This is a genomic window from Meiothermus ruber DSM 1279 (assembly GCF_000024425.1).
Lineage (GTDB): Bacteria > Deinococcota > Deinococci > Deinococcales > Thermaceae > Meiothermus > Meiothermus ruber.
The window spans coordinates 3,055,308-3,097,457 of record NC_013946.1; the positions used below are offsets into that span (position 1 = coordinate 3,055,308).

Here is a 42,150-nt window from a genome sequence, read left to right on the forward strand (position 1 = left end):
GGTGCTCGAGGGGGATGGGTTTGGAGGCTGGGGGCTGGGCAAAGTAGCCGGGGAAACGCTGGACCAATTTTTCCCAGTCCGGCATCCCGGCACTCTGCACCAGCACAATGGGGATTTTTCCTACCTCAGCCCGCCACAAAAAGCGCGCTGGGGTCTGATTGGGCCCGGCAAAGGCATGGCACAGGGTGGCGTGCAGCTCATAGGGGCTGGCCAGGTCGGTGCGGGCCTGCTTAGAGCGGGGATCAAGCTGGAGTCGGCTCAGGTACACGCTTCACCTCCACCCAATGAGGAACCACAAAACGGGCCCCAAAGCGGCGTTCCGCAAAGGAGCCCAGCGGCTGATCCATGCGCAGCGAACCTTCGCTCGAGCCCCAGTTTTCCAGCATGACCAGGCACCTGACCGACTCGCAATCCTTCCCCTCTTCGTCCTTCGGCCAATCGCGCCCGAGGTAGCGGTACTTGAGGGCTTCCTGCAAAGGCTCCTCGCGCAGGCCGTCCTCGAGATACACCCCTGGGCTGGGCAGGTAGCCCTTTCTACCCAGAAATAGCGGCCAGGAGGGGTTCTTCAGCGCCCGGTGCGCGCGCTCCAGGAGGCGTTGGTCTTCCCCCTCGAGCCCCACCAGGAAAACCGCATCGGCCAGGTAGTAGCGCCGGGATGTGGTGGTGGGGTGCACCTTGGACTCATCGGCGGCGATCACGTTCTGGGCGGTCTGGTAGTCGTAGCGCAGCACCCCCGGCTGGTCGACGCGCACCCCCATCCGCAAACGCGCCAGCTCGAGCACAGGCGCCCGCTCTTCGCGGTCTATGCCCATAGCCGCACACAGCAAGCCGATCACCCCGCTTTTGGAGGGGGTGAGGTCGGTGTCTCGCTCGTCAAAGCGGCTTTTGGTGCCCCAGGACTGCATGGGGCCCGCCAGGCGCAACAGCAGGGTGGGCATCTCAGACCTCCAGCCCAAGGTTGGCCCTGACAGCTTTCATTGTGCTTTGCACCAGTTCGTCCAGGCTTCCCACGGGCGTGCCGATCTGGCTCTGGGCATCGGTGAGGTTGAGCACCCAGGCCGCTCCATCCTGCCCGTAGGCGGCGGAGAGCTTTTGCCACCTGGCCTCGAGCCGCTCCACCGAGGCCTCGGTAAGGCTTTTTTCCCGGCTTGGGCGCACCGGCTTCTCGAAGGCGTTGGCCAGGTTGCGCGGGTCGGCTTCCTGACGCACCGTGAACAGCACATACTCGGGGTCGTTGTGGGCCGCAAAGGAGTTCTGCTTGCCGCTGGGCTTGGCTTTGACTATCGCCCGCAGGAAGGCCTCGAGGCCCCGGAGCATCAGCTCGGTATCGTTCTGGAGGTTCGCACGGAGCTTCTCGAGGTCGAGCGCAACATAGCGGTAAAAGCAGGCCGAGTTGAACTCCACCGTACCGATCATGTCGGCCCCCGCATTGTCATCGGGCTTGAGGTCGTCCACAGCGGTGTAGAAGTCGAACTCGCGCTCCACGGCGTGGGTGGAAAGGGCATGGGCCACCTGGCAGGCGGCGTCCTGGTTCTTCTCGGGGAGGTCGGCCAGCATGCGCCCGAACAGGGCCACGTCCAGGGCCTTGCCGCCATCTAACACACTGCCCAGGGCTTTTTTGATTTCGTCGGGGACGGCTTCCCTGGCAGCTTTCTTGGCATCTTTGGTTTTCTTTTTACCCCCCTCTTCCTCGGCCTGGGGGGCCACCAGGCCATCCCAGTGCTGGTCGATGAGGTCAGCGATCCTGGCTACCTCTTGCCTGCCCAAAAACAGCAGGTACTGGGTTTTGCCCTCTGCATCAACCCTCAGGCCCATACCGCCCAGGGCTTGCTCCACCTTCTGCCGGGCTTCCTCCTTGCCCCTGCCCCTGGCCTCGAGCTGATCTACCAATGCCTGAACCAGCCGCTTGGTGCGTAAAGCCAGCGCCTCCTGGGGCAGGCCATTGGGGTGGTCGCGCACATACTCCCGTGCAGCCCGCTTGAGGCACTGGCTGCTGATGCGCCCGCGGCGGTAGCCACCAAAAATGGCATCCTTGGGAGAGCCAGTGTCGTCGCGGTTGAGGTTGGAGGGGGCGAAGTTTTGCAGGATGTGAATCTCGAGCAGGTGTTTCATGTTTTTCTCCTATTGCGATAGATTGAGATCGATCTGTAGCCGAACAACCTTCCACCCCAGGCCCTGGCGTTCCATGACCAGGCCTTCGTTGGGGTTATCTTTAGCGTGAATAAACGCTTCGGAGAGACCGCGGCGCTTGATGCGCCAGTGGGTCACATTTTGTGTATCGGCCTGCCCCGGCTCCTCTCCCGTACCAACGCTGGCAAGCCCTTCAGGCGTGACGTAAGCATCTATAACCCGGTCGACCATCGGCCCCACAAAAGCCAGGGCCAGCGCCCCGAAGCCCGTGGTGTCTTTCTCAACTTCTCGCATAAACGCGCGGTTGAGATCGGATTTCAGGCTTTCCCGCACCCTGGGAAAGTCCACATATCTTGAAACGGCCGAAGCGTTGTTGGTTGCTATGGCCCGCTGCAACCCGCGAAGGGCAAGGTAGGGGGAGAACCAAAAATAAGCGAACCCCAGCACCATAGCCGCAATCGCTACCCACAACCACTGTTTACTGCGCATCTTCACCCTCCATGGAGATGGTCTCTTCCTTAGCAACGGTACGGTAGAAAGCCCTGGCCCATTTCTGTTGCACTGGCTTGCGCTCACGGTTCCAGGCCAGCAGGTCGCGCAGGAGTTCCGACCAGTAGATGCGGATGTCGTCCTGGCTCTCAATAAGCTGCACCATCTGGCGCAGGCGGTAGGGCAACTGCTCTTCATCGGCATCCAGCAGGGCGATAAAGCGCTGCTCGATGCTTTTGGACTGGTCGCGCGCAAGGTAAAGCTGTGCAATGGCGTGACCCAGCGTGCGGCGGTAGCCTTTATTCACGCCTCCTTCATTGTTCTGGCCCACCTCAGGCTCCTCTTCATCTTTGCGAAACTGCTCCAGCTCCGATGAAGAGACCGTGCTGGCCCACAAACCGGCCACCAGGTAATAACAAATCCGCTCCCAGCGATCTTCGTGCTCGTCCTGGATGCGCCCCAGGAACCCCTCAACCAGCGGAACCACCTCCGCTCCCGGCGCATCCAGGCCGCGGCGCATCCGTGCCAGGTCGGCTGGCGTGCTGCGCTGGCGCAGGTACCGTACAAAAGCCTGTTCTCTACTGACTTCCTTTTGCACCCACTACCTCCTTTTGTTTGTAGATATGGGCCAGCAAAATGCCCTCGCCCTTGTGAACGGCCCGCAAAGCCCGGGCATCGTCCCCCGCGGCCAAAGCAGCAAGCCGCCAGGCCTGCAGGGCCTCGCGCTGGAGAATCTCGCGCCAGGCCCGCTCGAGCCGAGCCTGCTGCTTTTCGAAATCGGGGCCGAGCTGGCTTATCCAATCGGCGAAATGGCCCTCGAGCGCCGACCAGTAAGCCACCTGGTGAGGAAAGCTCCGGGCCAGCTTGCTCACGTCGTCTTTATGGGGCTTGCGATCCCCCATGGACAGCAACCCGGCGGCCAGGGCTCGAGCAGCCCCATTCAAAACCTCTCCCATCACTTCGGCTTCGTTCAGGCATTGCTCGACAAAAGCGCGCAGGTCGGTCTCGCCCAAAATGGCCTCGGGCAGGCGGTATATCTCCCCCCGCCAGAGTTCGACCTTGGCCTGATCACTGGCCTGACCCGCCACCATCACGGGGAGGCCCCGCTGCCTGAAATGGCGGCCCAGGGCGCGGTAAACGTTGCGGGCATGGTCGGCCACGGCCAGCCCCTGGGCCGAGCCGGGCTTGGGCAGCAAAGCGGCAAAGTCGCGCCACAAGGCCCGGCCCTCGCTAAAGCCGAGGGGGCGCTCTCTGGTGGGGTCTTTGGGGTCAGGGCGAAACGCCACCATCGGGTCGCGCCGAACCTGGCTCTCCTCGTAGCGAACCCCCGAGGCGTAGGCGATCCAGCGTACGATAGTCTGACCATCTTCCTCCTCAGGGTGCAGGCGCACCGCGCGCGCGAGCCAGGTGTAGCGGTGCACGATGCCCTTGGCGCTGGCCCTGGCCCGCTCGCAGTCCGCCAGGTCGGCAACCTTCAGGGGCTCCTGCTCCCAGGTGGCGAAATCGTGCTCGTGCTCCCTTTTGGGATAGGCCACTAGGTTCAGGCACAGCGTCTGGTGGAGGTTGTCGCCCAGCACCAGCGCCAGAGCCGCCGTCGCGACCGGCGCCGTGGCGGTGTGGCACAGCACGCTCTTGCCTGCAGAAAGGGCAAAGGTCTGGTTGGCCACCAACAGCCGGGCGGCCTCGGCGGGCAGGAGGGGGCGGGGCCTCGAGGTGACGGTGTGGTCGAAGAGCACCTTGTTGTTGTCGGAGTTGAGTTCGGGGGCCAGCACCGTCCAGGAGCGGCAGGAGCGCTCGAGACTGAAGTCGGGCACCTGGTAGAAGGGCCGCTCGGGGTGGAACAGGTCGAAGCGATCCCGGTACTTACTCAGATAGGTCTGAATCTTTCCGCGATCGAACCCCTCTTCGAACCACTCGGCCGCCTCGTAGGCATCGGCGGGGCCCTCCAGCGCCCGGTGCAGCACCGCCAGCAGCAAGCGGTGCAAGGCCGCCGTCACCAGCGGGCTGGGGTCTTCGATGCGCTCGAACTTGTGAGCCTCGAGCAGGGCCTGCTCGAGGCTCACAAGCAAAAGCTCGTTTCCCGTTCGCACGGGAATCCAGGGCTGGGTTATTAGATTAAACGTGGGCAAAACACACCTCCTTTTAGCTTCGGAACTTGGCAGCATGAACACAGATGTCACAATCCCATTCATCGAGCGAGCCGTACTGTTCGAACAACCTGTATTCTCCCAGTCTTAATTCGAGTTCAGCTCTGAGTTTTGCTATGTTGGGAACATTTGCAGCGCGCGCTGCATCCATCACTAGCTCAACCAGTTCATCGTCTGCTAAAATGCCATAGAGCAAGGGAAACACCTCCTTTCTCACCGATGAGCCCTTCTCAACTTGGCGGCGGGCAGGGCTTGTCGGTTTGTTGGTAGTGTAATAAAGTTTTTTGGATGTGTCAATCCTTTGAATCCTAAAAACGACTAACTTTGACTTTTGTTTACATCCCCACTTGTGTGGGGAACTTTTTATCCTGAAAGCTACTAACGGTTCATCCACGCTTAGGCGAGGAACTCTGACTATCATAGCGCACTCCCGTAAACCACCCCAAGCTCGGGGTGAAGCTCGAGCACAAGTTCCCCCAGCACCGCGCACCCTCCCTCGAGCACCACCGGATGGGCATGGGCCAATAGGGGAGTTTCACTCCAGGGCTTGGTGGGCAGGTCGTGGGCTTTCCGATGGGCCTCCAGGGCCTCGAGGTTGTTTTGCACCAGCTCGTACCGGCTGAGCTTGACCGAGCGGGCAAAGATGCGCCTGGCCTGGGCCAGCTCGAGCTGGCTGGCCAGGCTCACCCCCTCCTTCCCGCCCGCATCGAGGCAGAGCTGCCCGCCCACCCTATGCAGCAGCACCACCGTGGCGCTGGGGGGGCCTTTGCGGGTTTTGAGCAGGCTGGGGTCGTCGTCGGGGTTGGGCTCGTCGTCGGGCAGCCTGGTGAAGTCCCGGGGCTCGAGCCAGCCGGTTTCATCGGGGTCGCCAAAAGGCGCGTAGAAGGCCTCGTCCTGATCTCGGGCGTCCCTTTTTTCCATGCGGGCCTGGGCTTCCTCAAGGGCCCTCTTCCACGCTTCCGAAGGCCCCTGGGGCATGTCGCTGTAAACCTCCTGCACCAGGCGGTCGATATCGCCCGGAAGCCCGATCCGGGTGCGGTTGCGCAGGGCCAGCCAGCTCCGCAGCAGAACGTAGCGCTCGTAGATGCGTTCGGCCGTACCGAAGTCGGGCACCCCTTCGCACTCCAAACCCGCCACCCACAACACCGGTTCGGTGTGGGAATGCCGCTCCTCCGCGCTGCGGGCGTGGCGGTGCAGCCGCCCTGCGCGCTGCAAAACCAGATCCACCGGGGCCAGGTCGGTGAACATCACATCGAAGTCGAGGTCGAGCGATTGTTCAACCACCTGGGTGGCAACCAGGATGGCCCTTTTAGGGCGCTGCCCCTGCTTACCAAACTTAGCTAGAACAAGCTGCTCGCGATTTAAGCGCTCCTCGAGCGGATAGCGGGCATGAAACAGGTATACCTCCACCCCATCCGAATTGCCCGCCAAAGCCCGGTACAGCTCCTGCGCCCGCTGCACAGTGTTGACAATGCAGGCCACACAGCCGCCCCGGCGGGCCTGCTCGAGCGCCTGCTCGGCGATGGCCTCGAGGTCGAGCGGCAAGGCCCGTAGCTGCAGGGTGAGCTGTTTGCACGCCTCAAAGGTCTCCACCACGGGCATGGGGTTGTCCTTTACGACACGGGTAATGCGGGGGTATGGCTTGTCCTCGGTTATCTTCTCGGCCCCAAACGCCCTGAGCAGATTTTCCCGCTTGGCCCTGGGCAGGGTCGCGCTCATCAGCACGACCGATGAATCCAGCGCCCTAAGCCAGCGCACCAGCATCTCGATGAGGCCGCTGGTGTAGGTGTCGTAGGCGTGCACCTCGTCCAGCACCACCACCCGGTTGCCCAGACCCCACAGCCGCACGAACTGGTGCTTGGTGGGCAGGATGCCCAGGAGGGCCTGATCCACCGTGCCCACGGCGTACTCGGAGAGCAAACCGCGCTTGCGGTGGGAGAACCAGACCTGGGCCTCCACCCCTTCCTCGCGCTCTTCGGGGCTGTTGGGGCGCACGCGTATCTCCTGGTAGGCCTCCACCAACTCGCTGGCCCCGTGCAAGAGTTGCAGGTCGAGCTTGCGGGACTGCCCCCAGCGATCCAGAAAGGCCTTGGCCCGCTCGAACATGAGGTTGCCGGTGGCCTGGGTGGGCAGGGCCACGTACATCCCCCGGTGGCCGTTGGCGGCTTGCAGGCGCAGGTGGGCGTAGAAGGCCGCCTCGGTCTTGCCTTCGCCCATGGGGGCCTCCACCAGCAATAAGGCGGGGCAATCCACGCCCTCCAGGAGGCGCTCGATGGCAGCTTGCAGTGGGCGGGCCCTGAACGGCGCTTCGGGGCTACCCAGATAGGCAAAGACCTCTTCCAGGCTTTGCGGCTCGGGCATCAGGGTTTTGCGCTGGAACCAGCCGATGCCATCGAGCTTTTGCGCGGCCCGCGCCTTGGCCTCCCGGTAATACCCGGCCAGGTCGTCGCCGAGGGGGTGAAAGTCGAGGCTCGAGCCAATCCAGTCGGCGAAGCTGGTAAGGCCCGCCAGGCGCTCGAAAGCCGCACCCCCGTAGAGCTTAACTTTGGGAGCCTCCCCCACCCCCAGCACCTCGAGCACCGCTTCGAATAGCTCGCGGCGCACCTCGTCCCAGTTCGCGTTGCCTTTCTCGCGGGTTGTTGCTTTGTCCAGATCGCCCCTTGTTGCCCGGAAGCCGTGGTGCTCCCCCACCGCCGCTGCGACATTCTGGGCGGCCCGGTATTTCCAACCCCTGGCCTCGAGCAGTTCGGGCAGCACCACCTCGCTGATGATGCTGTGGGAAAGGTCGTGGGGCGGCGGCGTTGGGTCGCTTGACCAGGTGAGCCCTGTGGCCCAGAGCCGTTCCTTGCCCTCGGGCCATTTCTGCTGGAAGGCCGGGCTGGCCTTGCCGATATCGTGCAAGCCCGCCAGAGCGCAAACCCAGGCCTTGGCTTGCTGGGGCTCCAGGCTTAGATCGTGGGCGTAAAGCTCGAGGGTCTTGGGGGGCTCGCGCTCGAGGATCGCCTCGGCGCAGGCCGCCACGTCGAGCAAGTGTGCAATGAGCGGATGCCAGGCGCCCTGCTCCCGGCCCCGGTCGCTTTTGGCCCACAGCGCCCTGGCGGTCTCCGAAAGGCTCATGAACCCACCTTCCCCTTCATCCCTTCGAACCCCCTGGCGTACTCTTCCAGCACCTGCCGCGCCTCCGAAAGCCACCGCTGCCGCAGGCGGGCCGGTTCCAACACCTCCACCCGAGGCCCCCAGCTCTGCACCCAGGACAGAAGCTCCAGGGGGAAGTTGTCGTTGTTGGTGCCCACGGTAATGCAAACCTCGAGGCCCCCGTCGGGGAGCCTCGAGGCAATACGCAGGTTGGGGTAGCCGCCCTCCAGGATGCGGTAGGCGGCCTCAGGGCGGAAGCGAAGCCGAACCTCCACCGGCACGCCGCCGCTGCTGCCCACCACCCCCCAGGCATTGGAGAGGTAGTGGCGGGGGTCGAAGTCCGGCGGGATGGTGTAGGCCCCCGGCTCGCCCACCGCCCGCACCCGGCGCATCCGGCTCAGCTTGTAGGTGCGCAGGGCTTGGTGGTAGCCGCGCTCGAGCCCGATCACATACATCCCCAGGTTGGTGCGGGCCACCTCGAGGAAGTAGACCTCGAGCAGATTTTTGCGCGGCCGGCCCGAGCCACCGGGCTTGAGGTAGTCGAACTCGATACGCTGGCGCTTGAACCAGGCCTCGGCCACCACGGCCATGGCCTGCCCTTCATCGCGGCGCTGCAGGGTGCGGCGCTCGAGGTCCTCGGTGCTCTTGAGCGCCAGCTCCTGGGCCGGGGAGGGCAGCCGCCGGGCCAGCTTTTTGAGGGCCGATAGGTAGGTGGGTTCGTAGCCGGGGGTGTGGTGGTAGAGCATCCGCAGGGCGCTGTGCGTGACCAGGGCCTCCACCGGGCTCAGCTCGTGGCTTTGCAGCAGCTGATACTGTGGAGAACGCCCCACCCTGCCCACCTCCACCGCCTGCAAGTCCTCGAGCAGGTAGCGCAGGGCCGTGCGCTTATGCACCCCCAGCACCTGGGCCAGCTCATAGGCCGTGTAGGGCCTGGCCGCCAGCAGGTCGCGGGCCTCCACTAAGCGCAGCGCCTTTCTGTAATCCGCACTTTCTCGGCGTATTTGGCCCATAAGACTTTACCTACCCGCAAGTTTAGGTGCTGGCGTCCAGGTCTCGTCCAGGTTTTCAGAATAGCTTCTATTTCGCTCATAAACTTTGATAAAAGTACACCGAACATTACTCGATATGGGAAGCACCACCACAGGGTGAGGGTTACCAGAACTACCCGCCCCCACAACATTTGGGCCCACCGTCCACAACCCAATGGCCCGGCCTATTCCCCGGGCCGCCTGCCTGCAGGGTCAAGGTCAGGAGCACCAGCAGCACCATCCCTTTTTTCAATCAGCCGGATACCTTTTTGTGAATGCGCTGTTTGTTTTCCACGCCCGCCAGTGTGGGCCTCGAGCGTGACAGAGCCTGTCTCGCATCTTCGACAGCCAAACCAGTCCCCCACCGCTCAGGCCTGAGCCTGGGTGGGCTTCCTTTATGGCGCTATCAGGGGTGCACGGCCTGCAAGGCCTCCACCCGCTTGGCCCCGCGATAGACCCGCTTGTAGAAAGGGCTGTCCAGGCTTTCGATCACCACCCGGCTGCCGTAGCTGTTGGCGTGGGCGAACACCCCCCGGCCCAGGTAGATGCCCACGTGGTCAATCTGGCGGCCTCCAAAGCTAAAAAACACCAGATCGCCCTGGCGCATCGCGCCCTGCACGGTGCCGAAAGCCTCCCACTGTTCGCGGCTGGTGCGGGGCAGTTTGATGCCCACCTCGGCAAAGACCTGCTGTACAAACGCCGAGCAGTCCACCGCGCGGTCGGAGCTGGCCCCAAACACATAGGGCAGCCCCAGGTATTTGAGCACCACCAGAATCAGGGGGTGGGTGGGGTCGTAGTCGGTGTCGGCGGGCGGGCTGGGCTGGGGCTGCGGAGCGGGTTCGGGCGCAGGCGGGGTGGGGTTGGGCAGCGGGGTGGGGTTCGCCAGGCTGGCCGAAGCGCCCGGGGGCGGTTGGGGTGTAGGGGCCGCCGCGCCCACCTGGGGAATCCGCAGCACCTGGCCGGGCGAGAGGCTGGTGCCCTCGAGGCCGTTTTCCTGCTGGATGGCCTGCACCGTGGAGCCGTAGCGCCGGGCGATGGAAAAAAGCGTGTCCCCCCGCTGAACGGTGTGCTGTACGGTGCGGGGTGGCAATTGCAGCACCTGTCCTACGCTCAGGGTGGCCTCGCTCAGGCCATTGAGCCGCATCAGGATTTCCACGGTGGTCTCGTGGCGTTTGGCAATGGAATACAGGGTGTCGCCGCGCTGCACCGTGTAGGTGGGCCCGCTCTGGGCCAGCACCAGCGCAACCAGCCAGGGCAACACAGCAATTGTGCGCATAACAAGCCAAGTATACGCTCAACCTATCCAGCTTTGCGTTTATGGGCAGTTAATACAGGCTGGACTTTTAGGCTGCGGGCCCCGGCGGAAAATCACAAACATGAAATGGGTGATAGCGTTCCCAATTTCGTTTAAAGCCCAGCCACAGGAGCCCCTCACCCTGGCTGCGTAGCGTAGGAATCGAAGCCGAGCCAATCAGGCTTCAACAACCAAAGAGGAGGTTTATATGCGAAAAAGCCGTGTAACCTTAGTGGGGTTGATACTGGCTATATTTTTCGGCGCATTGGCCCAGGCCCAGACCCAGTTCCGGGATGTTCCGGCCGGGCACTGGGCCCGCCAGGCGGTGGAGTTTGCCGTGCAGTGTGGCCTCATCGAGGGTTTCCCCGACGGCACCTTCCGCGGCAACCAGAACCTGACCCGCTACCAGGCCGCCCTGATTTTCTTCCGTCTCTACCAGACCAACCGCCTCGAGAACGCCCGTCCCGAGTGCCGTCTGGCGGTGGAGCGGGGGGCGCAGGAGGTCGCCCCCGAGCTTCAACAGCTACAGCAGCGCTTTGAGGCCCTCGAGCGCACCACCCAGGATCAGGCCGCCCGGCTGGCCGCGCTCGAGGCCGAGGTTCGGCGAGCCATCGAGACCAGCGAAAAAGCAGCGGCCCTCGAGCAGCGCCTAACGGCCCTCGAGCAGCAGGTTCAGCAGTTGGCCCAGAACCCAGCCCAACCGGCGGGCCCCACCCCTGCCGATCTCCAGGCCCGCATCGCAGCCCTGGAGGAGCAGGTTCAGCGGCTGGCCCAGGCCCCTGCTGCCCCCAGCGCCCCACAGGACGTAGCCGCCCTCGAGCGCCGTATCGCCGCGCTGGAGGAGCAGATTCGCAACCGTCCCGATGCCGCCCGCGTGGCTGCCCTGGAAGAGCAGGTGCGCGGCCTGAGCAACCAGGTCACCACCCTGCAAAACCAGGTCAACGAACTGCGTCAGCAAGCCCAGCAACCCGCCCCTCCCCCCCCACCCCAGCCTGAGGTGCGGCTCCCCGAACCCCCCGCGCCCCCGACCCGCAACTTCTACTTTGGCGCAGGGGCGGCCCTGGGCATCATTCCCCAGCCCAGCGGGGGCGTCTTTGACAGCAGCAATATCAACCTTACCGGGATGGTAGGGGTGCGCGATGCATTCCTGGGCCTTGGCTTGCGGGCCGGCCTGGACTACAACCTCAGCACCCAGGCCCTGGGGATCGAGGCCTACCTGATGCGCCACTTTGGCAGCGGGACTGTCAGCCCCTACCTGGGGGTGGGTGCCCGCTTCCTGCCCGCCCTGGCCAACCCCATCTACGGCTCCGCCGCCGTGGGGCTCGACCTCAACCTGTTTGGCCCCCTCGGCCTCTTCGTGGAAGGCAACCCCCGCTTCGAGAGCGGCGGCAACTTCGGCCTGGGGGCGCGGGCCGGCCTCAAGCTGAACTTCTAATACCGGGTTCAAAAAGATAGTCATCGAACAAAAAGCTTTGAGCGGCTATCTTTTTGAATCCTAGAGCACTCCCGTTCCAAGGGGCGGTATCGCCCTCCGCTGCGCGGATAACTTCGGTCGGGTTAGTTCGCCACCGTTCGGTGGCGAACTAACCGAATCTGGTGTAACGCTTGCCTGTACAGCAAAAAGAGCCCTCGCCTGGGGGCTCTTTGTTTTTTTGAACCAGCAAGGACGCGGCCAGTGCCTATAATTCCCTGGGATGCGCGCTTTTTTGGGATGGTTCATCGTCGCACTGAGCGGGTTTTTTGTGGTGGCCGCCATCAGCGACCTGGTGTCGGGCAACCTGGGAGAAGAGGGGCCTGGGGTTCTGGCGGGCATGGCGGTGTTTTTCACCATCGTGGGGGTGCTGGGCTACCGCCTGGCAACCTCCAAAACCCCCCAAAGCGTCGCGCAATCGCCCGAGCAGCGCATTCTGGCCGTGGCCAAGCAGATGCAGGGCCGGGTCACCCTGGCCGAGGTGGTGCTGCACTGCCAGCTAGAAACCGAGCAGGCCCGCGCCCACCTGCGCGAGATGATACGTAAGGGGCTGGCCGAACTCCACCTCAGCGACCAGGGGGACGAGGTCTATATGTTCGCCGGGTTTGCGCCCGAGACCAAGGAAACCGCCAAAGACCCCTTAGACTGAGTCCCCTGGCAAGGAAGGCGCACCCCAGATACCCAGGCTATTTGCCCTTGCAAAAACATGACCCCTGTGTTATGTAATAAGCGTAATCGCCGAAAACCATTCGGTGTGTACCATCCAACGCATCCTGGAGGTTCGCATGGGCATCCACTACCTGTTTCTGGACATGAACGCCTTCTTTGCCTCGGTGGAGCAACAACTCCGGCCCGAGCTGCGCGGCAAGCCGGTGGCGGTGGTGCCCATGCTGGCCGAGACCACCTGCTGCATCGCTACCAGCTACGAGGCCAAGCGCTACGGCATCAAGACCGGGACGCTGGTACAGGATGCCCGGCTGTTGTGCCCCGGGCTCGAGCTGGTCGAGGCCCGCCCCAGGGAGTACATTCGCGTGCACCATCAAATCCTGCAGGCGGTAGACAGCGTGCTGCCCGTCGAGGCGGTGCTCTCGATTGACGAGCTGGTCTGCAAGCTAATGGGGCGGGAAAGGGAGCCCGAAAACGCCCTGCAACTGGGTAGGCAGGTCAAAGAGGCCATCTACCGGCGCGTGGGGGGCCAGCTTCGCTGCTCGGTGGGGCTGGGGCCCAACCGGTTTCTGGCCAAGGTAGCCGCCGAGATGCACAAACCCGATGGCCTGACCCTGTTGCAGCCCTCCGACCTGCCCCACCGGCTCTACTCGTTGCAACTGCGCGACCTGCCGGGCATCGGCCCCGGTATGGAGCGGCGCCTGTTCAAGCACGGGGTGACCACGGTGGAGGGGCTCTACCGGCTTTCTGCGCTCCAGCTCGCCCAGGTCTGGGGCAGCCGGGTACACGGCTTGGCCTGGTGGCACCGCCTGCGGGGCGCCGACCTGCCCGAGACACCCACAAGGCGGCGCAGCCTGGGCCACTCGCACGTGCTGCCCCCGGCGCTGCGTAGCGAGGCCGGGGCCCGCGCGGTGCTTACCCGGCTGGTGCACCGGGCCGCTGCCCGGCTGCGCCACGAAGGCTACTGGGCGGGTTCGCTGGCCCTGTTTTTGCGCTTTCTGGACGGTGGCGAGCAGCGCAAATGGGAGGCCCAAATCCGCATCCAGCCCAGCCAGGACACCCTGACCCTGTTGCGGGTGAGCCTTGGGCTCTGGCAGCAGAAGCCCGAGGGCACCCCCTTCAAGGTGGGCATCGCCCTGGGCCACCTGACACCGGCGCTCGAGCTGAGCGAGCCGCTGTTTGAGTCCGAGCAGAAGCTGGTGCGGCTGGCCCAGGCCATGGACAAGGCCAACAGCAAGTACGGCCCCCAGGCCCTCTACTTTGCCGGTATGCACCGCACCGAGCAGAGCGCCGTGACCCGCATCGCCTTTAACCGCATCCCCGACCTGGATTTGCCGGAGATATAGGACTTACTCGCAAGACCGTGTTTTCGAAGGACTGACCGCCCCCGACGGGTCTCGAGGTTCAGGTAATCAACGCCAGGCCCGAAAGCCCAACTGCCCAACTTTGCGCTTTTGGCTCCGGGCCTTAAGCTAGAACCCGTGAGCGCCCTCTACCGCCAGGCCCGCCCCACCACCTTCGACGAGATGGTGGGGCAGGAGCACGTCAAGGAAGTGCTGCTCAACGCCCTGCGTTCGGGGCGGCTGGCCCAGGCCTACCTGTTTTCCGGGCCCCGCGGGGTGGGCAAGACCAGCAGCGCCCGGCTGATTGCCCAGGCGGTCAACTGCTCGAGCGATCCCAGGCCCTGCGGCACCTGTGAGGGCTGCCGGCTGGTGCGGGAGGGGCGGCACCCCGACGTGCTGGAAATTGACGCCGCCTCCAACAACTCGGTGGAGGACGTGCGCGAGCTGCGCGAGCGCATCCTGCTCAGTCCCATCCTTAGCCAGCACAAGGTGGTGATCCTGGACGAGGCTCACATGATGTCCAAGAGCGCCTTTAACGCCCTGTTGAAGACGCTGGAGGAACCCCCGCCCCACGTGATTTTCATCTTTGCCACCACCGAGCCCGAGCGCATGCCGCCCACCATCCTCTCGCGCACCCAGCACTTCCGCTTCCGCCGGCTTTCCGAGGCCGAGATTGTGGAGAAGCTCCAGCGCATCCTGGCCGGGCTGGGCCGCGAAGCCGAGCCCCCGGCCCTGCAACTCGTGGCCCGGCTGGCCGACGGGGCCATGCGCGATGCTGAGAGCCTTTTGGACAGGCTGCTCACCCTCGAGGGCCCCCTCACCCTCAAACAAACCGAGGACGCCCTGGGGCTGCCCCCCCAGGAAGCGCTGTTTGCGCTGGCCGAGGCCCTGGACAAAGGGCAGTTGCGCCCGGCTTTGGAGCAGGCCCAGCAGCTTTACACCCAGGGTTTCGCCGCTCGCACCCTGGCCCAGGGGCTCCTGGAGGCCCTGCGGGCCGGGCTATACGGGCGCATGGGGCTGGGCACGGGCCCCCACCTGAACCAGCCCGACGAACGCCTGGTGGCCGCCATGACCGCGCTGGACGAGGCCCAGGAGCGTCTCCTCAAGCGCTCCGACGCCATGTCGCTGGAGCTGGCCCTCCTCGGCGCCTACCAGGCCCTGCACCAGGCCCCCACCGCCCCAAGCGCAGCGGCAACGGTTGCACCGCCCAGCATCCCCGACTTCGACCCCAGACCCAGAAAGCTCGAGGCCCGCAAGGAGGCCCCCGCTGCGCCGACCAGCACCCCTTCCCCAGGCGTGGCCGACCTCGCTTCGGAGTGGCGGCGGGTCATGGGCGCGCTCAAGATGACCATCCGCGGCTTTGTGCGCGAGGCCGAGCCGCGCTTTGAAGAGGACAGACTGGTGCTTTTGTTCCCCGAACGGGCCAGCTTCCACTTCCAAGGAGCGCAGAAGAACCTCGAGGACATCCAGAAGGCGGTTCGAGAGGTGCTGGGCCTCGAGCAGGTCGAACTGCGCCTGGGTGGGAAAAAAAAACTAGCGGATGAGCCGGCAGGGAACCGGGCCAACAACTTGCGGGCGGTAACCCGTCCCGAAGGGGATCGTCCCGATGGTACACGGAGTGCGCTCCGTCCCGAAGGGGATCGTCCCAATGGTGCACGGGCACCAGCCCGTCCCGAAGGGGATCGTCCACCTGGTGCACGGAGTGCGCTCCGTCCCGAAGGGGATCGTCCAGCAACCCCACCCCCAACAGAACCCCCCAGCACCCCAGATATAGCCGCTCCAGCTTCCGCCCCCATCGATGCGCTCTGGGAGGAACCCGGCCTCTCCCTGGAGGGGGGCCCGCCCGAACCGGAGCCCTGGCACCCCGAAGCGGCCCTCTTTGACCCCAACCCGCCCGACGAAGCCCTCGAGGAGACCGAAGGCCAGCCCGGCCTGCTCGAAGACCCGCGTTTTCAGAAGCTCATCCAGCTATTCGGCGGAAGGCTGCGCAGGTTTTACCCCGAGGCTCCACGCGAGGGGGCGCTCGAGGCCCCCGCCCCCGAGAGCGAAGGGGAGCCAGACTAAGGCCAGGGACGCGCTGAATGGACTGCGCACAGCTCAAAGTGGGGGGTGTAGACTAACATTGCCATGAACACCAGCGACCTCAACGGGGAGACCCTAGACGGCATTCTCAAGCGCTTGCGTCGCATAGAAGGACAGGTACGGGGCTTGCAAAAAATGGTTGAGGAAGGCCGCCCCTGTGAGGAAGTGCTCACCCAGATGACCGCCACCAAAAAGGCCATGGAGTCGGCTTCGACCCTAATTCTCCAGGAGTTCCTGACCCTCTGCGCCCTTGACATTGCAAAAGGCGACGCGCAAAAACCGGCGCAAATTGCTGCGATGCTGCGCAAGTTTGCAGGGTAAGGGCTAATCTCGAGCCCGAATCTGGGCCACCACCCACCGCATGGCGTCGCTGCCCTGGGCGGTAACGCCGCTGTGATCCTCGCGGGACTGGAAGCGGAATAGGCGGGTTTTGGAGCCGTCGAGCCGGTGGTCGGGGTCGTCGTCGTGGATGAAGTTGACCGGGGCCAGGTTGAGCGGGCTGCGGCTTACCACCTCGAGGCCCACCCCCACGTTGGGCGGCACCACATCGTTGAGGTCTTGTTTGGCTGGCAGGCCCGGCACCGCCACCACCTCGCAGGGGCCACCACCCTCATCTTCGTTGAGCGGGAAGGGGCGGCGCAGCCCGCGGGCATCGTAGTAATCCTGAATGATGCGGTTGTTGCGCATGTTATCGGTATCCCAGAAGCTACAGATGGCGTCCAGGTAAATGAAGTAGTCGAAGCGCACCTCGGGGTGGTTCCAGGCCAGCAGGCTGGCCCAGACCGTGCCGTGGGAGTGGGCCAGCAGCACCACCCGCGTGGGGTTCTCGAAGCCCCGGATCCAGTACTCATACACCCGCTTTAGGTACCCCTCGGCCTCGAGGTAGCCCGGCTCCTGCTGCCTAGAGATGCCGCTGGTGTGGGCGTACAGGAAGGCCGAAACGTCGAAGTATTCCACGCTGTAACCCAGTGCACGAAAAACCCCGACCACCGCCTGGGCGGTCTGGCGGGGGGTGGTGCTGCGGGGAAAGACCTCGTCGTCGAGGTAGCCGTAGTTGTCGAAGGGCGGGTTGCAGCCATCCCCCACCACCGGCAGCGAAGCGCAGCGCCCCGCAAAACCCATCACCACCACATCGGGGCTGCCCGCCGGTCGCAGGTTGCGCTGCGGCGGGGCAGGCAGGCAGGCGGCCAGCAGCACTACCAGCCAGAGCAGGCGCCTCATGGGTTTTAGGTTACAATTTTGGCGTTCTTGAAGAACATAGCGAGGGGTCGTTCTGCCATAATCGAGCCAACCCCTGAGGAGCGACCGCATCCCACCATGACCGCGCACGCCGACATACATCTGAAGCTGAAAGACCACCTCGAGTTCCTCTACCCCGGCCGGGGCCAGGAAGTGCTGGAGCAGCTCATGGCCCTGCTCGAGCGCTACCCCGACCTGGCCCGGCCCCACCCCACCCCCCCCTGGAGCGAGCAGGACGCCATCCTGATCACCTACCCCGACCAGATCACCCAGGCCGGCGAACCCCCCCTGCAAACCCTGCACCGCTTCCTGCGCCAGCACCTCCAGGGCGCCTTCTCCGGGGTGCACATCCTGCCCTTTTACCCCTCCACCTCCGACGATGGCTTCAGCGTGGTGGACTTCAAGCAGGTCAAGCCCGGGTGGGGCACCTGGGAGGACATCCAGGCCATCGCGGCGGATTTCCGGCTAATGGCCGATCTGGTGTGTAACCACGTCTCGGCCTCGAGCCCCTGGTTCCAGGCTTTCTTGCAGGGCGACCCCAGGTACCAGAACTACTTCATCACCGTGGAGCCCGGCGCCGACCTCTCGCAGGTCTTCCGGCCCCGCGCCCTGCCCCTCCTCACCCCCTTCCAGACCCAAAGCGGCGAGAAGCTGGTCTGGACGACCTTCTCCACCGACCAGATCGACCTCAATTTCGCTCACCCGGAGGTGCTGTTGGAGGTAATAGATGCCCTGCTGCACTACGTGCGCAACGGGGCGCAGCTCATCCGCCTCGATGCGGTGGGCTTTATCTGGAAGGTGATCGGGACAAGCTGCATACACCTGGAAGGGGCCCACCGCATCGTCAAGTTGATGCGGCTGGTGCTGGATATAAAAGCCCCCCAGGTGGTGCTGGTTACCGAGACCAACGTACCGCACCAGGACAACATCGCGTATTTCGGCAACGGCCACGACGAGGCCCAGATGGTCTACCAGTTCCCGCTGCCCCCTTTGGTGCTGCACACCTTCCGCACCGGGGACGCCAGCAAGCTGGCCGCCTGGGCCGCCAGCCTGAAGCCGCCCTCCGAGCGCACCACCTTCTTCAACTTCCTGGCCTCGCACGATGGGCTGGGGGTGGTGCCGGCCCACGGCATTCTGGAGCCCGAAGAAATTGCGGCCCTCGTCCAGCAAGCCCTGGACCACGGGGGCCGGGTCAACTACAAGGACACCCCGGCGGGCCCGGTGCCCTACGAGCTGTGCCTGACCCTGTTCGATGCCCTCAATCATCCCCACGGCGACGAGGACGAAGATCTCAAGATCGCCCGCTTTCTGGCGGCCCATGCCGTTCTCCTGAGCTTGCAAGGTGTGCCGGGGGTCTACATCCACAGCCTCTTCGGCTCGCCCTCCGACCACGCGGGTCTGGCAGAAAGCGGGATTAACCGCCGCCTCAACCGGCACAGGTTCACCGGGCCGGAGCTGGCTGGGCTGCTCTCCAACCCCCATTCGCGCGCCCACAGGGTGCTGGCCCGCCTCACCCACCTGCTCAGGGTGCGGGCTTCTCACCCGGCCTTCCATCCCAGCGCGCCCCAGGTGGTGATGGAGTCCAGGGAGGTCTTGCGCATCCTCCGGGGCTACCGCGACCGGCAGGTGGGGTGCTACATCAACGTGACCAACCAGCCCCAGCCCATCCGGCGGGTGGGGCGCGACCTGATTAGCGGCAAATACTTCGCCGGCAGCCTGCCTCCCTACGGGGTGGTGTGGCTGGTCTGAGGCTCCCACATCCTTCCCACCAAACCCATCTACCCTCCTAGGCGAACCTGGTTCACACGGGTTCTTGCAAAGGAGGTCAAGATGAAAAAAAGCATCTGGATTTCACTGATCGCCCTGATTGCCAGCCTGGCGCTGGCCCAGCCGCAGCCGCCCGTTCCCCCCACGCCCCCCCCTGCGGGCCCTGGCACGAATGCTCCTTTGGCCCCCAACCCCAGCTCCTATCGAGAGGCGGAGCGGGCTTCCAAAGAGCTCTACAGGCTGCAATTTGAGCTTTCGCACACGCAAGGCCCCCGCGTAGCCCTGGCCCAGCGCCTGGCCGGTGAAGCCCAGCGGGATTTCCAGGCCCAGCGCTATTTCCAAGCTGCCGAACGGGCCAAGGCCGCCCGGAAAATTCTGGTGGCCCAGCGCTTTGAAAGTGGGATGCTCACTGCAAGCCCCAGCGGTAGGCCCCGCCCAGTAAGCTACTCGGCCCCCTATAGAGCCCAGGAACGGATCACTCGTCTGGAAGCGGAGTTGGCCTATTACCGCAACAACAACCCGCTGGTGCGACAGCTCCTGCAAGAGGCTCGAGGCCTGCTAAGCCGGGTAAGTCCCAACGATTTTAGCTCCCTGTATCAGGCTGAAGCGGCCCATCACCTGGCCAGCGCTGCCGGGGATCTGATCAAGGCCGACCGGGGTTTCTAGCAAGCCTTGCATCACCCGCCCCTGGCGCTAAGGGGCGGGTTCTAATGAAAGGAGGTATCTGTGAAAAAGCTGTGGTTGTTACTGATTCCTTTGCTGGCAGCCTGTGCGCCCTATTATGGGCCTAGAGATTTCTGGGGGCCCCGCGAGCGGGATTTCTTTGAGGCGCTGGTAGGTTTTCTTTTCCTGATACTGCTTGTGCTGCTGATAGCTGTGGTTGTAGTGTGGGTGCTACGTCAGCTACGGCAGGGCCCGTGGTCTCAGCTCAAAGACGCTGTGCTCCCCCTCCCCTCTCCACTGGCCCCGCGAATCCGGGCCCTTAGGGAGGCCACAGGGTCGCTACCACCTGACCAGCGCGAGCGGTTGAATGACATGATTGTAGAAGTCTGGGAGGCCCTCGAGCGCGGGGATCGCAAGAGCGCCGAGGCGGGCGTGCTGCGGGCGGAAGCCTTCCTCGAGTTCAGCCGAAAGGAATAGGCGCGGCGTTATGGTAGGTCTTTGGTTGGTAGCCTTCGCATCCCCCCTGCTGCACATCGAGCAGGCTGTAAAGCTGGCCCAGAACCACCTGGGCCAGCCGTACGAACCTTACAAGGTTGAGTTCAAGCTGGACAAATCGCCCCCATACTTGGAGGTGCGGCTGGGGGGCTGGGAAATTTGGGTAGAGGCCCGCACCGGGCAGATTTTCCGCGTGCGCCCCAAACCCCCGCCCCCCCATACCCGCGAAGCTCACCTGCCTTTTAGTCAAGCCCTCCAGCTCGCCACAGCCAGCCTGGGCACGGTGGAGAAGCTCGAGCTCAAGCCCAAGCCCAAAGAACGTCTGTTGGTCTGGGAGGCCAAAACCGGCCGCCGGGAGATTTGGATTGAGGCCCGCACCGGGCAGATAGTCCTTCGCAGGTGAGTATGCGGCTTTTGTTGGTAGAAGATCACACCGGGCTGGGCCGGTTGTTGCAAGACACCCTCAGCGGTCAGGGATTTGCGGTGGATCTGGCCGAGGATATGGCCAGCGCCGATGGCCTGCTGCAAAGCTTCCCTTACGACCTGGTGGTTTTGGATCTGGGCCTTCCAGATGGGGACGGCATCGAGCTATTGCAATCGCTCCGGGCTCGAGGCGAGAAGATGCCCGTGCTGATTCTAACTGCCCGGGATGGCCTGGCCGACCGGGTAAAAGGCCTGGAAGCCGGCGCTGACGACTACCTGGTCAAGCCCTTCCACCCCGAGGAGCTGGTAGCCCGGATCAGAGCCCTTTTGCGGCGGGCTCGAGGGGAGCCTACCAACCGCTTTAAGGTGGGTCGACTGGAGCTGGATATGGAGCTAAAAAGGGCCTGGTGGGACGGGCAGTCGGTACACCTGTCCGGTCGGGAGTATGCCCTCCTGGAGTTCCTGGCCCTCCACGCCGAGGGTTATTTTTCCCGCGAGGCCCTTATGGAGAAAGTCTGGCCCGGAGAGGCCGCCATAGACCCGCGTACGGTGGACACCTATGTGCGCTACCTGCGGCGCAAGCTCTCGCCGGAGGCTATAGAAACCGTGCGCAATCTGGGCTACCGTTTTCTGGGATGAGCCTGCGCCTGCGCCTGACCTTGCTGGTGATGGTGGTGACCACCGCCGGCTTCCTGGCGAGTGGGGTTCTGCTCAGGTGGGGCCTCGAGGCCAGCCTGCTCCGCCGGCTGGACAGCCAGCTCGAGCGCGCCACAGATATTGCGCTCACCCTTCTGGGCCCCGACCCCGAGGACGGCAGTTCACGCTTTGTTCCAGAGCGGGGCCTGCCGGTTTTACCCCAGCTACTCCCGGGTCTGGTGCTGCTACTGGTGGACGAAAGCGGCACCTTACTGGACGCCTTTGGCCGTCCACCCGCCCCCAGGCTACTGGAGGAGCTGGCCCAGGGAAAATCCTCTGTCTATCGGATACACACCCGCCCTCTCGCAGACGGCCTGCTGCTTCGCGCGGCCCTCCCCCTCGAGCCCGTACAAGAAAGCCTGACCTTTCTAAGCCGCCTGCTCCTATGGATTATTCCTCTGGCCTCCCTGGGAACCATGGTAGGGGCTTATTTCCTTTTGGGTCGCGGCCTGCACCCACTGGATCGACTCACCCGTCAGGCCATGACCCTGGCCGAACAGCGCCTATGGAGCTCCAGCCTGCTCGAGCCCAGAAGCCGCGACGAGGTGTGGCGCTTTGTGCGCGCCATTAATAGCCTGCTTGCCGCGTTGGGCGAGGTCATCCAGAGCGAGCGTCGCTTCACCCAGGACGCCGCCCATGCCCTGCGCACCCCGCTGGCCATCTTGAGCGGCCGCATTGAGCGGGCCCTAAGCCAGGCCCCCGATCCGGTTAAGCCAGAGCTTTTAGAAGCCCAGAAAAGTTTGCGGGATCTGCTGGATCTGGTAGAGTCCCTGCTCCACCTGGCCCGGGCCGATGCCGGCATCCTGGAAAAACGCCCTGTTTCCCTGGATGCCCTGGCCTTTGAGGAGTCTGAGCGGATGCGGGCGGCCTTTATCCGGCTGGACTGGTTCCTGCCCGAGGAACCGGTCGTGGTATCCGGGGATGAAACTGCCTTGCGGGCGGCCATCCGGGCCCTGCTGGAAAACGCCCTGCACCACGGTGGGGGGCGGGCCAGCCTCCGGGTGTACGCCCAGCAGCAGCAGGCCCACCTGGAGATCCACGACCAGGGGCCCGGCCTCGAGCCCGAGCAAATTCCCCACATTTTCCAGCGTTTTTACCGTGGGCGTCGAAGCGCCGGCAGCGGACTGGGGCTGGCTCTAGTGGAGGCCGTTGTGCGCTGGCATGGGGGTCAGGTCATGGCCGGCCGATCCCCGGAGGGCGGCGCGCTTTTGGGGTTTGCCATACCCTTGAAAACAGGCTCGTAGGCGGGCCGGCGAGATAACCATCACCCCAGGGCCTCGTTTAACCCTGGGCCAGCTCGAGCATCTTCGCTATGCTGGTCACCTTGACCCGCGGGCGGCCCTGGGCCTGCCCCTGGGCGCATTCGTGCTGGTCGAGCTTGAGCCAGTGCTCGAGGGTCACATACCGCACCCCGCGCAACTGCAATAGCTGGGTGACCGCCTCAGGGCTGGGTTCGGGGGCCAAAGGCAGGCTGGGGGCATCCTCCAACAGCAGCTTGATGGTCTCGGTGGCATCGGCCTTGTTGGTGCCGATCACCCCGCTGGGGCCGCGCTTGATCCAGCCGGCGGTGTACTCGCCCAGCGCCACCTGGCCCTCGCGCAAGACCCGCCCGCCCTGGTTGGGGATGACCCCCTTGCGGCTGTCGAAGGGCACCTCGGGCAGGGGCACGCCCTTGTAGCCCACCGAGCGCAACACCATCCCCACCTCGAGCTCCTCGAACTGGCCCGTGCCCACCGCGTTCAGGTTCTCGTCCAGGCGGTTTTTCTCCAGGCGAATTTTCTGCACCCGGCCCTCGCCCAAGATCGCCACCGGTGAGACAAAAAAGCGGATGTGGATCCGGCGGGGCTTGCCGCTAAGGGGTCGGGCCGCGAACTCCCGCAGCACCTCGAGGTTTTTGAGCAGGGCCGGATCGTGGGCGATGGAGGCCGCGCTTTTTTCGTCGAGCTCGAGTTCCTCCGGCCTGACCAGCACATCGGCGTTGAGAAGTTCGCCCAGCTCGCGCAGCTCCTTGGTGGTGAACTTGGCCTGGGCCGGCCCCCGCCGCCCCAGCATGTAGATATCGGTCACCTGACTCTGGGCCAGCACCGGCAGGGCATGGTCGGCAATGTCGGTTCGGCCCAGCTCTTCCGCTGTCTTAGCCAGGATGCGGGTCACGTCCACCGCCACATTGCCCATACCCACCACCGCCACCCCCTGCCCATCCAGCCGGATGTCCAGGTTCTGGTAGTCGGGGTGGCCGTTGTACCAGGCCACAAACTCGGTGGCCGAAAGGCTGCCCGGTAGCTCCTCACCGGGGATGTTCAGGTGACGGTCGCTGGAGGCCCCCACCGTGTAGACCACCGCATCGTAGTGGCGCTTTAGGTCGGCGTAGGTGAGGTCGCGGCCATACTCGACGTTGCCCAAAAACCGCACCCGTGGGTCTTGCAGCACCTTCTGCATCACCTTGGTCACCGACTTGATGGTCTGGTGATCGGGGGCCACCCCATAGCGCACCAGGCCATAGGGGGTGGGCAGCCGGTCGAAGACATCCACCGAGACCGCCACCTCACCCTGTTTGATCAGAGCCTCGGCAGCATAGATGCCCGAGGGCCCCGCACCAATGACTGCTACCCGTAAAGGGCGGTTTACGTCCAACTGCTCTGCCATCAAAGTCCTCCGGTTTGAGTTTGGAATCGGGCCGCGGATGCACCGCGCTCAGATAGCGCAAATCATATCCCATCACCCCGCCGCGAACACTACGGCCTGAGGAGTGCAACCAGTGCGGCGTATAGCCCGGCCCCCGCCCCATACAGCCCCAGCCAGAGCAAATCGGCCACCCGCAGCCGCCGGCGCAGCAGTTGCACAACCCCCACCCAGAACAGCCCCAGCGAAACCACCAGGCAAAACAGGCTCAGGTAGGCGATAAAAAGCGGGGCCGCCACGCTGCGAGCAAGCAGCCAGGAGCCCCCCGCCATGACCAGCGGGAGCCAGAGGAGCAGGGTGGCATAAATCAGCCAGCGGCGGCCTTGCACCCTTTCATTATCGCAGGATGCCGCCTAGATCGAGCCCCCACCCAAGCCGTAGCTGCTCCCCGGTGGCCTGGAGGCTCAACAGGCTGGCAAGCTGCTGTTCGGAGCGGGCCTCGAGGGTGTAGGTGGTTTTGAGGCGGAGTCCAGCACTGGGGAGAATCAGGGGCTCGAGGCTCAGCCCCAGCTCGCCTGCGAGCTGCATGCTGATCCGTTCATTAGCCACGAAACCCGTTCCCAGCGTGAAGGATAGCTGGGTGGGCCGCTCATTCAAGGCATCGTTGAGGCTCATCTGAGCCACCAAGACCACGGGATCGCGAATCAGGCTGAGGGAAAGGCTGTACTGCAAAGCCCAGGGATAGCCCAGCGCTATTGCAACGCGGGGCTCGAGCCCACCCCACCCCGGCAGCCGGGCTTCCAAACCCAGCAGCCCGCCCAAGGCCAGCTCATACCCGCCCAGGCGCTCGAGCTCCTGGGCAAAACGCCGCTCAGTCTGAAAGTACACCATCTCTGGTGACAAGCCCACAAAAGCCTTCCAGGTGGCGTCCAGGGTAAGCTCGAGCGCGCCCGACAAGAGCAACCCGTGCTCCACCCGCGTAAATGCAAAAATCCCCCGCTCGGCCTCCTCCCCTAGCCCAGAGGTCTGCAAGGGGGCATAGCGTAGGGCAAGACTGTAACGAAGCTGGCCCGGCCTATCCTGGGGCCGCACCAGCGAGTCTATGGGTTGGGATTGCGCCAGTGCCAGCCCGCTCAAAACAAGCAACACACCCCAGAGCCTTCTCATGGCAGCCCCCGCACCAGGCCGCGCAGATGCCCCAACCGGGCTTGCGCCCATTCCAGGGCCTGGGCCTGGCGAGCTTTAGCCAGCCCCGCCGCCCGCTCTTCCGGCAGCGGCACCAGCACCACCCCGCTAAAGCCCTTTTCCGACAGTAGCCCCTCCAACGGAAGGAGCCGCCGACCCCAGCTCGGGTCAGCCAGCATCACCTGCCCCTCCACCACCCCCACCGCCACCACGTAGTGGGGTTCGGGCTGGGTGGTGTGCAAAATCACCGGTAAACCGCCGCGTTCGAAATAGTCCCTGAGCTGTTCTAGGCTCAGCCGAAAACCCCGGCTCTCTATGCCCAGGGCCTGCATGGCCTGGCGCAGCGCCAGGGCGTGGATGCCCACCTGCCGCACCTCCACCTCGTTTTTCTGCATGGCCTGCAAGGCCAGTTCCAGCACCCGGGCCTCGTCCACATCCGCCCGGTCGTAGTAGTGGCGCAGCAGCGTAGCCACCGCCGCCGGGCCACAGGTAAACCAGTCGGTCTGCCCTACCACACCCTGGTATCGTGACACCCGATACGGTGTGGGCTGCGCCAGGCCATGAACACAAAACAGGAAAAACAGAAGTATCAGGAAGTTACGGTTCATGCTTTACTTTTTCCCAAAGAAGGTTTCCCCCACCCACAAAATGAGCCCATGCAAAACAGACATCAGCACAACAGTGTTCCAATCGGCGGGCCTCCCGAACAAAACTTTCGAGATGGCGTAGCCTATAAATGTCAGCCTGATGTAATCACGAAGACTTTCGACAGATCCCCTCATTTTTTTAGATAGCTATGTCCCTTTCCCGAATAAGGCCAAGCAAGCCCTTGGAAGCCACTGTGGCTAGTAAAGTAGTCACTAGCATAGCGGCTAAATATGTGGGAATGCATGCAAGACCAAACTCCTCCCGAAAATAAACCGCCAGCACCAGTCCGGCAAAAATACCCACCAGTAAGCTAAAAACATTTCTCCGCCATGCAGGAAAGAAGACGGTCGGGTTTAGGCCCTGGGACGTGAGAGTAAGGGTAAGCGCGATAACAGTGGAAACGAGCAAAATAGTGTCCAGGTTGCCATAAATAACATTTTCAAAGCTCTGGGAGCCAAGCAATGCGAAAGCCAGCCCAGCCAGCGCATGGCCGGCTAGACTGGCAAGAAATGTGTACGACAGAAGAGGGAGTCTATATCTCAAAGTAGGTTACCCCTAGGAGATGTATGTGGTTATCGGTTGGTTGCGCCGTTAGAATCTTGTGCATCTCGTCTTACTTACGCTGTTTTCTACGCAATACATATCGAATCCGTGCCCAGTCGACATGTGTGAAAGAAAGAATAATCGCTAGCAAAAACAAAGATAAACCGACTGAAGCAAAAAAATTCCAATTGAGGATTAAGAAGGTGTATATCTGAACACCTGAAATAGTTAGGGCTACGAAGATCGTGTATACCTTCCACAAAAAAGTGCTTTCGTTCAGGACTTTCTTTGGAGGCATGCCTTCCTCGAATCGTGTTGTGGCATTGTCAGATTTTCTACCCACGGAATACCTACTTATTCTTCTCAAGCCTGTTTGCAACACCGCTGGCAGCACCCCCAGCCAGCCCGCTAGCAGCACCACCTACAAGTGAACCATCATTTCTTGGAACATGCCAAAGGTTATCGCCTGCAGCTTTCGACAATCTTCCTGCCGCACCCCCAACGACTCCCGAAGCAACTCCAATGGCTGCATCCCTGAGGACATCTCGCACCGTAGTTGGCTCACCTGAGATGCTACGCTCGATGTAGCCCGCTGCAACACTAACTCCGACACCTATAAGAAAGTTTACCCACTTCCCCTCTATCTGGCTCAACTCTGCATCACTCAACTCCTGCCCCACCGGCAACACCAGGGTAGAGCTGGTTGGCTTGAAGCTGGGCTGGCTGCCCTGGGCCAGGGCCGGGGCAAGGGCCAGCAGGGTGAGTATGGTTAGGACTTGAACGACTCGCTGCATGGTTCCTCCGTAACTTGGTCAGATGTAAGTAGGCGTTGGCCGAGCAGATATCGAGCACCCTCAAAATGGCACTTGAGACCATCCACCAAAAGAGCAATAAAAATCAGCATAGTCATAATAGAGATGTGCCAAGAGAAAGTCTGCAATGTCGGAGGCGTGTTTCTTAGAAACACTAACACCAGCCAGCCAACCACAACATCTGCAATGAATAGAGCCAGAATCGATGATAGCATTACAAAGGAGCTCTTTTTACTTGGTGTTCGCGATACACGAAAAGCATTGCAGTATCTTTATCACTAATCCGTCGTTCGTCTCAAACGCGAATGCAATCGCGTGGGCAAAATATACCTTCGAAAACAACCCAGTTAGACCCGCAGCAATTTCCTTGGTCACAACAAAACCCACACCAAATATAAGCAGCAAGGTCTTGAGCAACCATTGATTGGCGGGATCGTGCCAGAGTTGGCGAATCCCACCAGGTGATTTGGCACACTTGCTCCCATGAGTTTGGGTTTTATTCATCTTTGGGGTTCCTTGTAAGCGCCAATGCCCTCTTGCACAGCACCGTAGCCTACACCATTAATGATGTGAGCTACGGCTTTCGCACCTCCTGCCATAGCTTTTTCTATTACTTCGGCTTTTCCAGCAAAGAAAGCTCCCGACAGAGCGCCCGTCGCGACCTTTACTACAACCTCCCTTGCCGAGCAGCCTTCTCTACAACTCCAAGCAGCATCTGTCGCTAGCATGGCGTCATATCCGCATCAACTGTCGTGAGGCCTCAAACTGGTTGAATCGCCAATCCAGAAACAGGCCCAGTAAAACCATCAACGATGTCGCTATTATGTCTGTCAATATTATGTCTATGTCTAAATCATCTCCCACCAAGCTGTTTCCCCAAACGTATATCAAGATTGCGGCGACCCATACCAAAATCGCCAGCAGCACCCCAGCCACCAGCCCCCGACTCTGAGATGGTGCCGGACTCGGCCCGAACAACGCCCGGTACTCAGGATATCCCTTGAATGAGCCACGGTTGATAAAGGTGAGAATGTGCGCAAAATAGTAGCCAACCAAAAGAGTACTGACTTTAACCAGCACTTCCCCAAGCGTCCAATCAAAAGTTTTGTCATCCACATATGGGTTGAATGTGGTAGATCCCCAACTGATTATCAGGATGAACCCGATGATGTGAAATACTGGAAATAGTCTGCTGAGCTTTTTTAGCATCCGAATCAGATCCTCCAGCCCCATCTGGTTGTCCCCGTTTGGGGGCAACCGTTTCTTTCACAAAACTATCTATTGGAATTCCAAGCCCTACCTACCGCTTGCACACCCACTTCGGTGCTCCATGCAGTTCCAACACCCACACCTGCCATCGCTGCCTGGGCCACCTTGGAACCAACCCCCTTCGCCGCATTAAACGCAACCTGCACAAGCTCACCTTTGGCTCCACCTACCACGCCTAGCGCCGCACCGCTTACGGCTGCACCTACTGCTCGCCAACCGCTACATTCACAATCACTTACGGCAGAGTGAGCTCCCATTGCTGCACCTATAGCGGCCCAAAGCCACCGTCCCTCCACCTCCGCCAACTCCTCATCGCTCAACTCCTGCCCCACCGGCAGCACCAAGGTAGAGCTGGTTGGCTTGAAGCTGGGCCGGCTGCCCTGGGCCAGGGCCGGGGTAAGGGCCAGCAGGGTGAGCATGGTTAGAGCTTGAACGACTCGCTGCATGGTTCCTCCTTTTGGGGTTTCGATACCAGCGCTGGCACTACCGATATAGCAAAATAGCACCCCCCCAGCGTGATAAGGACTACTTTGGTCGGCCAAAACTAAAGCCTTCATTAAGGCATTGTAAGCACCGCATGGACAGGCGCCATCCGGGTTTTTAGCATGGTTCTTATGACTGTGCGCAAAGCCCGCGTCACCTGCCCGCTGGACTGCCCCGATGCCTGCTCACTGATTGCCAGCATAGATGAGGAAAGTAACACCCTGCTCAAAATTGAGGGCGACCCGCGCCACCCCATCACCCAGGGCTTCGCCTGCGTCAAGACCTACCGCTACCCCGAGCGCAACCACCACCCCCTGCGCCCGCTCTACCCGCTGCGGCGGGTGGGCAAAAAGGGCGAGGGACGGTTTGAGCGGGTGAGCTGGGGAACCGCGCTGGACGAGATTGCCGGGCGTCTGCGCCAGGTGATTGAAGCGCACGGCCCCGAGGCCGTTCTCCCCTACCACTACGCCGGCACCATGGGGCTTATGCAGTATGAGCATTCCCTCACCTTTTTCCGGGCCCTTGGGGCCAGCGAGCTTCAGACCACCATCTGCGCGACGGCGGGGCGGGAAGCCTGGGTGAGGAGCTACGGCGACCGCTATGGGGTAGACCCGGAAGATGTCCCCCAGGCCAGGTTTATTCTGCTGTGGGGCATCAATAGCCTGCACACCCACACCCACCTGACCCCGTTTTTGAAAAAAGCCCGCCAGAACGGGGCCCGCATCGTGCACATTGACCCCTACGAAAACCTGACCAGCCGCTTTGCCGACGAACACATCAAGATTCGCCCTGGAAGCGATGCGGCCCTGGCCTATGGGATGGCTCGAGCCATCGTGAAAGCTGGCCTGCACGATGTGGACTACATCACCCGCATGACCACCGGCTTTGAGGCCTTTATGCAGGTGGCAGAAGAATGGACGCCGCAAAGGGTGGAGGCCGTCACAGGGGTAGCCGCCGAAACGGTGGAGCGGCTGGCCCTCGAGTTCGCCCAGGCCAGGGCCAGCCTGATCCGCACCAGCTACGGCCTGACCCGCCACCCCGGCGGGGCCAGCGCTTTGCGGGTGGTGATTCTGCTACCGGCCATTACCGGGGCCTGGCAGTACCCGGGGGGCGGGGCCCTGCTCACCACCTCGGGGGCCTTTGCCCTCAACCGCCGCTACCTGGGGGGCGCCCACCTGCTGGCCGCCCGGCCCACCCCGCCCCGGCAGGTCAACATGACCCAGATCGGCAGCGCCCTCACCGCCCTGGAACCGCCCATCCGGGCCCTGTTCGTCTTCAACTCCAACCCCGCGGTGGTGGCCCCGCGCTCCGACCTGGTGCAAAAGGGCCTGCAGCGTGAAGACCTGTTTACGGTGGTGCTCGAGCAGGCCCTCACCGAGACCACCCGCTACGCCGACTACGTGCTGCCCGCCACCACCTTTCTAGAACACCCCGACCTCTACACCGCCTACGGCCACTACTACCTCTCCTGGAATGAGGCGGTGATGCCACCCCAGGGCGAGGCCCGGCCCAACACCTGGGTCTTTGCCGAACTGGGCCGGCGGCTGGGCCTGGACGAGCCCACCCTCTACTGGGATGCCGAGACCCTGGCCCGCTCGCTTCTAGACACCGACCATCCCTGGCTAAAGGGCATCACCCTCGAGCGTCTCAAGGCCGAGGGCTTCCTGCGGCTCAACATTCCCCGCGGCTTCCAGCCCTTTACCGAGCGGGCCGGCACCCCTTCGGGCAAGGTGCAGTTCGACCCCCCGCCACAGGTGATTCTGACCGAGCCCACCCCGGAGTTCCCGCTCATTTTGCTGACCCCCCCCGCCAAGCACTTCCTGAACAGCACCTACGGGCACATCGAGCGTCTGGTGCAGGGCGAAGGGGGGGAGCCCACCCTGCTGGTACACCCCGAGGACGCGCGGGCTTTTGGCGCGGTGGACGGCGCGTGGATGCGGGTGCGCTCCCAGCACGGCTCGGTGGTGCGGCGGGTGCGGGTGAGCGAGGCCCCCATCCGGGGCACGGTGGTGCTGGAGGGCACCTGGTGGGAAAAGCCCGCGCCGGACGGCAAGGGCATCAACTGGCTCACCGGCGAACACCTGACCGACATGGGCGAGGGTTCCACCTTCCACTCCAACCCGGTGCGGCTCGAGGCCCTGGACTGAATCCTCAAGCGGCGGACGTGGGTTCCAAGCCCACCCGCCACAGCGCTTCTTCTTGCATGGCCCAGGCCGGGTATTCTTCCTGGGCCAAAAAGTGACGGGCATACAGGGCCGCCAGCCTGGCGTGGCGCTCGCTGCCTAGCTCGTAGAGCAGGGCCACGGTGGCCGCATCGGCCAGGGTGCGCAGGGCTTCTTTGGCGTGCCACTGGGCTTCTTCAGGGGACAGGGTTTGTAGGTAATCCAGGGTATGGCGCAGACGGGCCAGGGCCAGCCGGGCCTCCTCGCTTTGTATGGCCTCGAGCTTGGCGCCAAACTCGGCCAGGAAGGGTTCGGCGGCGCCTTTGCGGAAGAGCACCTCGAGGGTGTCCAGGGCCTGCACGTTGGCGGGGCCTTCCCAGATGGGCGTGATCAGGGCCTCGCGGGCCAGGCGGGCGATGGCGAAGTCCTCCACGAAGCCCACCCCGCCGAAAAGCTCCATGCCCAGCTGGGTGCAGTAGGTGCCGTGCTCGGCGGTGCGGGCCTTGGCCAGGTGGGCCAGCAGCCGGGCGTAGTGGTAGCGGGGGCTGTAGGGTGGGGTCTCCTGCCAGGCCTCGTCCCAGGCCGCCACCGCGCGGAAGGTCAGGGCCAGGCCGCCGGCAATGCGCACCGCCAGGTCGGTCAGGTCGCGGCGGATGAGGGGGTGTTCCTCCAGTTTTTTGCCGAAGGCCCGGCGCGCCTGTACCCGGAAGAGGGCCTCGAGCTGGGCCTTTCGAGCCAACCCCATGGCCCCGGCTGCGTTGGCCAGGCGCGAGAGGGTCAGGGTCTCCAGGATGTAGTAGATGCCCTCCTCGGCCCGCCCAATCAGGTGGGCCTCGGCCCCTGCAAACTCCACCTCGCCCGAGGGCACCGCGCGGGTGGCGAGCTTGTCTTTCAGCCGGCGCACCCGGTAGTTGAGCTGGCCCTGGCTGTCCAGCCGCGGCACCAGAAACAGCGCGATGCCCTTGGGCCCTGCCGGCGCGCCCTCAGGCCGGGCTGAGACAATCGCATAATCGGTCAAACCCGCACCGCTAGAGAAGTACTTATCGCCCCACAGCCGCCAGACCGCCCCCTCGGGCACCGCCCGCACCTGGTTGGCCCCCAGGTCGGAGCCGCCCTGCACCTCGGTCATCCAGGTTGCACCAAAAGCCCGGCCCGCCAGGAGCTCCTCCTTCCAGCGGGCGAACTGGGGGGCGTATTTGTGGATGGCGTAGAGGGTGGCGTTGGTGATGGTCTGGATGCAGTAGAGGCCGGGGTCGGCCAGCAGGTAGCCCAGGGCGAAATGCAGGTGCCAGCTTCCCCCCTGGTAGGGGGCCCGGTTCATGGCGGCGAGTTCGCGGTTGAGGGCCTCCTGGGCCGGGGATAGCCGCACCCGGTCAATGCGCTGGCCGTTCAGGTCGTGCATCACCAGCACCGGGCGGGCCTCTTTGTCCACGTGGTCGGCGATGCGGTAGGCCACGCCCCCCGCCAAAGCCCCGAAGCGCTCGAGCTCGGACTGGTGCGCCGTCCAACCCTTCCAGTAGCGGTTCAGCAGGCTGGGGAGGTCGGGCTCCAAAGCCCAGTGGTTCTTGCCATAGGCATAGGACTGATGTTCCATAACTACCCCGCTTTCAGCAGTAGTATAGGGCCTATGCGCACCATCGACCTCCGCTCCGACACCGTAACCCAGCCCACCCCGGCCATGCGCAAGGCCATGGCCGAGGCCGAGGTCGGCGACGACGTGTACGGCGAAGACCCCACCGTGAACCGCCTCGAAGCCCTGGCCGCCGAGATGCTGGGCTTTGAGGCCGGCCTCTTCATGCCCAGCGGCACCATGACCAACCAGGTGGCCCTGATGCTGCACCTCAAGCGCGGGCAGGAGGTGATCGCCCCCAAAGGGGCCCACATCTACGAGTACGAGCCGGGCTCGCTGGCGGTGCTCTCGGGCGGAACCATCCGGCTGGTGGAAGCCCCCTACGGCATACCCGACCCCGAGGCCGTGCGAGCCGCCATCCACACCTCGGTGCACCAGGCCCCCACCGGCCTGATTGCCCTGGAAAACACCCACAACACCGCGGGCGGCACGGTGGTACCCATCGCCGTGCAGCGGGCCATTCAGCAGGTGGCGGAACAGGCCGGGCTGCCCACCCACCTGGACGGGGCGCGCTTCTTCAACGCAGTCGTGGCGCTCCACACCACCCCGCTCGAGCTGGCTAAAGGCTTCCGCACCGTCTCCATCTGCCTGTCCAAAGGCCTGGGGGCGCCGGTAGGCTCCATCCTGCTGATGCCCAAGGAATACCGCGCCGAGGCCTGGCGCTACCGCAAACTGCTGGGCGGCGGTATGCGGCAGGCGGGGGTGCTGGCCGCGGCGGGCATCCTGGCCCTGACCGAAGGCCCCCAACACCTGGCCCGCGACCACCAGATGGCCCGGGCCCTGGCCGAGGGGTTGTTGCGGCTTCACCTCGAGGTAGACCTGCAAACCGTGCAGACCAACATGGTGTACGTGCAAGTACCCCAGGCCCCGGCCTTCGTCCAGCGCCTGCGCGGGCTGGGCGTGCTGGCCAACGCCATGGGGCCCAGCCGGGTGCGCTTCGTCACCCACCGCGACCTGCAAGATGAAGACATTCCCCTGGCCCTACAGCGCATCGAGCAGGCCCTGCAGGTGGCTTAGATCTCCCCTACTCCTTCCACTCCTCAACCGACTTGTATTGCACCAAGGCAGCGTAGGTGGTTTGCGACCCGTTCTGGGAGGTGGAGAATTTGACATCTATCAGAAGCGTCTCCAGCGGAAGGCTCTGCACAAAGCGGTTGAGGCGCTCCTGGAATATATCGGGATCGTTAGCCGAAATTAGCTTGAACTGCACTCCTTGCATACCAAAAGACTAGCGCAAGAAGCGGCCAGACTGGGTGCAAAATCCGGTCGGATCAAGCCCGACCGGCCAGTAGCTGTTCCGGTCGGTCGCCGATCACACCGTCCACACCCCACCCCAGCAGCTCCCGCACCACTGCGGCCTGGTTGACCGTCCAGGTCACCACAAACAGCCCTCGAGCCTTGAAGTATTCCACCTTTTCCCGGCTCAAAAGCGTGTTCAGCGGGTGCACCCCCTGCACCGGCAGACAGGGCACCAGTTCTTCCATCTCGGGCTCGGCATAGAGCAGGGCCAGCGGTACACCCGCCTTCAAGCGGTGCAGCCGGATCAGGGCCAGTGGGTCGAAGCTGCTTACCCAGGCCCGCGCGCGGCCTGGCCAGGCCTGCAGGTGCTGGGCCAGCAGGGCTTCGCGCCCGTCTGAAGGGCCCGGCTGGCTTTTGAGCTCGAGGTTGAGCCAGGCCTGCGGAAACTCCTCGGCCAGCGCAAAGACCTGCTCGAGCCGGGGCAGCCAGGGCGCTTGTTGCTGCAAGGTCGGCCAGTCCAGCGCGGCAATGGGCCGGCCCTGTAGCTCAAAGTCGTGGTGCACCACCAGCACCCCGTCGCGGGTGCGGTGCAGATCGAGCTCGAGGCCGTCCAGACCGGCCTCGAACGCACGTCGAAAGGACTCGAGGGTATTTTCCTTAGCCTGTAGCGGGGCGCCTCGGTGCCCTAAAAGCAAGGGTTTGCCCAATACCATGCCATCTCTCCCTGCTAGAGGTGCTCATTCCCAAACCGCTTTTGTGTCTGGGAGTCAAGATTATACCGCTTTCAAGCGAATTGCACGTGATGGATGAATGCGAGCCGGCCTGCGCATGTTGTAGACTGCTAAATATGGGCAAATATGATGCGCGTCTTTCGCAATTGACCCAGTCCCCCATCATTGCTCGGCTCGAAGGCCCTGGCGGTCTTCTGGCCCTGAGTAGCCGAGAATTGTTCTACCTAGATGATAACACCTCGCAGAGCTCGCGCCTTTCCATAATCAAGCGCATTAGCGTAAACAAGCAGACCGGCACTATAGACGTGATGAGCGAACAGGGCGTCCTCATGACCATTGCCCCAGCCGCTTTCCAGAAAGATGAATTAAAGCTCTTTCTGGAGTCGCTCAAAGGGCATGTGCTCAAGGCCAAGTCCGAGGCCACCCAGGTGGATGAGCCCCCTCGCGTGGTCGAGTCGGTAGAAACACCCCCACCCCCACCCGCATCGGACGCCGCTCACGAAGCCAGTACTCCAGCCTCCAGCCCCCCCACGCCCCAACCCATCTACCCCACACCCCCGGAAACACCACCGGCCGCGCCAGCCTTTTCCAACCAGCTCAACATCGCAGAACCAGCCAAAACCCTACCCGACGAACCCAGCGACTCCATCTGGGCCTACGAAGGCTCGCCTAAGCCCAGCCCCGCCGCACCCGCACCCGCCCCTACAGCTACAGAGGCGCGGAGCGAGGCCAGTCCACCACCCCAGGCTTCTGTTCAAAGCAAAGGCCTTTCCTCAACGCAGCGTGTGATTTCACTGCTACTAAAGGTTTCGGCGCTTATTACAGCAGGGGTTACAGGGGGATATCTAGTGGTCAACATGGGAAGCACCAGCGATATTTGGGTTCCGTTAGGGGTAATTGCAGTAGGTCTCTCCCTTGCTCTCATTCAGTGGCGCCTGTCGGAGCCTTACTGAGCGGATTTTCTTAGGGTCAAGGCGGGATTCGCAGCTCCCAAAATCAATGAAGCTTTGGCTAAACATAGCCTATATCCTGGTGGTACTTGGCTTAGGGCTAGCGAGCTTGTGGCCTAATCTAACCGTTCGATTCGCACCAGCCCAGTTCTATACCCCATCCACCCCGGGCCTGGAAGCCACATCTACTTTAAGACCCGGCCCTGCTTTACCCGAGGTTCAAAAGGTCAACCTCAACACTGCCAGCCAAGCCGAGATCGAAAGTCTGCCTGGAATTGGCCCGGCGCTAGCCCAGCGCATCATCGAAGGACGCCCCTACCGCACGCTTGAGGACCTCGAGCGCGTTAAAGGAATCGGGCCCAAACTACTGGAGCGGCTGCGCCCCCTGGTGACCCTATGATCCCCCTGGCTCTGGGCGCTGGGGCCCTGCTGGGGGCTCTCAGCCAGCTAACCCCCTGGGCCTTCCTGGGCCTGCTAGCAGGGCTTGGGCTCCCTCAGTCTGCGCGCTGGCTTGGTTTGGGAGCTTACATTCTGGTCACCCTGCACCTGGGTTTAGCCCAGGATCCCTGGGCTTCCCAGATAGGACAGTGGGTGCGGATCGAAGGCACTCTTCGAGAGGGTTTTTTACACACCCCACAAGGGCGTTTATATGTGCATTACTTTCCCAATTTGCAGGATGGCCGTTACGTTTTGGAAGGCCACCTGCTGCGCCCCTCAAACAAGCGCAACCCCGGGGGCTTTGATCAGCAAACCTGGCTGCGCGGCCTGGGGGTTACGGCAGTATTACGAGCTCGGCAGGTTGTGCATTACGAGCCTTTACCGGCAGGCCCCCACCAATGGCTGCAAAAGCAGCTTGTGGCCGGGCTCTCCGCTCCAGTAGCCGCCCTGGTCACGGCCCTGACCCTTGGGGAACGTCGCGAGTTGGGTGAGGCCTATGAGGCATTTCAGCAAGCCGGCCTGGCCCATACCCTGGCCCTATCTGGTTTACACGTGGCAATCCTGACCGGCTTTTTTGTGCTCTTGCTCTATCCGCTGGGCAGGTGGCGCTACCCTGCAGCCTTGCTTTTATTGCTGCTGTATCTGTGGCTTGTAGAGCCCCAGCCTTCGCTGGTACGGGCAGTGATTATGGCGGGCTTTGTGTTGATGGGGCTGTTTATGGGGCGCGGCCGGGTAGCGGTCTTACCCGCTCTGTCGCTGGCTTTATTCGTTCAGTTGTTGCTCGAGCCGCGTACCCTGCTCAGCCTTTCGGCACAGCTTTCCTATCTGGCCGTGCTGGGCATGGCCCTGGTGCTGCCGCACCTGCCCAGGCTCGAGGGCTGGAAACAGTGGGTCTGGTCCTCGGTTAGCGTCACCCTTGCAGCACAAATTCTGATCCTTCCCCTCTTGCTCCATCACTTCCACCAACTGCCGCTCATCTCTCCCGTTGCAAATCTGTTGGTGCTGCCCTTGCTAAGCCTCCTGGTTCCCCTAGGCTTTCTCAAGCTACTGATGGGGGGTTTGCTGGCCTGGCCCACCGAGATTCTCGGTTCGCTGGTTCTGGGACTGGTTGGGTGGCTGTCCAACGGCCCCTTGCTGCGCTGGGGTGAGATAACTCCTGTAGGGTTCATCCTGTACTACCTTGGCCTTCTCCCATTACTGCTAGGCCTTTATGGTCGTCTTCGCTGGCCGCATGCAACGGGGCTTGCTGCCACAGCCGCGCTGGCCTCCATCTTGTCCAGTTACCCGCCCCGCGCCGAGCTCTGGCAGCTCGATGTGGGCCAGGGCGATGCGATCCTGCTACGCCTTCCCGGCAGGGTAGAAATCTTAGTGGATGGGGGGCGCGACTGGGCTTATCCCCGGCTAGAACAAGCCTTGCGGGCCTTGGGTGTGGACGATCTCGATCTGCTCATCGCCACCCACCCCGATGGGGATCATGTGGAGGCCCAGTTGAAGGTTATACGGGATTTTCCAGTTGGTGCATTGGTTAGTGGGCCCAGGGCCCAGGGCGTTGCCTTGGATGATGCCTTACACCTGGCTGCACACCAGCGTGGAATCCCGGTCTTTTTTGCGCGCAGGGGAAGCCAGCTAACCCTGGCTGGAGCCCGCCTCCATTTCTTGGGGCCGCAAGGTGACGAGCTCGAGGACAACGAGCGCAGTTTGGTTTTCGTGTTGGAGTATAAGAATCATAAGATACTCTTTACCGGTGATGCGCCCGTCTCAGCCGAGGTGCGCTGGTCTGCCGAGAGGGTGGATATCCTAAAGGTGGGTCATCATGGTTCTGAGACCAGCACCAGTGATCACCTATTGCAGCATTTCCGTCCCAAGCTAGCCTTAATCGGTGTGGGAAATAATCCGTATGGTCATCCGTCGAGGGCTGTACTAGAACGCCTAAACCAGTACGGCGTACAAATTCGACGCACCGACATCGAGGGGGCCATACGGATTCCCTTGCCTTGAATTACCCCTCGTAGCCCAGGGCCTGCAAGATTGCAGTGAGTTCTTCCTCAGAGTGGTAACTAATCTCTATCTTCCCTTTTCTGAGGCTCGTAAAGCGAACTTTTGTACCCAGTCGGCGCGAAAGGTTGCGTGCGATCTCGGCATAAGCCTCTTCGCCTTTATGGCGGCTGCTCGAGGCCGCAGGTTTATCCTTGAGCCTCTCGGTTTCGCGTACGCTCAGTTGTTTGGATAGCACCTCCGATAAGCCCCAGTTACGCTTGGACTCGGGCAACATCAAAAGGGCTCTGGCATGTCCTGCACTAATTTTGTTCTCTTCCAGGGCTTGCTTGATTTCTGGGCTCAGCTGGAGCAGCCTAAGGGCATTTGTTACCGTCACCCTAGCCTTACCCACCGCTTTGGCCACCTCTTCCTGGGTCATGCCCATGTCCACCAGTCGTTTGTAGCCTTCAGCCTCCTCCATGGGGTTTAGGTCTTCACGCTGTAGGTTTTCGATAAGGGCAATTTCCAGGGCCTCGCGCTCCCCGATGTCTTTAATAACAACTGGCACCTCGCGCAACCCTGCCATTTGCGAGGCCTTATAACGCCGCTCACCAGCCACCAGCTCGTACATATCCCCTTTCGGCCTCACCAGTAATGGCTGTAACAGCCCTTTCTCTCTGATCGAAGCGGCCAGCTCCTCCAGTGCCTCTTGGTCAAACAGGCGCCGGGGTTGTGCAGGGTTGGGCTTGATCAGGGCTAGGGGAAGTTTGGTTTGAGAGGCGGGTGTTTTGGGTAGCAAGGCCTCCAATCCTTTTCCCAGACCGCTAGGCTTCTTTGACACGACGCATCACCTCCTCGGCCAGGCGTCGGTAGGCATGGGCACCGCTGCTGGTCGGTGCGTACTGACCTATATCCTGGCCATAGCTGGGAGCTTCGGCCAACCGCACGTTGCGCGGGATCACAGTCCAGAACACCTTCTCTCCTAGATTGGCTCGGATGTTACTCTCAACCTGCTGGGATAGCAGGGTGCGGGGATCGTACATGGTAATCAGGACGCCCAAAAGCCGCAAGGCCGGATTCAGGCTGGTACGCACTTGTTCAATAGTTTCCATCAGGCCGGCAATGCCCTCGAGGGCATAGTATTCGGCCTGCACCGGAACAACCAGGCCCTCCGCAGCCGCCAAAACGTTGATGGTAATAGGGCCCAAACTGGGAGGGGCATCCAGCAGGATGAGGTCGTAGGCTGACTCCAGCGGCTGCAACACCTCAGCCAGTCGGGTGGGGTTTTCTATGAGTTCGGCCGAAGCCCCCACCAGATCGGGGCTCGAGGGAAGCAGATCCAGCCCTTCAGCCACCCTCAGCAGTGCGTCTCGAGCGTCATCATTGCCGACCAAGACAGTATATATGTTGCGCTCAGGTACAGCCTGACCCATCCCCGAGGTGGCATTGACCTGGGGATCGAGGTCAACCAGCAGCACCTTTTGACCGGCCTTGGCCAGGTAGGCTGATAAATTTACAGCGGTCGTGGTCTTTCCCACCCCCCCTTTTTGATTAACTATGCCGATGCGCTTCACCTTGCCCACTAGGATAACGGATTTTTGGCAGGAACCCCAGGCTTGCGGGGGTATTGGGGCGGTGTGGGTTCTACCTTGCGCAGGATAATTAAATGCCGCGTATCGCCCGTACCCGGTAGCTTCAGGTGCAGTACCTGTTCCAGCACCCCTCCAAGCTTGCGTATTGCACCTTGGCCCTCGGCCAGCTCGCGTGCCACTTCGGCACCTTTCTGCACCAGTACAAATCCACCAACCTGCACCAGCGGCAAGGTTAGCTCGGCGGCTGTCGCCAGTGAAGCCACCGCTCGAGTCAGGGCCGCCCCATATGTTTCACGTTTTACAACCTGACGGCCCAGTTCCTCAGAGCGTCCCCAGAGGGCCTGTGTGTTTACCAGTGCGAGGGTTTGCGCCACTTTCGCCACGAACTCGATTTTCTTTTTAGTGGCGTCCAGTAGATCGAACTGGATGTCGGATCGCACAATCGCCAGCGGGAGTCCAGGAAACCCGGCCCCGGTGCCGACGTCTATCACTGATAGCCCGCTGGCAAAGCCAGCGTAACGCAGGCAAGATAGGGAGTCCGCAAAGTGCTTGTATATGATGCCCTCTTCATCCCGGATGGCTGTAAGGTTGAGGTTTTGGTTGACTGTTGTAAGCAGTTCAAAGAATAAAGCAAATTGAGGTAGGTAGGGCCTTAGATCCAACCCCAACTCAGCCCCTGCTTGCAGCAACATCTGTTTTCCGGCTGCGGTCATCTGCATATTAGTGGGTGTCTGTCGTTCAATGTGTGGGGGTATGTAAAACGTGAAACATGGCTCGAGCCCAACCGGAGAATTCAGGCTGGAGCAGGCATTTTAGCGATATGCACCAGGAGTGCGGTTATGTCCGAATCGCGAATCCCAGGAACCCTCGAGGCTTCAGCAACCGAGTGGGGTCGGATCCGTCCCAGTTTTTCAACAGCCTCCTTAGAAAGGCTGGGCACGCAGGCATAATCGAGGTCGGCCGGTAGGCGGTAGGCCTCGAGCTCCTTCAATTTTTCACGCAACCTGGCCTGCCGCTCCATATAACCCGCGTACTTGGCCCGCACTTCAACCTGGTAGGCCTCAGCCTTGCTAAGAGGCATTTCCGGCGACCCAATCATCTGCAGTACCTGTTCGTAACTGGCCTCGGGCCGCCGCAGGTATTGCAATGCCGAGACCCCCTCTATACGGCTGCGCTGGAGGCGGAGCAGCTCGCCCTGAACCCGTGCATACTTGGCCTGTACGGCTTTTAGGTCTTCAGCCAAACGCAGGCCCCAATCAGCCGCTAGTGGCACCAGGCGTTCATCTGCATTATCCGAGCGGCACAGCAGGCGCAGCTCCACCCTCGAGGTCATCATGCGATAGGGTTCATCCACCCCGCGATGAACCAGGTCGTCTATCATCACCCCGATATAGCCAGAGGCTCGAGGTAGATGGGCCTCCTCCAGCCCCATCGCGTACCGCGCCGCATTCAATCCGGCCAGCAAGCCTTGGGCCGCGGCCTCCTCATAACCTGAGGTTCCGTTGAGCTGCCCAGCAGTAAACAGCCCCGGTAGCATACGGGACTGCAAGCCCGGTGTCAGTTCCAAAGGGTCTACTGCATCGTATTCCACCGCATAGGCATAGCGTTGAATCACGGCCCGCTCAAACCCCGGTAGGCTCTGCACCATCTGTATCTGCAGCTCGGGGGGTAGGGAAGAGCTAAAGCCCTGCAGGTACAGCTCTGTGGTGTGAAGCCCATCGGGCTCCACAAAAAGCAGATGCGTTTCCTTGTCGGAAAAGCGAACCACCTTGTCCTCAATGGAGGGGCAGTAGCGAGGCCCAATGCCTTCAATATCCCCACCATATAGTGGTGATAGGTGCAGGTTTTCCTGAATCAACCGGTGGGTGGCTGCGGTCGTGCGGGTCTGCCAGGTGGGGCGGGCCGTTGCGTGAGGGCCGGGCACTCCGGAAAAGGTTTCGGGTGGGTTGTCTGCGGGGACGACCTCGAGTTTCTGGTAATCCACCGAGTCGGCCTGGATGCGGGGGGGGGTACCGGTTTTAAATCGCAGCAAGCGGTGACCCACAGCACGCAAGCTTTCAGAGAGAAAGCGGGCAGGGGGCTCCCCCTGACGCCCTGCAGGCCGGGACTGCCGCCCGTACCAGACCACCCCCTGCAAAAAGGTGCCGCTGGCTACCACCACTGCCCGGGCCGGCAGCTTGCGCCCATCTACAGTTTGTACGCCGCACAACCGCCCTCGTTCTACCCACAGCGCCGCCACCTCAGCCCGCACACTCTCAATCTGAGGGTGCCCCAGCAGCACCCGCTGGGCCTCGAGGGCGTACAGATCCCGGTCTACCTGCACGCGCAAGCTCTGAACCGCAGGGCCTTTAGAACGATTAAGCACGCGGGTGTGGATGGCTGTGGCATCGGCCAGCCTGCCCATCAAACCACCCAGGGCCTCTATTTCGGCCACCAGTTGGCTCTTACCAGGCCCACCCACCGCAGGGTTACAGGGCATCAAACCAATGCGTTCAGGGTTCGAGGTGACCAGACCCACCCTGGCGCCCAGCCTGGCTGCCGCCCAGGCTGCCTCGATCCCAGCATGCCCACCGCCCACCACAATAACGTCATAGGCCCTCATCCCCATCAGCTCCCAGCCTTGCATTTTAGCAGAGGCCCCGCGGTTGAAATCCCAACCAAAACCCCAAACCCATGAACACCACCACGGAAGCCGCGGTTTCATTTCTACCGTTCCAGATGTGGATCATGGGCTCAAAAGATGTTTTGATCACACCCACACGACATTATCCACAGGGGGTTCTCTGCCTGTGGATAACTCA

40 protein-coding genes (1 of these 40 cut by a window edge) are annotated in these 42,150 nt (G+C 62.5%); 16 read left to right on the forward strand and 24 right to left on the reverse strand.

Annotated features, from left to right (window positions below; translation table 11 throughout):
- From cas6e to MRUB_RS15200, 10 genes are all read right to left on the reverse strand, one after another.
- Positions 1 to 268: the 5' end (the start) of a type I-E CRISPR-associated protein Cas6/Cse3/CasE gene (cas6e, locus tag MRUB_RS15160; protein ID WP_013015256.1), read on the reverse strand. 365 nt of this gene lie to the left of the window's left edge; 268 of the gene's 633 nt are visible here — the first part of the coding sequence; its start codon is at positions 266 to 268; its stop codon lies off the left edge, out of view.
- Positions 243 to 938 (reverse strand): type I-E CRISPR-associated protein Cas5/CasD, encoded by a 696-nt coding sequence (gene cas5e / locus MRUB_RS15165; RefSeq protein ID WP_013015257.1) that lies wholly within the window; start codon positions 936 to 938, stop codon positions 243 to 245. The genes cas6e and cas5e overlap by 26 nt, the downstream gene beginning before the upstream one ends.
- Position 939: 1 nt before the next feature.
- Positions 940 to 2,112, reverse strand: a complete 1,173-nt coding sequence (cas7e, locus tag MRUB_RS15170; RefSeq protein WP_013015258.1) for a type I-E CRISPR-associated protein Cas7/Cse4/CasC — start codon at positions 2,110 to 2,112, stop codon at positions 940 to 942.
- A gap of 9 nt (positions 2,113 to 2,121) precedes the next feature.
- On the reverse strand, positions 2,122 to 2,619 hold the full coding sequence (locus MRUB_RS15175; protein WP_013015259.1) for a DUF2939 domain-containing protein: 498 nt from the start codon (positions 2,617 to 2,619) through the stop codon (positions 2,122 to 2,124).
- Positions 2,609 to 3,217, reverse strand: a complete 609-nt coding sequence (gene casB / locus MRUB_RS15180) for a type I-E CRISPR-associated protein Cse2/CasB (protein ID WP_013015260.1) — start codon at positions 3,215 to 3,217, stop codon at positions 2,609 to 2,611. Before casB ends, MRUB_RS15175 begins: the two co-directional genes overlap by 11 nt.
- Entirely contained in the window at positions 3,198 to 4,748 is a 1,551-nt protein-coding gene (gene casA / locus MRUB_RS15185) for a type I-E CRISPR-associated protein Cse1/CasA (protein ID WP_013015261.1), read from the reverse strand. The genes casB and casA overlap by 20 nt, the downstream gene beginning before the upstream one ends.
- A gap of 13 nt (positions 4,749 to 4,761) precedes the next feature.
- Positions 4,762 to 5,187, reverse strand: coding sequence for a hypothetical protein (locus MRUB_RS15870; protein ID WP_157413581.1), 426 nt, complete (start codon positions 5,185 to 5,187; stop codon positions 4,762 to 4,764).
- Positions 5,184 to 7,883, reverse strand: coding sequence for a CRISPR-associated helicase/endonuclease Cas3 (locus MRUB_RS15190; RefSeq protein WP_013015262.1), 2,700 nt, complete (start codon positions 7,881 to 7,883; stop codon positions 5,184 to 5,186). Before MRUB_RS15190 ends, MRUB_RS15870 begins: the two co-directional genes overlap by 4 nt.
- Positions 7,880 to 8,911: a helix-turn-helix transcriptional regulator gene (locus MRUB_RS15195; protein WP_013015263.1), complete on the reverse strand. Its 1,032-nt coding sequence runs from the start codon at positions 8,909 to 8,911 to the stop codon at positions 7,880 to 7,882. Before MRUB_RS15195 ends, MRUB_RS15190 begins: the two co-directional genes overlap by 4 nt.
- Positions 8,912 to 9,335: 424 nt before the next feature.
- Complete coding sequence (locus tag MRUB_RS15200) at positions 9,336 to 10,205, reverse strand: C40 family peptidase (protein WP_013015264.1); 870 nt, start codon at positions 10,203 to 10,205, stop codon at positions 9,336 to 9,338.
- 226 nt (positions 10,206 to 10,431) lie between these two features.
- Between MRUB_RS15200 and MRUB_RS15205 the strand changes: the two genes are divergently transcribed.
- The 5 genes from MRUB_RS15205 (at position 10,432) to MRUB_RS15225 (ending at position 16,106) form a co-directional block, all read left to right on the forward strand.
- Positions 10,432 to 11,658, forward strand: a complete 1,227-nt coding sequence (locus tag MRUB_RS15205; protein WP_013015265.1) for an S-layer homology domain-containing protein — start codon at positions 10,432 to 10,434, stop codon at positions 11,656 to 11,658.
- A gap of 259 nt (positions 11,659 to 11,917) precedes the next feature.
- Complete coding sequence (locus tag MRUB_RS15210; RefSeq protein WP_013015266.1) at positions 11,918 to 12,343, forward strand: hypothetical protein; 426 nt, start codon at positions 11,918 to 11,920, stop codon at positions 12,341 to 12,343.
- A 103-nt stretch (positions 12,344 to 12,446) separates the two neighbouring features.
- The gene (locus tag MRUB_RS15215) at positions 12,447 to 13,706 is read left to right on the forward strand and encodes a DNA polymerase Y family protein (RefSeq protein WP_015586607.1); all 1,260 of its coding nucleotides are present in this window, start codon (positions 12,447 to 12,449) and stop codon (positions 13,704 to 13,706) included.
- A gap of 135 nt (positions 13,707 to 13,841) precedes the next feature.
- The gene (dnaX, locus tag MRUB_RS15220; RefSeq protein WP_013015268.1) at positions 13,842 to 15,767 is read left to right on the forward strand and encodes a DNA polymerase III subunit gamma/tau; all 1,926 of its coding nucleotides are present in this window, start codon (positions 13,842 to 13,844) and stop codon (positions 15,765 to 15,767) included.
- Positions 15,768 to 15,830: 63 nt separating this feature from the next.
- Positions 15,831 to 16,106: a metal-sensitive transcriptional regulator gene (locus MRUB_RS15225; RefSeq protein ID WP_013015269.1), complete on the forward strand. Its 276-nt coding sequence runs from the start codon at positions 15,831 to 15,833 to the stop codon at positions 16,104 to 16,106.
- A 3-nt stretch (positions 16,107 to 16,109) separates the two neighbouring features.
- Here MRUB_RS15225 and MRUB_RS15230 read toward each other — a convergent pair whose 3' ends face one another.
- Positions 16,110 to 17,006, reverse strand: coding sequence for a hypothetical protein (locus MRUB_RS15230; RefSeq protein WP_013015270.1), 897 nt, complete (start codon positions 17,004 to 17,006; stop codon positions 16,110 to 16,112).
- A gap of 96 nt (positions 17,007 to 17,102) precedes the next feature.
- Here MRUB_RS15230 and MRUB_RS15235 point away from each other — a divergent pair, with 96 nt between their 5' ends.
- The 6 genes from MRUB_RS15235 to MRUB_RS15260 all read left to right on the forward strand — a co-directional run bounded on the left by MRUB_RS15235 (position 17,103) and on the right by MRUB_RS15260 (position 22,312).
- Entirely contained in the window at positions 17,103 to 18,773 is a 1,671-nt protein-coding gene (locus MRUB_RS15235) for a sugar phosphorylase (RefSeq protein WP_013015271.1), read from the forward strand.
- A gap of 81 nt (positions 18,774 to 18,854) precedes the next feature.
- Complete coding sequence (locus MRUB_RS15240) at positions 18,855 to 19,457, forward strand: hypothetical protein (protein ID WP_013015272.1); 603 nt, start codon at positions 18,855 to 18,857, stop codon at positions 19,455 to 19,457.
- 60 nt (positions 19,458 to 19,517) lie between these two features.
- A complete protein-coding gene (locus MRUB_RS15245; protein WP_013015273.1) occupies positions 19,518 to 19,931 on the forward strand; it encodes a hypothetical protein in 414 nt (137 codons plus the stop codon).
- A gap of 10 nt (positions 19,932 to 19,941) precedes the next feature.
- Positions 19,942 to 20,352 carry a hypothetical protein gene (locus MRUB_RS15250; RefSeq protein WP_013015274.1) on the forward strand — a complete coding sequence of 137 codons (411 nt, stop codon included), beginning with the start codon at positions 19,942 to 19,944 and terminating at the stop codon, positions 20,350 to 20,352.
- A gap of 2 nt (positions 20,353 to 20,354) precedes the next feature.
- Positions 20,355 to 21,011 (forward strand): response regulator transcription factor, encoded by a 657-nt coding sequence (locus MRUB_RS15255; RefSeq protein ID WP_013015275.1) that lies wholly within the window; start codon positions 20,355 to 20,357, stop codon positions 21,009 to 21,011.
- The gene (locus MRUB_RS15260) at positions 21,008 to 22,312 is read left to right on the forward strand and encodes a sensor histidine kinase (RefSeq protein WP_013015276.1); all 1,305 of its coding nucleotides are present in this window, start codon (positions 21,008 to 21,010) and stop codon (positions 22,310 to 22,312) included. The genes MRUB_RS15255 and MRUB_RS15260 overlap by 4 nt, the downstream gene beginning before the upstream one ends.
- Before the next feature lie 37 nt (positions 22,313 to 22,349).
- Here MRUB_RS15260 and MRUB_RS15265 read toward each other — a convergent pair whose 3' ends face one another.
- The 6 genes from MRUB_RS15265 to MRUB_RS15305 form a co-directional block, all read right to left on the reverse strand.
- Positions 22,350 to 23,714 carry an FAD-dependent oxidoreductase gene (locus MRUB_RS15265; protein ID WP_013015277.1) on the reverse strand — a complete coding sequence of 455 codons (1,365 nt, stop codon included), beginning with the start codon at positions 23,712 to 23,714 and terminating at the stop codon, positions 22,350 to 22,352.
- Between the two features lie 89 nt (positions 23,715 to 23,803).
- The gene (locus tag MRUB_RS15270; protein ID WP_013015278.1) at positions 23,804 to 24,079 is read right to left on the reverse strand and encodes a hypothetical protein; all 276 of its coding nucleotides are present in this window, start codon (positions 24,077 to 24,079) and stop codon (positions 23,804 to 23,806) included.
- Between the two features lie 7 nt (positions 24,080 to 24,086).
- Positions 24,087 to 24,857, reverse strand: coding sequence for a hypothetical protein (locus MRUB_RS15275; RefSeq protein WP_013015279.1), 771 nt, complete (start codon positions 24,855 to 24,857; stop codon positions 24,087 to 24,089).
- Positions 24,854 to 25,483, reverse strand: a complete 630-nt coding sequence (locus tag MRUB_RS15280) for a C39 family peptidase (RefSeq protein ID WP_013015280.1) — start codon at positions 25,481 to 25,483, stop codon at positions 24,854 to 24,856. The genes MRUB_RS15275 and MRUB_RS15280 overlap by 4 nt, the downstream gene beginning before the upstream one ends.
- Positions 25,484 to 26,416: 933 nt before the next feature.
- Entirely contained in the window at positions 26,417 to 26,860 is a 444-nt protein-coding gene (locus tag MRUB_RS15875; protein ID WP_156113847.1) for a hypothetical protein, read from the reverse strand.
- A gap of 750 nt (positions 26,861 to 27,610) precedes the next feature.
- The gene (locus tag MRUB_RS15305) at positions 27,611 to 28,111 is read right to left on the reverse strand and encodes a hypothetical protein (RefSeq protein WP_013015282.1); all 501 of its coding nucleotides are present in this window, start codon (positions 28,109 to 28,111) and stop codon (positions 27,611 to 27,613) included.
- 650 nt (positions 28,112 to 28,761) lie between these two features.
- Between MRUB_RS15305 and MRUB_RS15310 the strand changes: the two genes are divergently transcribed.
- The gene (locus tag MRUB_RS15310) at positions 28,762 to 30,777 is read left to right on the forward strand and encodes a molybdopterin-containing oxidoreductase family protein (protein WP_015586602.1); all 2,016 of its coding nucleotides are present in this window, start codon (positions 28,762 to 28,764) and stop codon (positions 30,775 to 30,777) included.
- A 4-nt stretch (positions 30,778 to 30,781) separates the two neighbouring features.
- On the opposite strand, the gene MRUB_RS15315 is transcribed toward MRUB_RS15310, so the two are convergent.
- Entirely contained in the window at positions 30,782 to 32,386 is a 1,605-nt protein-coding gene (locus tag MRUB_RS15315) for an acyl-CoA dehydrogenase family protein (RefSeq protein WP_013015284.1), read from the reverse strand.
- Between the two features lie 33 nt (positions 32,387 to 32,419).
- Between MRUB_RS15315 and MRUB_RS15320 the strand changes: the two genes are divergently transcribed.
- On the forward strand, positions 32,420 to 33,439 hold the full coding sequence (locus MRUB_RS15320) for a threonine aldolase family protein (RefSeq protein WP_013015285.1): 1,020 nt from the start codon (positions 32,420 to 32,422) through the stop codon (positions 33,437 to 33,439).
- Between the two features lie 7 nt (positions 33,440 to 33,446).
- Here MRUB_RS15320 and MRUB_RS15325 read toward each other — a convergent pair whose 3' ends face one another.
- Positions 33,447 to 33,641: a hypothetical protein gene (locus MRUB_RS15325; protein ID WP_013015286.1), complete on the reverse strand. Its 195-nt coding sequence runs from the start codon at positions 33,639 to 33,641 to the stop codon at positions 33,447 to 33,449.
- Positions 33,642 to 33,693: 52 nt separating this feature from the next.
- Positions 33,694 to 34,374, reverse strand: a complete 681-nt coding sequence (locus MRUB_RS15330; protein ID WP_013015287.1) for a glycerophosphodiester phosphodiesterase — start codon at positions 34,372 to 34,374, stop codon at positions 33,694 to 33,696.
- Between the two features lie 233 nt (positions 34,375 to 34,607).
- On the opposite strand from MRUB_RS15330, the gene MRUB_RS15335 reads away from it, so the two are divergent.
- From MRUB_RS15335 to MRUB_RS15345, 3 genes are read left to right on the forward strand one after another with little or no spacing between them, the layout of a single operon-like run.
- Positions 34,608 to 35,345 carry a hypothetical protein gene (locus tag MRUB_RS15335; RefSeq protein ID WP_156113845.1) on the forward strand — a complete coding sequence of 246 codons (738 nt, stop codon included), beginning with the start codon at positions 34,608 to 34,610 and terminating at the stop codon, positions 35,343 to 35,345.
- A gap of 46 nt (positions 35,346 to 35,391) precedes the next feature.
- Positions 35,392 to 35,742 (forward strand): helix-hairpin-helix domain-containing protein, encoded by a 351-nt coding sequence (locus MRUB_RS15340; RefSeq protein WP_013015289.1) that lies wholly within the window; start codon positions 35,392 to 35,394, stop codon positions 35,740 to 35,742.
- Complete coding sequence (locus MRUB_RS15345) at positions 35,739 to 37,778, forward strand: DNA internalization-related competence protein ComEC/Rec2 (RefSeq protein ID WP_013015290.1); 2,040 nt, start codon at positions 35,739 to 35,741, stop codon at positions 37,776 to 37,778. The genes MRUB_RS15340 and MRUB_RS15345 overlap by 4 nt, the downstream gene beginning before the upstream one ends.
- A 1-nt stretch (position 37,779) precedes the next feature.
- Here the strand turns inward: MRUB_RS15345 and MRUB_RS15350 are convergent, their stop codons facing one another.
- From MRUB_RS15350 to mnmG, 4 genes are all read right to left on the reverse strand, one after another.
- Positions 37,780 to 38,598, reverse strand: a complete 819-nt coding sequence (locus MRUB_RS15350; protein ID WP_013015291.1) for a ParB/RepB/Spo0J family partition protein — start codon at positions 38,596 to 38,598, stop codon at positions 37,780 to 37,782.
- Positions 38,582 to 39,346 carry a ParA family protein gene (locus MRUB_RS15355; RefSeq protein WP_036198776.1) on the reverse strand — a complete coding sequence of 255 codons (765 nt, stop codon included), beginning with the start codon at positions 39,344 to 39,346 and terminating at the stop codon, positions 38,582 to 38,584. Before MRUB_RS15355 ends, MRUB_RS15350 begins: the two co-directional genes overlap by 17 nt.
- Entirely contained in the window at positions 39,340 to 40,068 is a 729-nt protein-coding gene (rsmG, locus tag MRUB_RS15360; protein ID WP_013015293.1) for a 16S rRNA (guanine(527)-N(7))-methyltransferase RsmG, read from the reverse strand. The genes MRUB_RS15355 and rsmG overlap by 7 nt, the downstream gene beginning before the upstream one ends.
- A 74-nt stretch (positions 40,069 to 40,142) precedes the next feature.
- Complete coding sequence (gene mnmG, locus MRUB_RS15365) at positions 40,143 to 41,951, reverse strand: tRNA uridine-5-carboxymethylaminomethyl(34) synthesis enzyme MnmG (protein ID WP_041654092.1); 1,809 nt, start codon at positions 41,949 to 41,951, stop codon at positions 40,143 to 40,145.
- Positions 41,952 to 42,150 lie beyond the last annotated feature (199 nt).

Bases quoted from the DNA above. Each gene is read 5' to 3' on its own strand.
- cas5e (WP_013015257.1), bottom strand. From the start codon at position 938: ATGCCCACCCTGCTGTTGCGCCTGGCGGGCCCCATGCAGTCCTGGGGC.
- cas7e (WP_013015258.1), bottom strand. From the start codon at position 2,112: ATGAAACACCTGCTCGAGATTCACATCCTGCAAAACTTCGCCCCCTCC.
- MRUB_RS15175 (WP_013015259.1), bottom strand. From the start codon at position 2,619: ATGCGCAGTAAACAGTGGTTGTGGGTAGCGATTGCGGCTATGGTGCTG.
- MRUB_RS15870 (WP_157413581.1), bottom strand. From the start codon at position 5,187: ATGATAGTCAGAGTTCCTCGCCTAAGCGTGGATGAACCGTTAGTAGCT.
- MRUB_RS15190 (WP_013015262.1), bottom strand. From the start codon at position 7,883: ATGAGCCTTTCGGAGACCGCCAGGGCGCTGTGGGCCAAAAGCGACCGG.
- MRUB_RS15195 (WP_013015263.1), bottom strand. From the start codon at position 8,911: ATGGGCCAAATACGCCGAGAAAGTGCGGATTACAGAAAGGCGCTGCGC.
- MRUB_RS15200 (WP_013015264.1), bottom strand. From the start codon at position 10,205: ATGCGCACAATTGCTGTGTTGCCCTGGCTGGTTGCGCTGGTGCTGGCC.
- MRUB_RS15205 (WP_013015265.1), top strand. From the start codon at position 10,432: ATGCGAAAAAGCCGTGTAACCTTAGTGGGGTTGATACTGGCTATATTT.
- MRUB_RS15210 (WP_013015266.1), top strand. From the start codon at position 11,918: ATGCGCGCTTTTTTGGGATGGTTCATCGTCGCACTGAGCGGGTTTTTT.
- MRUB_RS15225 (WP_013015269.1), top strand. From the start codon at position 15,831: ATGAACACCAGCGACCTCAACGGGGAGACCCTAGACGGCATTCTCAAG.
- MRUB_RS15230 (WP_013015270.1), bottom strand. From the start codon at position 17,006: ATGAGGCGCCTGCTCTGGCTGGTAGTGCTGCTGGCCGCCTGCCTGCCT.
- MRUB_RS15235 (WP_013015271.1), top strand. From the start codon at position 17,103: ATGACCGCGCACGCCGACATACATCTGAAGCTGAAAGACCACCTCGAG.
- MRUB_RS15240 (WP_013015272.1), top strand. From the start codon at position 18,855: ATGAAAAAAAGCATCTGGATTTCACTGATCGCCCTGATTGCCAGCCTG.
- MRUB_RS15250 (WP_013015274.1), top strand. From the start codon at position 19,942: ATGGTAGGTCTTTGGTTGGTAGCCTTCGCATCCCCCCTGCTGCACATC.
- MRUB_RS15255 (WP_013015275.1), top strand. From the start codon at position 20,355: ATGCGGCTTTTGTTGGTAGAAGATCACACCGGGCTGGGCCGGTTGTTG.
- MRUB_RS15260 (WP_013015276.1), top strand. From the start codon at position 21,008: ATGAGCCTGCGCCTGCGCCTGACCTTGCTGGTGATGGTGGTGACCACC.
- MRUB_RS15265 (WP_013015277.1), bottom strand. From the start codon at position 23,714: ATGGCAGAGCAGTTGGACGTAAACCGCCCTTTACGGGTAGCAGTCATT.
- MRUB_RS15275 (WP_013015279.1), bottom strand. From the start codon at position 24,857: ATGAGAAGGCTCTGGGGTGTGTTGCTTGTTTTGAGCGGGCTGGCACTG.
- MRUB_RS15280 (WP_013015280.1), bottom strand. From the start codon at position 25,483: ATGAACCGTAACTTCCTGATACTTCTGTTTTTCCTGTTTTGTGTTCAT.
- MRUB_RS15875 (WP_156113847.1), bottom strand. From the start codon at position 26,860: ATGCAGCGAGTCGTTCAAGTCCTAACCATACTCACCCTGCTGGCCCTT.
- MRUB_RS15305 (WP_013015282.1), bottom strand. From the start codon at position 28,111: ATGGGGCTGGAGGATCTGATTCGGATGCTAAAAAAGCTCAGCAGACTA.
- MRUB_RS15310 (WP_015586602.1), top strand. From the start codon at position 28,762: ATGACTGTGCGCAAAGCCCGCGTCACCTGCCCGCTGGACTGCCCCGAT.
- MRUB_RS15315 (WP_013015284.1), bottom strand. From the start codon at position 32,386: ATGGAACATCAGTCCTATGCCTATGGCAAGAACCACTGGGCTTTGGAG.
- MRUB_RS15320 (WP_013015285.1), top strand. From the start codon at position 32,420: ATGCGCACCATCGACCTCCGCTCCGACACCGTAACCCAGCCCACCCCG.
- MRUB_RS15325 (WP_013015286.1), bottom strand. From the start codon at position 33,641: ATGCAAGGAGTGCAGTTCAAGCTAATTTCGGCTAACGATCCCGATATA.
- MRUB_RS15330 (WP_013015287.1), bottom strand. From the start codon at position 34,374: ATGGTATTGGGCAAACCCTTGCTTTTAGGGCACCGAGGCGCCCCGCTA.
- MRUB_RS15340 (WP_013015289.1), top strand. From the start codon at position 35,392: ATGAAGCTTTGGCTAAACATAGCCTATATCCTGGTGGTACTTGGCTTA.
- MRUB_RS15345 (WP_013015290.1), top strand. From the start codon at position 35,739: ATGATCCCCCTGGCTCTGGGCGCTGGGGCCCTGCTGGGGGCTCTCAGC.
- rsmG (WP_013015293.1), bottom strand. From the start codon at position 40,068: ATGCAGATGACCGCAGCCGGAAAACAGATGTTGCTGCAAGCAGGGGCT.
- mnmG (WP_041654092.1), bottom strand. From the start codon at position 41,951: ATGAGGGCCTATGACGTTATTGTGGTGGGCGGTGGGCATGCTGGGATC.